This is a genomic window from uncultured Dechloromonas sp. (assembly GCF_945957265.1).
GTDB lineage: Bacteria > Pseudomonadota > Gammaproteobacteria > Burkholderiales > Rhodocyclaceae > Azonexus.
The window spans coordinates 1-55,265 of record NZ_CAMFKO010000018.1 but is presented as its reverse complement, the minus strand read 5'-3'; the positions used below and the strand labels follow the sequence as shown (position 1 = coordinate 55,265).

Sequence of the window (55,265 nt, the reverse complement as noted above, 5' to 3'; positions counted from 1 at the left end):
TTCACCATCTGGCCATCGCCCTCGAGCACGCCTTGCTGCGGCGGGATGGGTCGGCGCAGCCGGCCAGCATCGAAGGCCTGGAGACTGTACGCCAGAGCATCATCACCCTCGAGGAGATGTTTGTCGGGCTGGCTCGCCAGGAGTCGCCGGTCGATCAGCCGCAACTGATCGCCGCGCTGGGCGATATTTTCCAGCCGGCCCCGGCCGTCGAGGAAGTCGCCGAGCCGGTCAGCGCGGAAATCATTCAACTGCCCGGGACGGTCAGCGTGCTGCCCGCCGCCGAAGCGGAATCCGTGTCCGAACCGGAGGCCGCCGCGGCCCCCGCGCCTGCGCTGCCGCAACTCACGGACGAACTCGACGAGCAGTTGCTGCCGATCTTCCTCGAGGAAGCGGTCGATCTGACGCGCGACCTGACCACGCAGCTGCGCGCCTGGCGCAACGAGCCATCCAGCGGCGCCGCGGCGCATGCCATTTCCCGCCTGCTGCATACCTTCAAGGGCAGCGCCCGCATGGCCGGCGCGATGAACCTGGGCGAGGCGACGCACATGCTGGAGACGCGCGTCGAGGAGGCCATGCGTGCCGGCCCGGCGTCGCCGGCCTTCATCGAGGATATCGAATCCGGCTGCGACATGCTGGCGCAGGCCGTCGAGCGCTTGCGCGAAGGGCCGCCGGAACCGGCGCCCGTGATCGAAACGCCGGCGATCGTCGAGCCCGGGCAGGACGAGGCGCTGGCGCCGGTGGCGCAGCAGGCCGTTCCGCTCGACCACGAGGCCGAGACCGACGCTGCCGGCCAGCGGGCCAGCCTGCGCGTACGCGCCGAACTGATCGACCGCCTGGTTAACGAAGCCGGCGAGTTGTCCATTGCCCGTGCGCGGATCGAAGGCGAGATGCGCGGCCTGAAAGGCTCGCTGCTCGAACTGACGGAAAACGTGATTCGCCTGCGTCGCCAGCTGCGCGAGATCGAAATCCAGGCCGAAACGCAGATCCAGGCCAAGGTGGCGCATACGCCGGGCGGCGAGGTCGAGTTCGATCCGCTGGAACTGGACCGCTTCACCCGCTTCCAGGAACTGACCCGCTTCATGGCCGAGTCGGTCAACGACGTGGCGACCGTCCAGCAGAGCTTGCTCAAGAACCTCGACGACGCCAACGCCGCCATTCTCGCCCAGTCGCGCCTGAACCGCAGCCTGCAGCAGGAACTGATGGGCGTGCGCATGTTGCCGTTCGCCAGCCAGACCGAACGCCTCTATCGCATCGTGCGCCAGACCGCGAAGGAAGTGGGTAAGCGCGCCAACCTCGACATCGTGGGCGGGCAGGTCGATATCGACCGTTCGGTGCTCGACAAGATGCTGGCGCCGATCGAACACATGCTGCGCAACGCGGTGGCGCACGGCATCGAGGACAGGGAGCAGCGGATCGCCGCCGGCAAGCCGGAGGTGGGTGAAATCACCGTCAAGCTGGCGCAGGAAGGCAATGAAATCATTCTCGCCATGTCCGACGACGGCAAGGGGCTGGATGCGGAGCGCATCCGCGCCCGGGCCGAGGCCATGGGCCTGCTCCAGCCGGGGCAGGCGGCCGACGAGGCCGCCTTGTACGACTTCATTTTCCAGCCCGGTTTCTCGACGGCGGCCGAACTGACCCAGCTCGCCGGTCGCGGCGTCGGCATGGACGTCGTCAAGACCGAGGTGTCCGAGCTCGGCGGCCGCATCGAAATCGTCTCCGAGGCCGGCAAGGGAACGACTTTCCGCCTCTATCTGCCGCTCACCCTGGCGGTCACGCAGACGCTGTTGATCCGCGCCGGCAGCCACCTCTACGCTGTGCCGTCGACCATGATCGAACAGGTCATGGAAATGAAGGAAAAGGGGCTGACCGCCATTCGCGAACAGGGTGAGGTCAATTGGCAGGGTTCCCGTTATCCCTTCCATTACCTGCCGCACCTCTTGGGCGATGCCGAGGCGATGCCCGAAGCGCATCGCCAATACTGGGTCTTGCTGCTGCGCTCCGGCACGCAGCGCGTCTCGGTCCTGGTCGATGAGCTCAAGGGCAACCAGGAAGTGGTGGTCAAGAACATCGGCGCCCAGCTCGCCCGCGTGGTCGGCATTGCCGGCGCCACCGTGCTCGGCGACGGGCGGGTCGTGCTGATCCTCAATCCGGTGGCGCTGTCGAGCCGGACGCCGGTGGTCAGCGTGCAGGCGGCGATTCCCGTCGCGCCGGAGCCGGCCGCGGCGGAGATGGAAAACCTGCCGACGGTGATGGTGGTCGACGATTCGCTCACCGTGCGCAAGATCACCAGCCGCCTGCTGATGCGCGAAGGCTATCAGGTCATCCTGGCCAAGGACGGCGTCGATGCGCTGGAGCAGCTGATCGACGTCATGCCCGACGTCATCCTCTCCGACATCGAAATGCCGCGCATGGACGGCTTCGACCTGGTGCGGAACGTGCGCGCCGACGAACGCCTGCGCAAGCTGCCGATCATCATGATCACGTCGCGGACGGCCGACAAGCACCGCAACTATGCGCTGGAAATCGGCGCCAACCATTACCTGGGCAAGCCCTACGACGAAGACGAGCTGCTCAAGCTGGTCGCCGGCTACACCCAGGCGCGCCGCCCGCGCTAAACGGGTTTTTTGACTACCGCGTAACGGGCCAGGGTTTCTTCCCTGGCCTGGGCGTGATCGACGATCGGTGCCGGGTAGTCCCGGCCGATCACCACGCCGATCGCTTCCTGCTCGATGCGCCCCATCCGCCACGGCGCGTGGATGTACTTGTCGGGAACGGCGGCCAGTTCCGGCACATAGCGGCGGATGAATTTTCCTTCCGGATCGAACTTCTCCGACTGGGTGACCGGGTTGAAGATGCGGAAATACGGCTGGGCGTCGCAGCCTGTCGAGGCCGCCCACTGCCATCCTCCATTGTTCGCCGAGAGGTCGAAGTCGTTGAGCTGCCCGGCGAAATGGCGCTCGCCGAGGCGCCAGTCGAGGCCGAGGTCCTTGCTCAGGAAGGAGGCGGCGACCATGCGCAGCCGGTTGTGCATCCAGCCGCTGTGCTTGAGCTGGCGCATGGCGGCATCGACCAGCGGGTAGCCGGTGCGCCCTTCCTGCCATGCGCCGAGCCCGGCGGGCCAGTCGCGCCAGCGGATGGCGTCGTATTCGGGCTTGAAGGCGTGGTCGACGACCTGCGGGAAACGGTCGAGGATCATGAAATAGAAGTCGCGCCAGATCAGTTCGTTGAGCCAGGCGCCGGCTTCTTCCGCGACGGCCGTGCGGACCAGCTGGCGGATCGACAGGGTGCCGAAGCGCAGATGGACGGAGAGGTAGGAAACGCCCCTGATCGCCGGAAAGTCGCGCAGTTCGCCATAGCGTGCGAGGCGCCCGGCGCGGAAATCGTCCCACAGGGCGCGGGCGCCGGACATGCCGGGCCGGATGCCGATGCGCTCGAGATCGGATATGCCGAAACCGATCTGTTCCAGCGTCGGCACCCCGGTTTTTCCGCTCGCCGCCAGTTGCCCGACGCAGCGCCACTCGGCGTGGTCGGCCGGGGTCAGCCGCTTCAGCCAGGCGTTCTTGTAGGGCGTGAACACCGAAAAGGGCCTGCCGGCCTGGGTCAGCACCTCGTCCCCGTCGAACATCGCCTGGTCCTTGCCGGCGTGGAAGGCGATGCCATGCCGGCGCAGCGCGGCAGCGACCGCCGCGTCGCGGGCCTTGGCCGCCGGTTCGTAATCGCGGTTGGCAAAAACAGCCGTGGCCTCCAGCGCCTCGGCGAGGGCGGGAATTTCCTCGGCCGCCCGGCCATGGCGAACGATCAGTCCGCCGCCGCGGGCACGCAGCGCGGCATCGAGCTCGAGCAGCGAGGCGTGGATGAAATCGACCCGCCGGTCCTGGCGGGACGGCAACGCATCGAGGATGTCGGTGTCGAAGACGAAGGCGCAGTAGACGTGGCGGGCATTGCTCAAGGCCGCGCTGAGGGCGGCATGGTCATGGTCGCGCAGATCGCGGCGGAACCAGACCAGGGCTTTTTCGTGGTTCATGGTTGGTTTGTACCTTCCCGGCGATTAAAATTCCACTTATGGACAACGTCAACCTGACCGACCACTTCCTGATCGCCATGCCGGCGCTGGAAGACCCCTATTTTTCCAATGCCCTCGTCTATGTTTGCGAACATAACGAGAACGGGGCCTTGGGCATCATCGTCAATCGGCCGATCGACATGAATGTGGCCGGGTTGTTCGAAAAAATCGACATCAAGCTCGAGGCCGAAAGCCTGGCCAACCTGCCGGTCTACTTTGGCGGGCCGGTGCAGCTGGACCGCGGCTTCGTGCTGCACCGCCCGGTCGGGCACTGGCAGTCGACGCTGGCGGTCAACGGCGACGTCGGCCTGACCAGCTCGCGCGACGTGCTCAGTTCCGTCGGCAAGGACGGGCTGCCGTCCGAAATCCTCATTTCGCTCGGCTACGCCGGCTGGGATGCCGGCCAGCTCGAAGACGAACTGGCGCAGAACTCCTGGCTGACCGTGCCGGCGAAGGCCAGCATCCTGTTCGACCTGCCGCCGGAGGAGCGCCTGCCGGCCGCGATGCAGAAGCTGGGCATCAGCTTTACCCAACTCTCGGACGTGGCAGGGCACGCATGACGGGGTGCGCTCGCTGATGGGCACCGTGCTCGCGTTCGACTTTGGCGAAAAGCGCATCGGCGTCGCCACCGGCGAGACCTTGCTGGGCAGCGCCCATCCGTTGACCGTGATCCATGCCGAATCGAACGACGAGCGTTTTGCCGCCATCGGCAAGCTGATCGCCGAATGGCAGCCGGAGCAACTGGTGGTCGGCCTGCCCACCCACGCCGACGGCACGCCGCACGAAATGACGCGTCTCGCCGGCAAGTTCGGCGAACGTCTGGTCCGCCGCTTCAATTTGCCGGTTTCCTATGCCGACGAACGCCTGACCTCGCTCGATGCCGAAGCGCGCTTGCGCGAAACCGGCCGCAACAGCAAGACCGCCAAGCCGCTGCTCGATGCCGTGGCGGCGCAACTCATCCTCCAAACCTGGTTCGAAAGCCCGCAGCATGTCATCCCTACCCAACCCTCTGCCTGATGCCGAGGCCCAGTGTCGCCAGCTGGCCGACCTGATCCGTCCGCAACTGTCCAAGAACCCGGCGCTGGTCGGCATCTACAGCGGCGGCGCGTGGATTGCCGAACGCCTGAAGGAATTGCTCGGCCTGGCGGACGATATCGGCCTGATCGATGTTTCCTTCTACCGCGACGATTTCTCGGAGAAGGGCCTGCATCCGCAGTGCCGCCCGACCGTGATCCCGTTCGACGTCGAAGGCCGCCACATCATCCTGGTCGATGACGTGCTGTACACCGGCCGCACGACGCGCGCCGCGATCAACGAACTGTTCGACTACGGCCGTCCGGCCGCCGTCGAACTGGCCGTGCTGGCCGACCGCGGCGGCCGCGAGCTGCCGGTGGCGGCGACCTACGGAATCTGGGATGTCCCGCTCGGCGCCGGCCAGAACCTGGTCCTCGAGCGCAAGGATGGCGCACAACTCGCCTGGAGGCTGGAACATGTATAACCCGCAGTTGAACAAGGATGGCGAACTGGCCCACCTGCTCTCGATCGAGGGCCTGCCGCAACGCATCCTGACGCAGATTCTCGACACCGCCGCTTCCTTCATGGAAGTTTCGGCACGCGACGTGAAGAAGGTGCCGCTGCTGCGCGGCAAGAGCGTCTTCAACCTGTTCTTCGAGAACTCGACGCGTACCCGCACCACCTTCGAGATCGCCGCCAAGCGCCTGTCGGCCGACGTCATCAATCTCGACATCAACAAGTCGTCGACGGCCAAGGGCGAAACCCTGCTCGACACCATCGACAACCTGGTGGCCATGCACGCCAACCTGTTCGTCGTGCGCCACGCCTCGAGCGGCGCGCCCTTCCTGATCACCGAGCACCTGCGGCGCATCGGCCGCGACGACGTGCATGTGGTCAATGCCGGCGACGGGCGCCATGCCCACCCGACGCAGGGCCTGCTCGACATGTACACCATCCGCCACTACAAGAAGGACTTCACGCAGCTGCGCGTGGCCATCGTCGGCGACATCCTGCATTCGCGCGTCGCCCGTTCCGACATCCATGCGCTGACCACGCTGGGCGTTCCGGAAGTCCGCGCCATCGGCCCGGAAACCCTGCTGCCCAAGCATCTCGACAAGCTCGGCGTGCATGTCTTCCACGACATGAACGAAGGTCTCAAGGACTGCGACGTGATCATCATGCTGCGCCTGCAGAACGAACGGATGAACGGCGCGCTGCTGCCCTCGGCCGGCGAATACTTCCGCCACTACGGCCTGACGCCGCAGAAGCTGGCGCTGGCCAAGCCGGACGCCATCGTGATGCACCCGGGGCCGATGAACCGGGGCGTCGAGATCCATTCCGCCGTGGCCGACGGCGCGCAGGCCGTGATCCTGCCCCAGGTCACCTTCGGCATCGCGGTCCGCATGGCCGTCATGAGCATCGTCGCAGGGAACTGAAATGAACATCGAAATCAAGAACGGCCGCGTCATCGACCCGAAAAACGGCGTCGACCGCGGCGCCACCTCCCTGTTCGTCGCCGGGGGAAGCGTCGTCGGGCTGGGTGAAGCGCCGGCCGGCTTCGTCGCCGACCAGAGCATCGACGCCGCCGGCTGCGTGGTCTGTCCCGGCCTGATCGACCTCGGCGCCCGGCTGAACTCGATCGAGGCCGAACTGGCCGCCGCCGTGGCCGGCGGGGTGACCAGCGTCGTCGTGCCGCCCGACGCCGATCCGCCGCTCGACGAGCCGGAGCTGGCGGATCGCCTCGTCCATCGCGGCGAGGAAATCGGCAAGGCCCGCGTGCTGCCGCTCGGCGCGTTGACCCTGGGTCTCAACGGCGAGCGCCTGGCCGAACTGGCCGGCCTCAAGAAAGCCGGCTGCATCGCCTTCTCGCAGGCCAACCGGACGGTGGTCGACACCGAGGCCCTGCTCCGCGCCATGGAGTACGCGGCGACCTTCGGTTTTGCCGTCTGGCTGCAGCCGCAGGACTACTGGCTGTCGCGCAACGGCATCGCGCACGAAGGCGAGGTCGCCAGCCGTCTTGGCCTGGCCGGCATCCCGGTCGCCGCCGAGACCATCGCCATCGGCACCATCATCCAGCTGGTGCGGATCACCGGTTGCCGCGTGCACCTCACCCGTATCTCGTCGGCGGCCGGCATGCAGCTGGTGCATCGCGCCCAGCACGACAATCTGCCGATCACCTGCGATGTCGGCGTGCATCACCTGCTGCTCACCGAGAACGACATCGGCTACTTCAACACGCATGCCCGCTTTTCCCCGCCGCTGCGCACCCAGAACGACCGGCAGGCGCTCTCCGATGCCGTCGTGGCCGGCTGGGCGGCCGTCTGTTCCGACCACACGCCGGTCGGCGCCGACGACAAGCTGCTGCCTTTCGGCGAAGCCAAGCCCGGCGCCACCGGTCTCGAGGTCCTGCTACCGCTGACCCTGCGCTGGGCGGAAGCCGCCAAGGTCGATCTCTCCGCCGCATTGGCGCGCATCACCTCGGCGCCGGCCGAGGTTCTGGGTTTGAGCGCCGGCCACCTGGCCATCGGAGCCAGCGCCGACGTGTGCGTTTTCGATCCGGAGGCGACGTGGCAGCTGACCCCCGAATCCCTGAAGAGCCGCGGCAAGAACTCGCCCTGGCTGGGTTACATGATGACCGGCAAGGTCAAGGCCACGCTGGTTGGCGGACGGGTGGTTTATCGCGCCTGATCGCAGCGGGCGTTCCGGATGCAAAACGGCGGGATTCCCCGCCGTTTTGCATCTGAAGGGCCGTTCGTTTGCGGCAATCGGGCGGCCAAAAAAGAAAAACCCCACAAGGAATTAACTTTGTGGGGCAAAAAAGTTCTGGAAGAGACAAACTCAATTTCAAGCTTGCATCGCCCGATTATCCATATGAACCTGCCATGAAGCTGACGAGCAGGGCGGGCCGGATGCGGGGGAATCGTTCCGGGCTTAGGCTCGAGCCGCCAGTGCCTCGATGGCGGTGCGCTCGGCGCCCTTCACTTCCAGCACCTTGCGCCGCGAGCTGTGGCCGCTTTTCAGGCTGACGGCCGCTTTGGCCAGGCCCAGCGTCTCGGCAACGAATTTTTGCAGGGCCTCGTTGGCCTTGCCGTCGACCGGGGGGGCGGCGAGGCGGATTTTGAGCGCATCGCCGTGCAGCCCGGCGAATTCCGTCTTCTTCGCGCCGGGCTGGATGTGCAGGGTCAGGGTGATGCAGCCGTCGGCGGCGACCCGGAACCAGGCGCTCACAGGAACATCAGTGCCACCTGGAGCAGCAGGATGGCGATCAGCGGCGACAGGTCGATCCCCGAAATGGTGGGTACGATGCGGCGGATCGGATCGAGCATGGGGCGGGTGAGCTGATGGGCCGGCGCCGCCAGGGGCGAGTAGGGATTGATCCACGACAGCACGGCTTGCAGGATCAGCGCACCGATCAGGATGTAGACGGCAAGGCGGAGCAGGGCCTTGGCGGCGAACCAGAGGATCGTCAGGCCGAGGCTGCCGATGTCGTTGCCGATGGCCGGCCCGGCGAGGCCGACGAGGAGGCCGGAGAGCAGCAGCTGCACGGCGAGCGCGGCGACCAGGCTGGCCCAGTCGAAGCCGGCGAAGCCCGGGATGATGCCGCGTAGCGGCTTGACCGCCCAGTTGGTCAGCTTGACGACGAAATCGCCGATCTGCCCGGCGAAGGAGACGCGCATCGCCTGCATCATGAAGCGCAGCAGGAAGAGGGTGCAGAAGAAGCTGGCGACCGCATCGAGCAGAAAGGCGATGGCCTGCATCAGCCGGCTCCCAGGATCTTGCCGAGTTCCTGGCCGCGGGCCTCGGCGGCCTTGCAGCCGGCGACGATGCCTTCCTTGACGCCCTTCTCGGCCATGACCTTGAGCGCCGCCTCGGTGGTGCCGCCCTTGGAGGTAACGCGCTCGCGCAGGGTGGATGCCGGTTCGGTGGATTGGGCGGCCAGCGCGGCGGCGCCCTGCACTGTTTCGATGGCCAGCTGGCGACCCTGTTCCGGCGTGAAGCCGAGGTCGGCGGCGGCCTGCTGCAGGGCTTCGATGAACAGGAAGACGTAGGCCGGGCCGCTGCCGGAAATGGCGGTGACGCCATCGATCTGCGCTTCGTCGGCGATCCACACCGTGGTGCCGACGGCCTTGAGGACGCGGTCGGCGGCGGCGCGCTGGTCAGCGCTCACTTCCGGCAGGGCGCACAGCCCGGTGATGCCGGCGCCGATCAGGGCCGGCGTATTGGGCATGCAGCGGACGATCTGGCGATGGCCGCCGAGCCAGCGCGACAGCGCGGCCATGTCGAGGCCGGCGGCGATGCTGATGACCAGCGTGTTGCCGAGCTTGGCGACGAGCGGCGCGACGGCTTCCTTCATCTGCTGCGGCTTGACGGCCAGCACCAGGATGTCGGGGGCGGCCGGCACGCTGTCGGCGCTGGCGTGGCAGGTCACGCCGTAGCTGTCGGTCAGCCTGGCACGGGCTTCGGCGCCGAGGTCGATGACGTCGATGTCGGTGGCGGCGAAGCCCTGTTTCACCATGCCGCCGATCAGGGCGTTGGCCATGTTGCCGCCGCCGAGGAAAACGATTTTCATACGTAGTTTCTTTCACCAAAAATGGCCGTGCCGATGCGAACGATGGTCGCTCCTTCGGCAATGGCTGCTTCAAGATCGTGGGACATGCCCATGGAGAGTGTGTCGAGCGGCAGCCCGGCGGCCCGGATCCGCTCGCTGAGCTGGCGCAGTTGGCGGAATGGGGCGCGCTGGGCCAGCGGGTCGGCGACCGGCTCGGGGATGGCCATCAGGCCGCGCAGCTGCAAGCCGGGCAGCGCGGCGACGGCGCGGCAGAGCGCCAAGGCGTCGTCGGGCGAGCAGCCGCTCTTGCTGGCTTCGCCGGAGACATTGACCTGCACGCAGACCTGCAACGGAGGCAGATAGGTGGGACGTTGCGCCGACAGGCGTTCGGCGGTCTTCAGGCGTTCGATGGAATGCACCCAGTCGAAGTGCTCGGCGACCGGTTTGGTCTTGTTGCTCTGCAGCGGGCCGATGAAGTGCCATTCCAGGTGGCGCCCGGAGATCGAGGCGATCTTGTCGATGCCTTCCTGAACGTAGTTTTCACCGAAGGCACGCTGGCCCGCCTCGGCGGCATCGACGACGCAGGAAAGCGGCCAGGTCTTGCTCACCGCGAGCAGGCGAACGGCTTCCGGCGAACGGCCGACAGCCGCTGCTGCTTTGGAAATACGGGCCTGGACGGCTTGCAGGTTGTCGGCGATTGCGCTCATAATCCATTAGGAATTAACAACAATTCAAAGTATACACGCGCGCCGAGGACGATCCGCATGGACATCACCGAACTGCTGGCCTTCAGTGTCAAGAACAAGGCCTCCGACCTTCACCTGTCTTCCGGCCTACCGCCGATGATCCGCGTCCATGGCGACGTCCGTCGCATCAACCTGCCGGCCATGGAGCACAAGGATGTGCACGGCATGGTGTACGACATCATGAACGACGGCCAGCGCAAGGTGTATGAAGAGACGCTGGAGTGCGACTTCTCCTTCGAAATCCCCAACCTGGCGCGTTTCCGGGTCAATGCCTTCAACCAGCACCGGGGGGCCGGCGCGGTGTTCCGGACCATTCCGTCCAAGGTGCTGACGCTGGAAGAGCTCAATGCGCCGAAGATCTTCAAGGAGATCTGCGAGTATCCGCGCGGTATCGTGCTGGTCACCGGGCCGACCGGTTCGGGCAAGTCGACGACGCTGGCCGGCATGGTCAACCACATCAACGAAAACGACTACGGCCATATCCTGACCGTCGAGGACCCGATCGAGTTCGTGCACGAGGCCAAGAAGTGCCTGATCAACCAGCGCGAAGTCGGCCCGCACACGCTGTCCTTCGCCAACGCCCTGCGCTCGGCGCTGCGCGAAGATCCGGACGTCATCCTGGTCGGCGAAATGCGCGACCTGGAAACCATCCGCCTGGCGCTGACCGCCGCCGAGACCGGTCACCTGGTGTTCGGCACGCTGCACACCTCGTCCGCCGCCAAGACGGTGGACCGCGTGGTCGACGTCTTTCCGGCGGCCGAAAAGGAAATGGTCCGCGCCATGCTGTCCGAATCGCTGCGCGCGGTCATTTCTCAAACCCTGCTCAAGACCAAGGACGGCACCGGCCGCGTCGCGGCGCACGAGATCATGATCGGCACCCCGGCCATCCGCAACCTGATCCGCGAAAACAAGATCGCGCAGATGTACTCGGCCATCCAGACCGGCCAGAACTTCGGCATGCAGACGCTGGACCAGAACCTGATCGACCTGGTGCGGCGCAATATCGTGTCGAGCGCCGAGGCGCGCTTCCGCGCCGCCAACAAGGATTCCTTCCCGGCTTGATCCGGGGGCTTCAAAGAACAAACGAGGGGAAGGTATGGAACGCGACCAGGCAATGAAATTCATGCACGATCTTCTGCGCCTGATGGCACAGAAGAAAGGCTCCGATCTCTTCATCACCGCCGGTTTTCCGCCGGCGATCAAGATCGACGGCAAGATCACGCCGGTTTCCAACCAGGTGCTCACTTCGCAGCACACGGCCGAACTCGCCCGCTCGATCATGAACGACCGCCAGGCGGCGGAGTTCGAGGCGAGCAAGGAGTGCAACTTCGCCATCTCGCCGCAGGGGATCGGCCGTTTCCGGGTCAATGCGCTGGTCCAGCAGGGGCGCGTCGGCGTCGTCTGCCGGACGATCAACATGAGCATCCCGACGCTCGACGAGCTGCAGCTGCCGCCGGTGCTCAAGGACCTGGCGATGACCAAGCGCGGCCTGATCATCTTCGTCGGCGGCACCGGCACCGGCAAGACGACCTCGCTGGCGGCGCTGGTCGATTACCGCAACGAGAATTCGTACGGCCACATCATCACCATCGAGGACCCGATCGAATACGTGCACGACCACAAGAACTGCATCGTCACGCAGCGCGAGGTCGGCGTCGATACCGACGACTGGGGCCCGGCGCTGAAGAACACGCTGCGCCAGGCGCCGGATGTCATCCTGATGGGTGAAATCCGCGATCGCAACACCATGGACTACGCCATCGCCTTCGCCGAAACCGGCCACCTGGCGCTGGCCACGCTGCACGCCAACAGTTCCAACCAGGCCATCGACCGCATCATCAACTTCTTCCCGGAAGAGCGGCGCCAGCAACTGCTGATGGACCTGTCGCTGAACCTGCGCGCCATGGTCTCGCAGCGCCTGATTCCGAAGAAGGACGGCAAGGGCCGCGTCGCCGCCATCGAGGTGATGCTCAATTCCCCGCTGATCTCCGACCTGATCTTCAAGGGCGAAGTGCACGAGATCAAGGAGATCATGAAGAAGTCCCGCGAACTGGGCATGCAGACCTTCGACCAGGCGCTGTTCGACCTTTACGAGGCCGGCAAGATCACCTACGAGGATGCGCTGCGCAATGCCGATTCGCTGAACGACCTGCGCCTGCAGATCAAGCTGCACGGCAAGGAGTCGAAGGACCGCGACCTGACCACCGGGATCGGTCATCTCGATATCGTCTGATGCCATTGGGGAGAGTGCCGTGCGTCGTCTGATCAAAGTTGTATTCGCCCTGTCCGTGAGCCTTTCCGCCGCCCTGGCGCAAGCCGGCGCGCTCGACGCCATTTCCACCGGCGATGCCTCGGCGGGCGTCAAGGAGGCGCTGGGCAAGGGGGCCGACTACGCGGTTGCCTCGCTCGGCAAGAGCGGCGGCTTTCTCGGCAACGACAAGGTGAAGATTCCCTTGCCGGGCTACCTGCAAAAGGCCGATTCGGCGCTGCGCATGTTCGGGCTGGGCAAGCAGGCCGACCAGCTGGTCGAAACCATGAACCACGCCGCCGAGAACGCGGTGGCGGTGGCCAAGCCGGTGTTGGCCGATTCGATCAGGAAGATGAGCGTGCAGGACGCCAAGGGCATCCTGACCGGTGGCGACGACAGCGTGACGCAATACTTCAAGCGGACCTCGAGCGAGCAGCTGACGGCGAAGTTCATGCCTATCGTCAAGAAGGAAACCGGCAAGCTGCAGCTGGCCGAGCAGTACAACCAGTTTGCCGGCAAGGCGGCCGGTGCCGGCCTGGTCGACAAGAAGGACGCCGACATCGACAGCTATGTCACGCAGAAGGCGATGGATGGCCTGTTCCTGATGATCGCCGAGGAGGAGAGGAAGCTGCGGGCCAACCCGGTCGGGGCCGGGAGCGATCTGCTGAAGAAGGTTTTCGGCGCGCTTTGAGCCTCCCGGTGAAGCGCCCGGGCTAAAGCTTTGCTTGACGGTGTCGTAAATGGGGGTAGGAGGCCCCATGAAACTGCACCGTCTGTCCTCTACCACGCAGCGCATCTCGCAAGACTCGGTCGACCGCGTTCGCCAGGCCGCGGGCGAGGGTGTGCGCCGCGTCGAGATGATGGAGGGCATCGAGGGGGATCGGCAGCGCAGCCTGCGCCAGGAACTGGCTGAAATCGACCCGAATGCCATCGGCGAATTCAATGGCGGCGAACAACTCCTGCAGGAAGCGCGCGAGGTCGCCTCGCAGCTGGCGGAGCTCGGGGAGTCGTTCGAGTATCTGGTCAAATCCGGCGCCGTGCCCCGGAAGCTGTGCGGCGTGGATGACAAGGCCTGAGCGGAGGCGCCGCGCCGCAGGCCGGCGCGGCGAAATCACCGCGCCTTCCCGGCTGGGTTAGAATCCGGCTATTGTCTTCTGTCTGCCCCGCTCCGGCGGGGCTCTGTTTTTCCAGGAACCATGTCCGGCCTCAATCCCCAGCAGCGCGAAGCGATCCACTACCTCGACGGCCCCCTGCTGGTGCTGGCCGGGGCAGGCTCGGGCAAGACGCGGGTGATCACGCAGAAGATCGCCTACCTGGTCCAGGATTGCGGCTTCCAGCCGCGCAACATCGCCGCCATCACCTTCACCAACAAGGCGGCGAAGGAAATGCAGGAGCGCATCGGCAAGATCCTGTCGCCACCGCTGGCCAACCAGTTGCAGATTTCCACCTTCCATTCGCTCGGCGTGCGCATCCTGCGCGAGGAAGCCAAGGCGCTCGGCTACAAGCCGCGCTTTTCCATCTTCGATTCGGCCGACTGCGCGGGCATCCTGGCCGAGGCGGCCGGGACGGTGGACAAGGCCACGGTGCGCATCCTGCAGTCGCTGATCTCCAACTGGAAGAACGCGCTGGTCGCCCCGGAGGCGGCCCGTCATCTGGCCACCGACGAGCACCAGAAACTGGCCGCCCATGCCTACCTGAGCTACGAGGCGACGCTGAAGGCCTACCAGGCGGTCGATTTCGACGACCTGATCGGCCTGCCGGTCAAGCTGTTCAGCGAACATCCCGAGATTGCCGACAAGTGGCAGAACCGCCTGCGCTACCTGCTGGTCGACGAATACCAGGACACCAACGCCTGCCAGTACCAGTTGCTCAAGCTGCTGACCGGCATCCGCGCCCAGTTCACGGCGGTCGGCGACGACGACCAGGCGATCTACGGCTGGCGCGGCGCGGACATCGACAACCTGCGCAAGCTGCCGGCCGAATTCCCCAGCCTCAAGGTCATCAAGCTCGAACAGAACTACCGGTCGACGGTACGCATTCTGAAGGCGGCCAACAACGTCATCGCCAACAACGAGAAGCTGTTCGACAAGAAGCTGTGGTCCGAGCACGGCCACGGCGAGCAGATCAGCGTCACCGTCTGCCGCGACAACGACGCCGAGGCAGAGAGCGTGGTCATGAAGCTGCAGGCGCACCGTTTCGAGCACCGCAGCCAGTTCAAGGATTACGCCATCCTCTACCGCTCCAACCACCAGGCGCGGATTTTCGAGGAATACCTGCGCGACCATCGCATCCCCTACCTGCTGTCCGGCGGCAAGTCCTTCTTCGACAAGGCCGAGATCAAGGACATCATCGCCTACCTGCGCCTGCTCGCCAACGAGGACGATGACCCGGCCTTCATCCGCGCCGCCACCACGCCCAAGCGCGGCATCGGCGCGGCGACGCTGCAGGTGCTCGGCACCTATGCCGGGGAACGGCATGTGTCCTTGTTCGCCGCCGCCTTCGAGGAAGGCTTCGCGCACCGCGTCGCACCGCGCCAGCTCGAGCCGCTGCTCGAGTTCTGCCAGTTCATCAACCGCATGCAGGAACGCGCCGGGCGCGAAGCGGCCCACCTCGTGCTGCCCGATCTGCTCAAGGCCATCGACTACGAAACCTTCCTCTACGACCATGAGGAAGAGCGCGCGGCGCAGACGCGCTGGGCCAACGTCTGCGAATTCGCCAACTGGATCAACAAGAAGGGCGAGCTCGACGGCAAGACGCTGATTGAGCTGACCCAGAGCATCGCCCTGATCAACATGCTCGACAAGCAGAACGACGAGGAGGTCGATGCCGTCCAGCTGTCGACCCTGCATGCCTCCAAGGGCCTCGAGTATCCGCACGTCTTCCTGGTCGGCGTCGAGGAAGGCATCCTGCCGCACCGCGAATCGACCGAGCCGAGCAAGATCGAGGAGGAGCGCCGCCTGATGTACGTCGGCATCACCCGCGCCCAGCGCACCCTGAATATTTCCTACTGCGAGCGGCGCAAGCAGGCGCGCGAATTCATTCCCTGCGAACCGTCGCGCTTCATCGACGAAATGGGCCGCGACGACGTGCGCTTTGCCGGCGGCAAGGATGCCAAGCCGGTGGACAAGGTGACCGGCAGCGCCCGGCTCGACGCCATGAAGGCCATGCTCGCCGGAAACAAGCGCTAACCGCCCGGTAACGCTGCGTTACAACGGGTTACTTTCCTCCTGACATCCGGGCTGCAACGGCCCGCGTTATTCGGCACAAGGCAGCGCAATCTTGCAAAGCCGGATCAACGACCGAACAAACAACATCAGGAGAATCAAAATGATCAAGCAACTCATCGCCCTCGCCATCGCCGCTTCCTTCGGTATCGCCCACGCCGCTGACGTCAAGCCGGCCGTCGCCGAGGTGAAGGCCGCCGCCGCCCCGACCGCCGCCGTCGTCAAGACGGAAGCGCCGAAAGTGGCCGAAGCCGTGAAGTCCGCGGAAGCCAAGCCGGCCGCCGCTGCCCCGGAAATGAAGAAGGAAGAAGCGAAGCCGGCGGCCGCACCGGTCAAGAAGGCGAAGAAGCATGCCAAGAAGGCCGCCGCCCAGCCGGCCCCGGCTGCCGCCGCTGCCGAACCGGCCAAGAAGTAAGGATTGCTGCACCAAGCCGGGCGCGGTCCTCCAAAAGCCGCGCCGGACAGGGCGCCCAAGCGGGCGCCCTTTTTAACGTCCACGAAAAAGGGAGGCCGCAGCCTCCCTGGTCGCGATGCGGACAGCGCTTACTTGGCCTTGCCCATCACGTATTCGACGACGTTCTTGATTTCGACGTCGGACAGCGTGGCGCCACCCTTCGGCGGCATGGCGTTCTTGCCGTTGGTCACGCTCTTGATCAGCGCATCCTTGCCCTGGGCAAGGCGCGGCGCCCAGGCGCCCTTGTCGTCGATCTTCGGCGCGCCGGCGGCACCGGAGTTGTGGCAGGCGCCGCAAACCGAGTTGTAGATGGTGGCGCCATCGCGCGGGCCGCTGGCAGCGGCAGCTTCGGCCTTGGCCAACTCGAACTTGGCGACCGGCTGGATGCGAACGTCGGATTCGTCGGTGCCCTTGGCTGCATCGGCGGCCGAGTTGAAGGTTCTGTTGGTGAGCGGGTAGATGATGGCGATCAGAACAACCGCGATGCCGATCGTTTTCCACATCATGCTCTTGGAAGAATATTGTTCAGCCATGCCGAAGACCCCAGTGCGTTAGATATAAAACCTCGATTATAACGGCCCGGCGTAGCTGAGCAAAAAAAACCCCGCCAGCGGCGGGGTATAAATTTCTCGAAAGGGGGAATTTCGAGAGGAGGGGTTCAATGCACAATTGCATTCTAGGGTGGCAGCTACGTTTCGTCTGTCGTGCTTTCGTAGCCTTCTGTAACAGAATGTTGCGGAAGGAATTATTTTGCTTTCGGCCTTTTATTGTATTCCCTTGGGTTATGTCATTGATATTTCTGGCCGGGGTTCGCGATGCGGCGGCGGATTTTTAGTTCGCGCCTGCCCGGCATGCCGGCAGCGGGTGGCCCAAACATCGCCGTGCTACGATGGACGTCATGCATGAACTTGAAAAACTGGCGGAATGCCTTGGCAACAGGCTCCTCGAGCGGGGAGCGTCGGTGGCTGTCGCGGAGTCCTGCACCGGCGGCTGGGTTGCCCAGACGCTGACGGCGATTGCCGGCAGCTCGGCGTGGTTCGACCGCGGTTTCGTGACTTATTCGAATGCCGCCAAATGCGACATGCTCGGGGTGCCGGAGACGACCCTGGCGCGGCACGGCGCGGTGTCGGAAGCGACGGCGCGGGCGATGGCGCAAGGCGCGCTCGGGCATAGCGTGGCCGACTGGACGCTGGCCATTACCGGCATTGCCGGGCCAAGCGGCGGCTCTCCTGACAAGCCGGTGGGCACGGTCTGCTTTGCATGGGCGTCGCGTGACGGCGGTTGCGAGGCGCAGACGCGGCTGTTTTCCGGAGATCGCGCGGCGGTTCGCGAACAGTCGGTACGCCACGCCCTAGACGGCCTGCTGGCGCGCATCGAGGCCGCGACGGAAACGGCCTGACACCCCGGTCGGCGCGGCATGCCGGTTATTGCAGGGCTTCGCCGGCGATCGCCTTGAGCAGCGGCTCGACCAGTTCGGCGGCGGCGCCGACGGGGCGGCGATAGGAAACCCAGGTGCCCGGTTCGCCGGGCAGGGTATAGATCGAAATGGCAAAGGGGCAGAGCACGACGTTGTGCGGGTCGAGCTCCATCATCTGGCGCGACAGGCGGGCCGAGCAGAATTCGACGATCTGCGCCTGGTCGAATAGCCGGTGCGAGGCGCCGATGTCGACGCCGGTCCGCTCCAGCATGCTGCCGATGTGGGAGACGTAGTTGATGACCAGCCCGCGGCTTTCGATGGCCATGACGACCGCCTCGCGGGTGTCCTCGAAGCCGGCGGCGGTCTTTTGCTTCACCATCCATGCCTCCGCATGAACGGTGGCGGCGAAAAGGATCAGGCTGGCCAGGAGCAGAAAGCGGCGCATCAACAACCTCATCTCAGGAAAGTCTGATTTTTGATTGTAACGGATGGCGGCGCGCCCGGCGCGATCAGTCGGGCAGCGGCTCGAACAGGGCGGCGAGATCGTCGGTGCCGAACTTGATGTCGACCTGGTGATCCTCGGAGAGAATGCCGGCGGCGAGTTCGGCCTTGCGCTCCTGCAGGGCGAGGATCTTTTCCTCGATACTGCCGCTGACGATCAGCTTGTAGACGAACACCGGCTTGTCCTGGCCGAGGCGGTGGGCGCGGTCGGTGGCCTGGTTCTCGACGGCCGGATTCCACCACGGGTCGTAGTGGATCACGGTGTCGGCGGTCGTCAGGTTGAGGCCGACGCCACCCGCTTTCAGGCTGATCAGGAAGACCGGGACCTGGCCTTCCTGGAAGCGGCGGATCGGCGTTTCGCGGTCGTTGGTGTCGCCGGTCAGCGTGACGTAGGCGATGTTGGCCTTGTCGAGCTCGTGCTCGATCAGCGAGAGCATGCTGGTGAATTGCGAGAAAACCAGCACGCGGCGGCCTTCGTCGACCAGTTCCGGCAACATGGCCATGAGCAGGTCGAGCTTGGCCCGCTCGGTCACCTTGCGCGCGGCGCTGGCCTTGACCAGGCGCGGGTCGCAGCAGACCTGGCGGAGCTTGAGCAGGGCGTCGAGGATGACGATCTGGCTGCGCGCGAAGCCCATGCGGGCGATTTCGTCGCGGACCTTGGCGTCCATCGCGGCGCGTACCGTTTCGTAGAGGTCGCGCTGGGAGCCTTCGAGTTCGACGCTGCGCACGATGATGGTCTTGGGCGGCAGTTCCCGGGCCACGTCTTCCTTCTTGCGGCGCAGGATGAAGGGACGGATGCGGCGGGCGAGCAGGCCGCGGCGGGCGATGTCGCCCTGCTTCTCGATCGGCGTGCGCCAATGGCGGGTGAACTGCTTGCTGGTGCCGAGGAAGCCCGGGAGCAGGAAGTCGAACTGGCTCCACAGTTCGCCGAGGTGGTTTTCCAGCGGCGTGCCGGTCAGGCACAGGCGGTGTCGCGCATCCACCTTGCGCACCGCTTCGGCGCTCTGGCTCTGGGCATTCTTGACCGTCTGCGCCTCGTCGAGGATGAGCAGGTGGTAGCTGTGCTGCATCAGTTCGTCGGCGTCGCGCCAGAGCAGCGGGTAGGTGGTCAGCACCACGTCATGCGTCGAAATGTCGGCGAAGCGGCTCTTGCGCTCCGGGCCGTGCAGCGACAGCACCTTGAGGTCCGGGGCGAAGCGGGCGGCTTCGTTTTTCCAGTTGAAGATCAGCGAGGTGGGCAGGATGACCAGCGCCGGCTTGTCGAGGCGGCCGCCTTCCTTTTCCAGCAGCAGGTGGGCCAGCGTCTGGGCGGTCTTGCCGAGGCCCATGTCGTCGGCGAGGATGCCCGACAGCGCGTTGGCACGCAGGAATTGCAGCCAGGCCAGGCCTTCGCGCTGGTAGGGGCGCAGGTCGAGGCGGAAGCCGGCGGGCGGCGCGACATCGGAAATGCCCTGGGCGGCGAGCAGGCGCTCGGCCAGGGCCATGATGTCGCTCTGGCCGCGGAACTGCCAGCGGCTGAGGTCGGACAGTTCGGCCAGGCGCGGCGCGTCGAAGCGCGACAGGCGCAGCACGTCGCCGCCGGAAAAACCGTCGAACAGGTCGATCAGCGTCGCGGCCAGCGGCTTGATGCGGCCGGCCGGGACGCGCAGGCGCTTGCCGCGGGCGGTGTAGAGATCGATGCCTTCGTCGTCGGGAACGCGCTCCAGCTCGGCCACTTCCAGCCAGCGCGGATCGCTGCGGAAGAGGTTGGCGAGCAGCGGGGCGAGCGGCAGGCGTTCGCCTTCGACGATGATGCCCATGTCGAGGTTGAACCAGCCGTTGTCGGATTCGTAGAGTTCGGCATCCCAGCCGTCCACCTCGATGACGTGGTGGCGGAAGTCCTCGGGGAACTCGATCTGCCAGCCGGCCTCCTTCAGGCGCAGCGAGCCTTCCTGCATGAAGGGCACCCACAGCGCCTCGTCGGCCAGGCCGTAGACGCCTTCCGGCGGGCTGCCGAAGGTGTGCAGGGTGTGGCTCGGAATCTTCTGCAGGCCGCTGCCGGTGAGTGCTTCCAGCGCCCTGGCCTCAGCCTCGGGACGGCGCTGCAGGCGGACCGTCTCGCCTTCCGGCAGGGTGATGAACTCGCTTTTCTCTTCGGGGCGGATTTCGGCGTCGCCGTAGCGGAATACCACCTTGGCGACATCGAATTCGCCGCCGGCGAAATTCTGCGGGTATCCTCGCCAGGCGCGGTGGCCGTGCGTGTGCAGGGTTTCCAGCTGGAGGATGGGAATCAGCGGCGCGTCGACGAGGCGCAGGCGGGCGCCGGCGTCGCCGCCCGGGAGCGGCAGGTCGGGCGCCAGCTCGGACAGCGCCTCGGCGACCAGGGCGGCTTCTTCGGCGGACAGGGGCGGCAGGGAGAACAGGCGGCTGACCACGTCCGGATTGCCGGAAACCTCGAGCGGACCGACTTCGCCTTCCGCCAGGTCGACGTACCAGGGCGGGTCGACGGCGATGATCATCTCGGCCGACGGCTGCGGTTTCAGGTAGGGGCGCTGAAAACCCATGCCGTCGATGTTCCAGCCGATGGTGGCGGGACGGGGCGCGCCGGCGTTGAGCGGCAGGCCGAGGTCGTCCTCGGGGTAGAGGCGATGGCTGGCGGCCATGCGCTGCAGGATTTCGCCGCCCCGCTCCGGGCCGAGCCCAAAGGCGCGCAGGCCGGTTTCATGGCCGCGGTCGGCCCAGATCAGGCGCAGGATGCCGAGGTCTTCCTCGCTGACGAATTGCGGCGGCGTGAGCAGGGCGCGGTCGACCTTCCACCATTCCTCGGCGCTCTCGGGATACTTCCCCTTGCGGATCTCGATGCCGAACTGGCGTTTGTCGGCCGTCCATTTCAGGATGTAGAAGAGTTGCTGGCGCGCGCTGCTCGGCCGGGCCTTCTTCTTGGCGACGGCGATCGAGGTGCGGCGCAGGTCTTCGATCCACGACAGGGCGCTGCCGCTCGGCTGGGCGGCCGGGGTGCGCGCCTCGACGGCCTTGAGCAGCACGGCGGCAACGTGCTTGCAGTGGCGGCCGACCGGGCAGGTGCAGCGGCTGACGACGCCCATCTCGCCGCTCTGGTCCTGGCTCAGGTAAGCCTGAACCTTGTAGGGTTCAGGCGCCGAGCCGGGGACCAGTGCGCTGAGCATGTTGCCGTCGATGCTCAGGTCGCGGACCAGGTCGACGTAGGGCTTGGCCTTGTTGATGTCGCGCGTGGCGAACCATTCGGCGACATGTTCGTCAGTGAACGTGGATAAGGTGATGACAGCCATCGACGATCAGACGAACAGGGCGCCGACGAGCAGGGCGAGCAGCAGGGCGATGATGGCCAGCCAGCGGTTCTGCTGCCGCTGCGCGGCAATCAGTCGCTCGATCTGGGGTTGCAGGTCCGCCTTCGCCGGCTGGGCCAGGGCCTGGTGGACCAGGCGCGGCAGTTGCGGGATGCTGCGCGCCAGGTAGGGGGCTTCCTGCTTGAAGGTCTTGAGCAGGCCGCGCCAGCCGATCTGCTCGCTCATCCAGCGCTCGAGGAAGGGCTTGGCGGTCTTCCACAGGTCGAGTTCGGGGTCGAGCTGGCGGCCGAGGCCCTCGATGTTGAGCAGGGTCTTCTGCAGCATGACCAGCTGCGGCTGGATTTCGACATTGAAGCGGCGCGAGGTCTGGAACAGGCGGAGCAGTATCTTGCCGAAGGAAATGTCCTTGAGCGGGCGGTCGAAGATCGGTTCGCAGACGGCGCGGATGGCGGCCTCGAACTCGTCGACGCGGGTGTCCTTGGGCGCCCAGCCGGATTCGATGTGGGCCTCGGCGACGCGCTTGTAGTCGCGGCGGAAGAAGGCGAGGAAATTCTGCGCCAGGTAGTTCTTGTCGGAATCGGTCAGCGTGCCGACGATGCCGAAGTCGAGCGCGATGTAGCGGCCGTCCGGGGCGACGAAGATGTTGCCGGGGTGCATGTCGGCATGGAAGAAACCGTCGCGGAAGACCTGGGTGAAGAAGATTTCGACCCCGGCCGCGGACAGCTTCTTGAGATCGATGCCCTCGGCGCGCAGGCGGTCGATCTGCGAGATCGGCACGCCCTTCATGCGCTCCATGACCATCACCGTCGAGGTGCAGAAGTCCCAGTGCACTTCCGGGACGATGAGCAAGGCGGAGTCGGTGAAGTTGCGGCGCAGCTGCGAGGCGTTGGCCGCTTCGCGCATCAGGTCGAGTTCGTCGCGCAGGTATTTTGCGAATTCGGCGACCACCTCGCGTGGCTTCAGGCGCTTGCCGTCCGACCACAGCTTTTCGAGCAGCATCGCCAGGTTGTCCATCAGCGCCAGGTCGTGCTCGATGACCGACAGCATGTTCGGGCGCAGGATCTTCACGGCGACGTCGTGGCCGCCGTCCTCGTCGCGCAGGCGGGCGAAGTGCACCTGGGCGATCGAGGCCGAGGCGATCGGGGTCGGGTCGAATTCGGCGAAGACTTCGTGGGCGGGCCGACCGTAGGCCTTTTCAATTTCGGCCAGGGCGAGGGCGGAGTCGAAGGGCGGAACGCGATCCTGCAGGCGGGCCAGTTCGTCGGCGATGTCCGGCGGCATCAGGTCGCGCCGGGTGGACAGCACCTGGCCGAACTTGACGAAAATGGGGCCGAGGGCCTCGAGGGCCAGGCGCAGGCGCACGGCGCGCGGCGTCGACAGGTCGCGCCAGAACTGCAGCGCGTTTGCCAGGCGCACCAGGCGGCCGCTCGGCTCGTGTTCGAGCACCATCTCGTCGAGGCCGAAACGGCTGGCGACGGAGGCGATCTTGAACAGGCGGAAAAGGCGCATGGGGCGGTGAACGGCCGGCAAAGTCAAACGAGCATGCTAACACGCCTACGCGGGTTGCTGTCCGGCAAATTCGGACTTGGCGGCCCGCTATTTGCGGCACATCGTTGCTTATCCGGAGGGTGGATGCGATAAACTGCCGTTGCATTGTTTCAATAGTGTCATCGCCCGCAGCCCTCATCCCACGACCAGCATCGCGTCCATGAACGAGTTGAAAAATCCGACCGATATCGCTCGGGAAGCCCTCAAGCGTCTGGCGGCAAAACATCTGCAGCCGACCCCGGCCAATTTCCAGGTCTGCTACAACGAGATCGCCGGCTTGCCGGACATTCCGCCTTTTCCCGAAAGGCCCCTGCGTCAGCTGGCCTCGACCCTGGTCCCGCACGACCCGCCGCAGGCGGCGCATCTCGACGCCCTCGGGCAGGCGATTGCGAAGCGGAGCTGGCAGGGGGTGATCGACGCTGTGGCTGCCTTCGCCCAGGCTGGGGGGGCGCGTCCCTCGGTCATCCCGGCGGGCATGGTGCCGGAGCTGCTGGCGACCGATCTGGCGCTCAGCCTGGCTCGCGTCGTCGAGGGCTTTTCGCCGTTTTTCGGAAGCGACAGTCCGCGTTCGGTGGCTGCCGCCGACGAACTGGTGCGTCTGCTCAGGCAGCCGAAAATCGAGATACACACGGTGCGGAACGCGCTGGATGTGATGGCCTGCCATGTGCGTTCCGGCGTCGAGGAGCAGCAGGAGATCAGGGATTCGCTGCTCAAGCTGCTCCATCTCATCATTCACAACATCGGCGAACTGGGGATCGACGACCGCTGGCTGAAGGGGCAGATCGACGGACTGCTGGCCAGCATCGCGCCGCCGCTGACCCTGCGCCATCTCGACGAGATGGAGCGGCGCATGCGCGACGTCCTGGAAAAGCAGGGACGGGCCCGCATTCGCTCCGTGGCGGCGCAGCAGGAAATGCGCGAAATGCTCTCCGAGTTCATCAAGAGCCTCGCCCAGATGAACCGCTCGAGCAGCGAGTTCGAGGTGCGCATCGAGGAAACGGCGCGCCAGGTGGAAAAGGTGACCACGCCGGACGAGCTGAAGCCCTTGCTGGCAGGGGTGATCTCGGCGACGCACGCGATGGCCGAGGAATCGGCGCATTCCCGCGAGCAGCTCAAGAACCTGCAGCAGAAGGTCGAGGTGACCGAGGCCGAGCTCATCCAGCTGCATCACGAACTCGACAGCGCCAGCGCGCTGGCCCGCCACGACCCGCTGACCGACGCCTTGAACCGCAAGGGGCTGGACGAGGCGCTGCTGCGCGAGATGGCCAGCATGCGGCGCAAGGAAGCGCCGCTGTCGGTCAGCTTGCTCGACATCGACAATTTCAAGCGGCTCAACGACAGCCTGGGGCACGATGCCGGCGACGGCGCCCTGATCCACCTGGCCAACGTGACGCGCGGCAACATCCGGCCCAGCGATACCCTGGCCCGCTACGGCGGCGAGGAGTTCGTCATCCTGATGCCGGATACCGCGCTGGACGAGGGCATAGAGGTGATTACCCGCCTCCAGCGCGAGTTGACCAAGGCCATCTACATGTCGGGCAGCGAGCGGGTGTTGATCACCTTCAGCGCCGGCGTGGCGGAGGTCGGTCAGGAGGAGGCCGGCAGCGATGCGATCCGGCGGGCGGACCAGGCCATGTACCTGGCCAAGCGGGCGGGCAAAAACCGGGTGTTTGGCGGCTGACGGGCGATGGCGGCGGTCAGCGGCTTCGCCCCGGTGGCCTCGGCGGACGCCACCGTGCTCGTCCTCGGCAGCATGCCGGGCGAGGCTTCGCTGCGCGCCGGGCAATACTATGCCCATGAACGCAATGCCTTCTGGCGCATCATGGGCGATCTGCTGGGGGCCGGGCCCTCCCTGCCCTACCGGGAGCGCCTCGAGCGCATCTCCGCTGCCGGCATCGCCTTGTGGGACGTGATCGCCGATTGCGAGCGCGACGGCAGCCTGGATGCCGATATCGTCGGCGCTTCGGTGCGCGTCAACGATTTCGCCGGGTTTTTCGCGGCGCACCCGGCCATTCGACGGGTGTATTTCAACGGGGCGGCGGCGGAAGCCAACTTCCGCCGACACGTTCTGCCCCGGCTGGCCGGGCGGGATATCCGGCTCGCCCGCCTGCCGTCAACCAGCCCGGCCCATGCGGCGCAGGGCTATGCCGAGAAGCTCGCCGCGTGGTCGGCGATCGTCGCCGACTGAGCACAGTCCGGCGTCCGCCGGGGCCTGCCTGTCGCGCACCGCATCGTTGCGCCAATTGCCAAGCAGAGCACTAGCGACAGCGTATAATCGACCTTTTGCTTTTTAGCCGCGAATCAATGGCCCACGATGTCAAATCCCAGCTGACCACCCTGTTGCAACAGGCGCTGGCCAGCGTTGCCCCTACCGCAACCGATAGCACGATCCAGCTCGAACGTCCGCGCGATCCGACGCATGGCGACTGGTCGACCAACCTGGCCATGCAACTGGCCAAGGCGCTGAAGAAGAACCCGCGCGAAATCGCCAACCAGCTGCTCAACGAGCTGCCGCCGTCTATCCTGGTCGCCAAGGCCGAGGTGGCCGGTGCCGGCTTCATCAACTTCACGCTCGACGCCCGCGCCAAGATCAACGTGGTCCGCGCGGTGCTCACCGACGGCGCCGATTTCGGCCGCTCCATGGCGGGCGGGCGGCAAAAGGTGCAGGTCGAATTCGTCTCGGCCAACCCGACCGGTCCGCTGCACGTCGGCCACGGCCGCGGCGCGGCTTACGGCGCCTCGCTGTCCAGCCTGCTGTCCTTCGCCGGCTGGGACGTGACCCGCGAGTACTACGTCAATGACGCCGGCCGCCAGATGGACATCCTCGGCCTGTCGACCTGGTTGCGCTACCTCGACCAGCACGGCCAGGCGGTTCAGTTCCCGCCCAACGCCTACCAGGGCGACTACGTGCGCGAGATGGCGAAGCAGATGACCGTTGCCCACGGCGACAAGTTCGTGCGCGCCGCCGCCGATGTCGTGGCCGGCACGCCGGGCCTGCCGGAAGCCGCCCGGGCCGACGACGAAGCCAAGCAGCAGCGCGAACTGCATCTCGACGCCCTGATCGCCCGGGCCAAGGAATTGCTCGGCGGCGACTGGGACTACGTGCATCGCCATGCGCTGAACGAGCAGCTCGAGGACTGCCGCGACGACCTCAAGGAATTCGGCGTCGAATTCGAGGTCTGGTACTCCGAGAAGTCGCTCTACGACACCGGCCTGGTCGCCCGCTGCGTCGCCCTGCTCGAGGAGAAGGGCCACATCTACCTGCAGAACGGCGCCAAGTGGTTCAAGTCCACGGCCTTCGGCGATGAGAAGGATCGCGTCGTGCAGCGCGAGAACGGCCTGTACACGTATTTCGCCTCCGATATCGCCTACCACCTGAACAAGTTCGAGCGCGGCTTCGACAAGGTCATCAATATCTGGGGCGCCGACCACCACGGCTACATCCCGCGCGTCACCGGCGCGATCAAGGCGCTCGACCTCGACAGCGACAAGCTGCACGTCGCGCTGGTCCAGTTCGCGGTGCTCTACCGCAACGGCCAGAAGGCCTCGATGTCGACCCGCTCCGGCGAGTTCGTCACGCTGCGCGAGCTGCGCCGGGAAGTCGGCAACGACGCCTGCCGCTTTTTCTACGCCCTGCGCAAGTCGGACCAGCACCTCGATTTCGACCTCGACCTGGCGAAGAGCCAGACCAACGAGAACCCGGTCTATTACATCCAGTACGCCCATGCCCGCGTCTGCTCGGTGATCAACCAGTGGTCGGGCGATGCGGCCGACCTGGCCGAAGCCGACCTGGCGCTGCTCAGCAATCCGCGCGAACTGGCCATCGCCAACCAGCTCGCCCAGTTCCGCGAAGTGATCGAGACCGCGGCGCGCGACCTGGCGCCGCACATGATCGCCTTCTACCTCAAGGACCTGGCCGGCGAGTTCCACGGCTGGTACAACGCCGAGCGCATGCTGGTCGATGACGAGAAGCTGCGCGATGCCCGCGTTGCGCTGGCCGCCGCCGTGCGCCAGACCATCCGCAACGGCATGGCCATTCTCGGCGTCAGCTGTCCGGAATCGATGTAAGGAATCCTCATGAGTCGCGATATGAAGCCCCGCAAGAGCCAGCCGGCGAAAAAGAAGTCCGGTGGCGGCACGCTGGTCGGCATGTTCATCGGCCTGGTCCTCGGTGTCGGCATTGCCGCCGGGGTCGTCTGGTACCTGAACAAGTCGCCGCTGCCCTTCGTCGATCGCGTCCAGCCGCCGGCGCGCACCGAGCCCGCCGCCAAAAACGGCCAGCCGTCGCAGCCGCTCGCCTTGCCGGGCAAGCCGGGCGATCCGGTGCCCGAGAAGCGCTTCCAGTTCTACGACATACTGCCGGGCAAGGCCGATGCCGTCCCGGACAAGGCGCCGAAGCCGGATGCCAAGCCGGCCGAGGCGAAGAAGGACGAGAAGAAGGAAGAAAAGAAAGAGGACAGGAAGGAAGAGGTCAAGGAATCGAAGACGCCGCTCTTCCTGCAGGCCGGTTCGTTCAGCACCGCGCAGGACGCTGACAACCAAAAGGCCAAGCTTGCGTTTATGGGGATGGAGGCCGTCGTCCAGCAGGTCATGATTCAGGACAAGACCTTCTACCGCGTTCGTGTGGGCCCCTACACGAAGATCGATGAATTGAACAAAGTTCGTGCCGAGCTTGCCAAATCCGGCATCGAAGCCCAGCTTGCCAAATAGGAGTCGCGAATGAAGTTTTCCCGCCGTGGTTTTGTCGCTGCCGTCTTTGCCTTCGGGGCAGCGGTTTCCCTGCCGTCCTTCGCCCAGAACGCGCCGTACACCCCGGTCGTTCCGGTCCAGGCGACCGAGGATGCCGCCAAGATCGAGGTGCTCGAGTTCTTCAGCTACGGGTGCCCGCATTGCGCCGATTTCAATCCGCTGCTCACCTCGTGGGTCGCCAAGCAGCAGGGCGACGTCGTGATCAAGAAGGTGCCGATCACCTTCGGTCGCGCCGCCTGGGCCAACATCGCCAAGCTGTACTACACGCTGGAAATCACCGGCGACCTGCATCGCCTGGAAAGCGACGTCTTCAAGGCCATTCACGTCGAACGCCAGAACCTGTTCGAGGAAAAGGCATTGACCGAGTGGGCGGTCAAGAAGGGCGTCGATGCCAAGAAGTTTGCCGAAACCTTCAATTCCTTCGGCGTCATGAGCAAGGTCAAGCGCGGCGACCAGATGGCCCAGGCCTACAAGATCCAGGGCGTGCCGGCCCTGGCGGTCGACGGCAAATACCTGGTCGGCGGCAAGGACTTCAACGATACGCTGGCCATCACCGACAGCCTGATCGCCAAGGTGCGCGGCGAGAAGTCGGGCAAGGGAACGGCCAAGAAGTAATTGTCCTTGAAGGTCTTCATTACGGGCGCCTCGTCGGGTATCGGCGAGGCGCTTGCCGTTTACTACGCCGCGCAGGGGGTGACGCTGGGCCTCGTCGCCCGGCGGGCGGAGTTCCTGCAGGGGCTGAACGAGCGCCTCGGCGGCGGCCATGCCTGCTATCCGCTCGACGTGACCGATGCGCCGGCCCTGCACGATGCGGCCGGCGATTTCATGCGCCGTTTCGGCGCCCCGGACATCGTCATCGCCAATGCAGGCGTGTCGGCCGGGACGCTGACCGAATACGAGGCAGACCTCGCCATTTTCCGGCGGGTGATGGATACCAACGTTTTCGGCATGGCGGCGACGTTTGCGCCCTTCGTCCCCGCCATGAAGGCGGCGGGCGGCCAGCGGCGCCTGGTCGGCATCGCCTCGGTGGCCGGCATTCGCGGTCTGCCGGGGGCGGAAGCCTATTCGGCCTCCAAGGCCGCGGCCATCGCCTACCTGGAAAGCCTGCGCCTCGAGATGCGGCCATACGGGATCAAGGTGGTGACCATCGCCCCGGGCTACATCGAGACACCGATGACGGCGGTCAATCCGTACCGGATGCCCTTCCTGCTTCCGGTCGACCGGGCTGCGTCCCGCTTTGCCGCGGCAATCGGGCGGGGCGTCAGCTATACCGTGATCCCCTGGCCGATGGGGATCGTCGCCAAGGGACTGCGCCTGCTGCCCAACTGGCTGTACGACCGGCTCTTCGCCAATGCCCCGCGCAAGCCGCGCGGGCTGCTGGAATAGCCTCCCCGGTTGCTCCGGGGGTAGAATCCGCCTATAACTAAAGCCAGAAGAGCGGTACGGTGAGGGGCGTGGCATCGCCGATCCGGCTTCGGCGGAGACAGCATGAATGTGACTAACAGTACCGCCGCTGCGGTCCTGCCCGAGGACCCGGAGCGCCTGGACCGGATTCTGGCGAGTACCCCGGTTCCTGTTTTCGTGATCGATCGCGATCACCGGGTAAGCCATTGGAACCGCGCCTGCGAGGTGGTCATGGGTTATCCGGCGGCGCAGATGGTCGGCACCCGGAACCAGTGGAAGCCCTTCTATCCGAGCGCCCGGCCGGTGATGGCCGATCTGGTCGTCTCGGGCGACCTCGAAGCCGGCATCGAAACCTACTACGCCAACAAGTTCCGGCGCTCGGAGTTGTTGCCCGGTTCCTTCGAGGCCGAGGATTTCTTTCCGCAGATGGGGGCGCAGGGCACCTGGCTCCATTTCACGGCGGCACCCTTGTTCAACCGGGAAGGGGAACTGATCGGCGCCATCGAAACCCTGCAGGACATTTCCGGGCAGCGGCGCGCCGACGAGGCGCTGCGCCGCGAGCACCAGATCATGAACACCATGATCGAGCATTTTCCGAGCGGCATCACGGTGATGGATGCGAGCCTGGAGGTGATCAAGTTCAACCGGCGCTTCAAGACCATGCTGGGCTTCCCGGATTCGCTGGTGGTGCCGCCGAATCCATTGCAGAAATTCATCCGTTTCAACGCCGAGCGCGGCGAATACGGTTCGGTGGATGTCGAGGCGACCGTCCGCGACGCCATGGCCAGGGCGCGCCGGGGCGAGGCGCATTGCTTCGAACGCACCCGGCCCGACGGCAGCGTGCTGGAGGTCAAGGGCTCGCCGCTGCCCGACGGCGGCTTCGTGACCTCCTATACCGATATCACCGAGCGCAAACGGGCCGAAGCCGAAATCCTGCGCCTGCTCGCCGAGCAGCAGCTGATCTTCGACAATGCGCACGTCGGCATCGCCTGGGTCCGGCAGCGCACGATCATTCGCTGCAACCAGCGGCTGGCCGAGATCTTCCTGTTCAAGGACCCGGCCGATCTGGTCGGCCAGCCGACCCGGATTTTCTACCAGTCCGATGCCCAGTGGGACGACATCGGAACCCGCATGTATGCCGAACTGGAGCAGCAGGGATCGTCCCAGTCGGAATACAGCATGCAGCGTCTCGACGGTTCGAGTATCCGCGTCATGCTGACCGGCCGGCCGCTCGCTCAGCACAGCGTCGATCAAGGCTCCATCTGGGTCTATACCGATGTCACCACGCGCTATCGCCAGGAGGCGGAGCTGCGCCTGGCCGAGCGCGTCTTCGCCCATACCTCGGAAGCCCTGATGGTGACCGGCAGCGATGGCGTCATCGTCAATGTCAACCAGGCCTTTACCGACATCACCGGCTACCTGCGGGACGAGGTGGTGGGGCAGACGCCGCGCATCCTGAAGTCCGGTCGCCACGATGCCGCCTTCTATGCGGAGATGTGGCGCAAGGTCATCGAACAGGGGCGCTGGGAAGGCGAGGTCTGGGATCGTCGCAAGGACGGCTCGGTCTATCCGAAATGGCTGTCGATCACCACCGTGCGCGATGCCGACGGCGGGATCGTCAATTACATCGGTTCCTTCGACGACATCACCGAGCGCAAGGCGGCGCAGGAGAAAATCCAGTATCTGGCCCACCACGATCCGCTGACCAGCCTGCCCAACCGGCTGCTGCTGCGCGACCGTTTCAGCCACGTCATGGAACAGAGCCGGCGCAACCGGCGCAGCGCCGCGCTGATGTTCCTCGATCTCGATCATTTCAAGCGCATCAACGATTCGCTGGGCCATCGCGTCGGCGACCGCCTGCTGATTGCCGTGGTGCGCCGCCTGCGGGCCTGCCTGCGCGAATCGGATACGCTCAGCCGCCAGGGCGGCGACGAATTCATCCTGTTGCTGGACGATATCGGCGGACGCGACGTGGCGGCGCATATCGCCGACAAGATCATCGCCGCGCTGGTCGAGCCGTTCCAGGTCGGCGCACACCAGCTGACGACCTCCGTCTCGATCGGGATCGTCGTCACGCCGGAGGATGGCACCGATTTCGACGGGCTGATGCAGAAGGCCGATACCGCCATGTATGCCTCGAAGGAAAGGGCGCGCGGCACCTGGAGTTTTTTCCATCCGAGCATGGACGAGCAGGCGCGGCGCCGTCTCGATCTCGCCAACAGCCTGCGCCAGGCCTTGCCGCGCAACGAATTCCATCTCGTGTACCAGCCCCAGGTCTATGCCGACAGCGGCCGGGTATTCGGTGCCGAGGCGCTCCTGCGCTGGCAGCCGTCGGGCGCGCCGTCGATTTCGCCGGCCGAGTTCATCCCGGTGGCCGAGGAAATCGGCCTCATCCTGCCGCTCGGCGACTGGGTCATGCAGCAAGCCTGCGAGCAGGCGCGCCGCTGGCAGGATGCCGGCCTCGACTGCCGGGTGGCGGTCAACGTCTCCGGCGTGCAGATTTACCGTTCGGACGTGGTCGCTGCCTTGCAGCATGCCGCCCGCCAGGCCGGCATCGCGCCGGGCCTGATCCAGGTCGAGCTGACCGAGTCCACGCTGATCGACGACAGCATCCTGATCCAGGACGTGATCGGCGGCCTGAAGGCGATCGGCGCCAGCGTGGCCATCGACGACTTCGGGACGGGCTATTCGAGCCTGGCCTACCTGAAGCGTTTCCGGGTCGACAAGCTGAAGATCGACCGCAGCTTCATCGCCGATGCGGCCAGCAACGAGGAAGGCGCGGCCCTGTCGCGGGCGGTGATCAGCATTGCCAGTTCGCTCAACATGCGGGCCATCGCCGAAGGCGTCGAAACGGCGGATCAGCTGTCTTTCCTGCTGGGAGCGGGCTGCAACGAGATCCAGGGCTACTATTTCAGCAAGCCCTTGTTGCCGGCCGACTTTGCCGAGTACGCCCTGCGCCATCGATGAGGGTCGGCAGGCGTCGGCTTCGGCTAAAATAGCGCGATGCTTACCCTCAAGATCAATGGCGAAAATCGCCAGTTCCCTGACGCCTTGACCGTCGCCGGCCTGATCGAACAGCTCGGCTACACGGGCAAGCGCATCGCCGTCGAGAAAAACGGCGAGATCGTCCCCAAAAGCCAGCATGCCAGCACGCCGCTGGCCGCGGGCGACCAGCTTGAAATCGTCGTCGCCGTGGGCGGCGGCTGAAGGCAGCGGTTAGTCGCTGGTTGTTAGTCGTTAGCACAAGACAACCCGCGCCTGATCGCTAACGACTAACGACTAATCACTAGCGACTAAAGCCATGCACCAACTGACCCTCGCCGGCAAGGCCTACCGTTCCCGTTTGCTGGTCGGCACCGGCAAGTACAAGGACTTCGCCGAAACGCGCGCCGCCCTCGACGCCTCGGGCGCCGAGATCGTCACCGTCGCCGTGCGCCGCGTGAATATCGGCCAGGACGCCAGCCAGCCCAACCTGCTCGACGCCGTGCCGCCGTCGCGCTTCACCATCCTGCCCAACACCGCCGGCTGCTACACCGCCGACGACGCGGTGCGCACCCTGCGCCTGGCGCGCGAGCTGCTCGACGGCCATCCGCTGTGCAAGCTGGAAGTGCTCGGCGACCCGAGCAACCTCTTCCCGAACATGCCGGAAACCCTGAAGGCGGCAGCGACGCTGGTCAAGGAAGGCTTCCAGGTCATGGTCTACTGCGCCGACGACCCCATCCAGTGCAAGATGCTCGAAGAGATCGGCTGTGTCGCGGTCATGCCGCTGGCCTCGCTGATCGGCTCCGGCATGGGCATCGTGAATCCGTGGAACCTGCGCCTGATCATCGACAACGCCAAGGTGCCGATCATCGTCGACGCCGGCGTCGGCACCGCGTCGGACGCCACCATCGCCATGGAACTGGGCTGCGACGGCGTGCTGATGAACACCGCCATCGCCCACGCCAAGGACCCGGTGCTCATGGCCAGCGCCATGAAGAAAGGCATCGAGGCCGGGCGCGAAGCCTTCCTGGCCGGGCGCATGGCCCGCAAATACTACTCGGCCGATCCGTCGTCGCCGACTACCGGACTGATCGGCTCATGAGCAAGGACATCCTGATCGAATCCGGCGCCGCCCACGACGACGGCGTCTACACCGAAGGCCGCGAAGGTTACGACGGCCACGGCCACATCAAGAGCTTCGTGCGTCGCGCCGGCCGCATGTCGGACGCGCAGCACCGCTATTTCGACGAGATGATGCCGAAGATCGGTATCGCCTACCAATCGGCGAACATCGACCTGAATGCCGTGTTCGGCCGCGACAACCCGAAGATCCTGGAAATCGGCTGCGGCATGGGCGAAACCACGGCGAGGATCGCCGCGGCCAACCCGGAGAACGACTACTTCGGCCTGGAGGTGCATGTCCCCGGCGTCGGCGCCCTGTGCAAGCTGATTGCCGAGAAGAACCTCGCCAACCTGCGCATCGGCAACCACGATGCCGTGGAAGTGGTGCGCGACATGCTGCCGGAAGGTTCGCTGTCCGGCATTCACGTCTTCTTCCCCGATCCGTGGCACAAGACGCGGCACAAGAAGCGCCGCCTGATCCAGCCGCCTTTCGTCGAGCTGCTGGCCTCGCGCCTCAAGCCGGGCGGCTACTTTCACTGCGCCACCGACTGGGAAAACTACGCCCTGCAGATGCTCGACGTGCTGGGCCGCGAAGCCAGCCTGCAGAACAGCGTCGCCAATCCTGCCGCGACGGCCCTCGCCGCCGCGCTGGAAGCCGACAGCGCAGCCGGCCTGGCCGGCTTTGCGCCGCGCCCCGAATACCGGCCGCTGACCAAGTTCGAAAACCGGGGTCTGCGCCTCGGCCACGGCGTCTGGGACGTCATTTTTACGAAGCGCTGAACGGCGCCACCAAGGAAACTCAAGCAACATGTGGTTCAAGAACCTGCAGATCTATCGCCTGCCCGCGCCCTGGAACATCGACCTCGCCAAGCTCGACGAGCAACTCGGCCGCGGCACCTTCGCCCGCTGCGCCAGTCACGAGCCGATGTCGCGCGGCTGGGTGCCGCCGCGCAAGGATGGCGGCCTGATTTATTCGAACAATCGCCAGTGGCTGATCGCCCTGGCCATCGAGCAACGCCTGCTGCCGTCGTCGGTGGTCAACGACGAGGTGCGCGAGCGCGCCGAGAAGTTCACCGAGGAACAGGGCTACGCCCCGGGGCGCAAGGCGCTGCGTGAGCTGAAGGAGCGCGTGACCGAGGAGTTGATGCCGCGCGCCTTCACCAGGCGGCGCTCGACCTTTGTCTGGATCGATCCGCTCAACGGCTGGTTCGTCGTTGACGCCGGCAGCCCCGGCAAGGCCGAGGAGGTGATCGAGCACCTGCGCCATTGCCTCGACGAATTCCCGCTGACCCCGGTGCATACCCAGGTCTCGCCGCAGTCGGCGATGGCCGACTGGTTGGCCGGCGGCGATGCGCCGCACGCTTTCACCATCGACCGCGATTGCGAACTGAAGGCGGTCGGCGAGGAAAAGTCGGCGGTCCGCTATGTGCGCCATCCGCTGGGCGACGAGGTGAGCGGGGAAATCAAGGCCCACCTGGCGGCCGGCAAGCTGCCGACCAAGCTGGCGCTGACCTGGGACGAGCGCATTTCCTTCGTGCTGGGCGAAAAAATGGAGGTCAAGCGTCTCGCCTTCCTCGATCTGCTCAAGGAAGAAGCCGACAAGAGTGCCGAGCATGCCGACGAGCAGTTCGATGCCGATTTCGCGCTGATGACCGGCGAGCTGACCCGCTTCCTGCCGCAACTGATCATGGCTCTCGGCGGCGAGAAGGTCGAGGCGGCCGAGGCGCCCGCCAGCCCGGCGCCAACGGGCGGCGCGGCGGTGCCGCCCTGGGAGGCATGAAGCAGCCGGACGCCTGTCCGTGCGGCAGCGGCCGGCGCTACGCCGCCTGCTGCCGTCCCCTGCATGCCGGTGAAAAGCCCGCCGCCAGCGCCGAGGCGCTGATGCGCTCGCGCTACAGCGCCTATGTGCTGAAGCTGGGCGACTACCTGCTGGCCACCTGGCATGCCACGACCCGGCCGAGCGAGCTCGATCTCGAGGCCGATTCGAGCAAGTGGCTCGGCCTCGACGTGCGGCGCCACCAGGTGCTCGACGACAGCCATGCCACGGTCGAATTCGTCGCCCGCTATCGCATTGCCGGCTGTGGGCACCGGCTCCATGAGCTGAGCCGCTTTGTCCGCGAAGATGGCCGCTGGCTCTACGTCGACGGCGACATGAAGGGCTGATCCCCGGGCGCCGCGGAGCTCGCAAATCTTCACATAGGCGCGCTGTCGATGGAGTAGGATGAACATCCCAACTTTATCGGAGCAGTCATCATGGGTCTTCTCGATTCCGTCGTCGGCGCCCTGGCCGGCGGACAGTCCGGCGGCGACAATCCGCTGTTCGGCATCGTCATGCAGCTGCTCAACAACCAGCCGGGCGGGCTGGGCGGGCTCGTCCAGTCCTTCCAGCAAGGCGGACTCGCCGACATCGTCAATTCCTGGGTATCGACCGGCCAGAACCTGCCGATTTCCGCCGAGCAACTGCGTTCCGTCCTCGGCTCCGGCCAGCTGCAGCAGATTGCCGCCCAGCTCGGCGTGTCGCCCGAGCAGGCTTCCGGCAGCCTGGCCGACCTGTTGCCCAGGGTGGTCGATCAGCTGACCCCGAACGGCCAGCTGCCGCAGGGCGGCGACATGCTCTCGCAAGGGCTGGACATGCTCAGGAAAGGCGGGTTGTTCGGCTGATGCCGGCCCCGGCTTTTCCCGTTTGATCGAGGAGTGCAACCATGAAGAACAGTGTGAACGGGCTTGTGGCCCTGGCCGTCTTGTCCGGCAGCCTGGGCGCTTGCGCCAACCTGGATGAAACCCAGCGCACGACCGCCACCGGAGCGACCATCGGGGCCGTCGCGGGAGCCCTGCTCGGCGGCGTGACGGCCGGCGGCAACAAGACCAAGGGCGCGGCGACCGGCGCCGCCATCGGTGCCGCGCTGGGCGCCGGCGGCGGCTACCTGTGGTCGCGCCACATGCAGGAGCAGAAGGCGGCGATGGAGCAGGCGACGCAGGGCACCGGCATCGGGGTCAGCCAGACGGCCGACAACCAGCTCAAGCTCGACATCCCGAGCGACCTCTCCTTCGATTCGGGGCAGTACCACATCAAGCCGGGCCTGCATGCCGTGCTCGACCGCTTCGCGACGACGCTGAACCAGAACCCGGTGACCGCCGTACGCATCATCGGGCATACCGACAACGTCGGCAGCGATGCGACCAACAATCCGCTGTCGGTCAACCGGGCGGCGGCGACGCGGGATTACCTGGTGTCGCGCGGCGTGGCGAGCAAGCGGATCGGCATCGACGGCCGCGGCGAGCAGGAGCCGATCGCCGACAATACGACGGCGGCCGGCCGGGCAAAGAACCGGCGCGTCGAAATCTTCGTCGCCGAAGCGACGCACTGATCCTTACAGAAAGCGTTCGAGCAGGACGTTCAGGAAGCGCCGGCCCTTCAGGGTCGGCGCGATTCTTTCCGGACCGACTTCAAGCAGCCCCTCGGCCTCGGCGGCCTTCAGCTGCGGCAGGATGCTGTTCAGCGAGCGGGCCGTGCGCGCCTCGAACAGCGAGGGGTGAAAGCCGTCGGCCAGGCGCAGGGCGTTCATCATGAACTCGAAAGGCAGGCTGGCCGCCTCGACCTCGTGCTGTTCCTGAACCGCGTTGCCGCTGCGGATGTTGTCCAGGTAGGCCTTGGGGTGCTTCCAGCGCATCTGGCGCAGCACCCGGTCATGCAGGGTGAGCTTGGCGTGGGCGCCGGCGCCGATGCCCAGGTAGTCGCCGAAATACCAGTAATTCAGGTTGTGCTTGCATTGCCGGTTGGGCAGGGCGAAGGCCGAGGTCTCGTAGTTGGCGAAGCCGGCAGCGCCCAGCCTTGCCTCGATGGCTTCCTGCATGTCGGCGCACAGGTCGCCTTCCGGCAGCTCCGGCGGAAAGGCGGCGAAGCGCGTATTCGGTTCGAGCGTCAGCTGGTAGCAGGAGAGGTGCGTCGGCGCAAAGCTGAGCGCCGTTTCGGCATCGCTGAGGGCCTGTTGGTGGGTCTGGCCGGGCAGGCCGTACATCAGGTCGAGGTTGAAGGTATCGAAATGCTCGCCGGCCAGGCGGGCGGCGCGCCTGGCCTCGTCGGCGCCGTGGATGCGGCCGAGCACCTTCAGGTGATCGTCGTTGAAGCTCTGGATGCCGAGCGACAGGCGATTGACCCCGGCTTTCCTGAAGCCGGCGAACTTTTCGGCCTCCACCGTCCCGGGGTTGGCCTCCAGGGTGATCTCGGCGTCGGGCGCCAGCATGGCCAGCGCGCGGAAGGCGGCGAGCAGTTCGTCGATGGCCGCCGGCGACAGCAGGCTGGGCGTGCCGCCGCCGAAGAAGACGCTGACCACCGGCCGGCCCCAGATCAGCGGCAGGGCGGATTGCAGGTCGGCGATCAGGGCGTCGACGTATTCGCGCTCGGGAATCGTCTCGCCGGCCTCGTGCGAGTTGAAGTCGCAGTAGGGACATTTCTGCACGCACCACGGCACATGGACGTAGAGCGCCAGCGGCGGCGAGACGCGGAATTCGAGGGGCGCGGAGGGCGACGCGGCCTGTTGCGGAAAGATGGGAATGATGCGGGAGACGGACATAGGGACTCAGTTGGCGGCGATCGGGCTGGCGACGGCGGACTTCATGCCGTTTCACCCCGGGACAGCAAGTCTACAAGGGGAACGTTGATGAAATACAGATGCTTGCCCTGACTGTGTTCGCGGACCAGGCCGGCAGCGGCCAGTTGCCGCAGATAGCGGGCCGCCGTTTGCCGGGTGATGTTCAGATCATGCTGTACGAACTCGATGCGCGTGTAGGGGTGGCGAAAAAGGTTGTTCAGCAAATCCTGCGAATACAGTTTCGGCAATTCGCTGCGCATGCGGCGCTTGGTTTCCGCCATCAAGGTCCGCATGTCGCTGACCAAGCGAACCGCCCGTTGGGCCGTTTCTGCCACGCCGAGCAGCATGAATTTCACCCAGTCCTGCCATGCCTGGGGATTGGGCGCCTCGTCGCGCACCGCTTGCAACAGGCGGTAATAGTCGCCCTTGTTGCGATTGATGTAACGCGACAGATACAGTACGGGCGAATCGAGCAGGCCGGCCTGCACCAGGTACAGGACGCACAGGATACGGCCGATTCGCCCGTTGCCGTCGCTGAAGGGATGGATGCTCTCGAACTGGTGGTGGATCAGCGCCATCTTCACGATGGGGTCCATGTCGCAGCCGGCGCCGTCGTTGATGAAGCGCTCCAGCGCTTCCATGTGGCTCAGCACGCTGCCTCCGTCCTGGGGCGGGACGAATACCGTCGCCCCGGTGCGCTCGTTTTTCAGAACGGTGCCGCCGCCGGTGCGAAAAGCCTCGCTGCTGTTCTTGAGCAACTGGAACATCGAAATCAGCGTGCCATTGCCCAGAATGCCCTGCTGCTGGCGCATGCGCTCGTAACCGTGCATCAGTGCCTTGCGGTAACGCGAGACTTCCTTGGCCGACGGCGAAATCCATTCGGCAATGTGGAGGTCGGCCTGAAACAGTTCATCCTGCGTCGTCACATAGCTCTCGACCTCAGAGCTTGCCTTGGCCTCCTGCAGTGCCAGCGTGTTGATCAGGATGGCCTGGTTCGGGATGCTCGCCGCGCAGCCCTTGAGTTCAGCTAGGTGTCGATGTGCCGTCACCAGCGCCCGCAACAGTTCGGGCGTCTGGAAGTCGATGCCCGCCGGGGGCAGTTCCGGTATCCGGTAATTCGGCTGCAGGCTCATGGCGTGGCTCCGGGGTTCATATGGCGGGATAACATGAGGTGCATGTCATGTTAAAAAAGTTCGTTATTTTTAACATGAAACGCCCGTCATGTTAAAAATTCTGCCAGGAAAACCGGAGGTGGATTTTCACCGCTATCGCACGGACCCTAAAAATCCATGGACTTCCCCGATACGTTCTCCGTATCGGGGGGACGACTCAGAGTTCCGGCAGACGTTCGATCAATTTCTGCATGGCCTGGCCGCGGTGCGAAACCCGGTTTTTGGTTTCGGCATCGAGTTCGGCGGCAGTCCGGCCGAATTCCGGCACGAAGAACAGCGGGTCGTAGCCGAAGCCGCCCTCGCCTTGCAGTGCGGGCAGGATTTCGCCGTGCCATTCGCCCTCGGCGATGATCGGCTGCGGATCGTCGGCCGAGCGGCAGAGCACGAGCAGGCTGACGAAGTGGGCGCGGCGGTCGGCCTGGCCGGCCAGTTCGGCGAGCAGCTTCTCGTTGTTGCGGGCGTCCGACTTCGGTTCGCCGGCATAGCGGGCGGAGATGACGCCGGGGGCGCCGCCGAGGGCGCGCACGCACAGCCCGGAGTCGTCGGCCAGCGCCGGCAGGCCGCTGTGTCCGGCGGCATGGCGGGCCTTGGCCAGGGCGTTCTCGACGAAGGTGCAATGCGGCTCTTCGGCTTCCGGAATGCCCAGTTCGCCCTGCGGAATGACCTCGAAACCGAGCGGCGCCAGCAGCGCGTTCAACTCCTTCATCTTCTTGGCGTTGTTCGACGCGAGGACGAGCTTTTTCATGAGGCAAGCGCGCTTTCCTGGGCGGCGACCAGTTGGCGGATGCCCATCGTTGCCAGGTCCATCAGCACGTTCATCTGCTCGCGGGTGAAGGGCTCGCCTTCGGCCGTGCCCTGGACTTCGACGATGCCGCCCTGGCCGGTCATGATGACGTTCATGTCGGTGTCGCAGTTGGAGTCTTCCGGGTAGTCGAGGTCGAGCACCGGGCTGCCTTCGAAGATGCCGACCGAGATGGCGGCAACGTGGTCGCGCACCGGGTTGGCCGGCAGCTTGCCGGCCTGCACCAGCTTGTCGCAGGCTTCGTAGAGGGCGATCCAGGCGCCGGTGATCGAGGCGCAGCGGGTGCCGCCGTCGGCCTGCAGCACGTCGCAGTCGAGGGTGATCTGGCGTTCGCCGAGGGCCTTGAGGTCGGTTACGGCGCGCAGGCTGCGGCCGATCAGGCGCTGGATTTCCTGGGTGCGGCCGGTCTGCTTGCCCTTGGCCGCCTCGCGGGCGCTGCGCGTGTGCGTGGCGCGCGGCAGCATGCCGTATTCGGCGGTGACCCAGCCCTGGCCCTTGCCGCGCAGGAAGGGCGGCAGGCTTTCCTCGACCGAGGCGGTGCACAGCACGCGGGTGTCGCCCATCTCGATGAGCACCGAGCCTTCGGCGTGGCGGGTGAAGTTGCGGGTGATCTTGACGCTACGGAGCTGGTCCGGCTGGCGTTGGCTGGGGCGCATGGGTTTCCTTATTTCTTCGGGTTGTATTTTTCGATGGCGGCGCGGATTTCCTCGATCGCATCCTCGATCTCGTTGTCGCTCAGCTCGCTCTTGTAGGCCGGGTTGCGGCCGAATTCCTCGAGTCGGGTGGTGACTTCGTCCTGGGTCATGGTCTGCGTCGAGATGGCGCTGCTCGCCTCTTCGACGTAGGCGTCCTCCCAGCGCACGGCGACCACCGAGAGGTTGTCGCGATGCGGGCCGCCCTTGGCGTCGGCCTGGTTGAGCACCATCGGGATCGCCTGCAGGAGGTTGGTGCCCTTCAGGGCGACGGCCATCATGTCGCCGGAGATTTCGCCCCACAGGCCGTCCGTGCACAGCAGCAGGATGTCGCCGTGGTCGAGCGGCGTCTTGCGCGAGAACTCGATTTCCGGCGGGGTCGGGCTGCCCAGGCAGCTGTAGATCTTGTTGCGGTCCGGGTGAAAGGCGGCCTGGGCCTCGGTGATCATGCCTTCCTCGACGAGCAGGCGAATGCGCGAATGATCCTTGGTCTGCGCGATGACCCGGCCGTCGCGCATCAGGAACAGGCGGGAATCGCCGGCGTGCGCCCAGTAGGCGACGTTGTCCTGCACCACGCAGGCGACGCAGGTGGTGCGCGGCGTGTCGCTCAGGTTGTGGCGCGCGGTGTAGTCGAGAATGGCGTGATGGGCGTTGGTCATGCCCTTGAGCAGGAAGCGGAAGGGGTCGGCCAGCAGCGGGCGGGCTTCGCGCTGGAAGGCGTCGGCCAGCGTCTGGACGGCGATCTGCGCGGCGATCTCGCCATAATGGTGGCCGCCCATGCCGTCGGCGACGACCATCAGCAGGGCGTCGCGGGAATAGCAGTAGGTTGTCCGGTCTTCGTTGTTGGCACGGCCGCCGACGCGGCTTTCCTGGTAGATGGTGAATCTCATCGCAGCGGATTCCTGAATTTATCCACGAAGCGGCCAAGCCAGTTGGGATTGGTCTTCGGGCGGGGCGGGGTGATGGCTTCGACCAGCGCCTTCTGCAAGGCGAAAACGCTCTGCGGCCGGTACAGATGGTTGAGGTTCAGGCACCAGTCGATGATCTCGAGCAGGCGGTCGGAATACTGGCCGTCCCAGCGCACCATGGCCGGGGCCAGCGTGTCCTTTTTCATCCGGCTGTCGGCGGCCTGCGGGGCGACGCCGGCCAGGCAGGCGTACATCGAGGCGCCTACGCTGTAGATGTCGCTCCACGGGCCGAGATCCTTGCGCGTGCCGTAGTGTTCGGGCGAGGCGAAGCCGGGGGTGTACATCGGCTTGAGGACGGGCTGGTCGGTGATCAGCGTCTGGCGGGCGGCGCCGAAGTCGATCAGCACGGGCGTATTGTCGGCGCGCAGATAGATGTTCGACGGCTTGAGGTCGAGATGCAGCAGCTTGTTGGAGTGCACCTCGCGCAGGCCGTTCAGCATGCGGGTGAACACGCCGCGCATGAAGCGCTCCGAAATGTGTCCCTGGTGCTTCTGGATGAACTCCTGCAGCGTGCGGCCATGCTCGTATTCCATGACCATGTACACCGTGTCGTTGGCGCGGAAGAAGTTCAGCACGCGGATCACGTTCGGGTGCGACAGCCGGGCCAGCGCGCGGCCTTCCTCGAAAAAGCACTTCATGCCGTAGCGGAAGGCGCCCAGGTGTTCGGTCGTGATCACCGGGTTGATCTCGCCGCGGCTGCGCAGCGCCAGGCTGTTGGGCAAATACTCCTTGATGGCAACCTGCCGGCCCTCGGGGTCGGTCGCGAGGTATACGATGGAAAAACCGCCGAGCGAAAGCTGGCGGTCTATCGTGTATTCCTCAAGTTGGTGACCGTTGGGTAACGGTTGATTGGCTTGTTGCGCCATGGAGCTCGCGGTTATGATGCAATTTCAGGCATTTTCGGGCGTGTCGTCCGGCCTGTAAAGCTGGAGAGCCCCCGATAATGATTTGTAGTATGACTGGTTATGCAGTGAAAACCCGTGATGTAGATCGCGGTTCGCTGCAAATAGAGCTGAAAAGCGTCAATTCCCGCTATCTCGATTTTCACTTCCGGGTTACGGAAGATTTGCGGGCGCTGGAAATGCCGCTGCGCGAGCTGCTTTCCGCACGCCTGTCGCGCGGCAAGGTCGAGTGCCGCCTGTCCTTCAACGCGGCGGCGGCCCGCGCCGAGCAACTGCAGCTCAACGGCGACCTGCTCGCCACCCTGCAGGCGCTGAGCGCCCAGGTGCGCGCCCAGCTGCCCGATGCGGCGCCCCTGAGCGTGAACGAAACCCTGCGCTGGCCCGGCATGTTCGGCGACCAGAGCGTCGATTTCGCAGCGCTCGGGCCGGAGGTCATGGCCCTGGCCCGCGAGGCGCTCGACGACTTCACGGCCAGCCGCGGCCGCGAAGGCGCCAAGCTGGCGGCGACGATCGTCGAGCGGGTCAATGCCATGCGCGACATCGTGCGCCGCGTCGCGCCCCGCATTCCCGAAGCGCAGGCCCTGTTTACCGAAAAGCTGCGCCAGCGGCTGACCGAGGCCTTGGGCAACGCCAGCGACGACCGCATCCTGCAGGAAGTGGCGGTGTTTGCCACGCGCATCGACGTGGCCGAGGAACTCAGCCGCCTAACCACCCATCTCGACGAGGTCGAGCGCGTCCTGAAGCAGGGCGGAGCCTGCGGCAAGCGCCTCGATTTCCTGATGCAGGAATTGAATCGCGAAGCCAATACGCTGGGCTCCAAGTCGGCGATTACCGAGGTGTCCCAGGCCTCGATGGATCTCAAGCTGCTGATCGAGCAGATGCGCGAACAGATCCAGAACTTGGAGTAAAAAAGCAAGTCGTCTCACAAAGAATCAATATTGACTATAAACCCCCTATCAACGGGGGTTTTTTGTTTTTTGTGGTTGCGTACCATCTCATTAGAGCGCACCATTTGTGTGTACCGAAGCGTGTATTTTTCTAAAGTACACCAATCCGAAATTAGTACACGCGTGCCTCATGGAAAAGCTTACAAACGAACTCATTACCGAATGGATTGAAAGCAACCAGCGTTTTGAAATGCGCGGCGATGGTGGCGGCTTGTACCTAGGTTTCAGAGCCGATCAAAAGAATCCCGTTTGGCTATTCAGGTTTCGTCAATTTGGTGAGCAGCACAAACTCACCTTGGGCAACTACCCAACCATTTCGCTTGAAACTGCACGAGACTTGGCTCGTAGCTATCGGAAGCTCATCGACAACAATGAGAGCGTGATCGCAGTCGTCGGAAACAAGCGACGTAAAGATAGCGATCAAGAGTTAGCAAGAACGTTTTCTGCTCTGCTCAGAGAAGTTAGCTTGCATGGTGCAAAGCGCATGACAGTAACGATCGAATTCGACGGAGAGAAATCATGGGTAAGCTAACGGATATACAAATACGTGCCTGGATCAGAAACGGGGAGCGCTTTGAAGGTCGATCCGATGGTGATGGCCTCTATCTATGCTTTCCAGCCAGCGCCAGCTCCCCTGTATGGAAGTTTCGATATCGCTTTGCCGGCAAGCAACGCATCATGAGCATGGGGAGCTTCGCCTCTTTGTCGTTGGCTAAAGCTCGCGAAACAGCACGTGAACTTTCTGCAAAAGTTGCCCTTGGGCATGATGTCGCTGGCGAAAAGCAGGAGAGAAAACGCGAGGCCATTGAGAAGATTGAAGCAGAGAAAGCTGCCTGGACGGTCAATCAACTCTGCGATCAGTTTTATGAGCGGGTTATTTTGCCCAAGTGGAAGCATGCGGACATTGTTCGTCGCCGCATTGAAAATGATATCAAGCCCAAGCTTGGCAAGATGAAAGCCGAAGATGTTAAGCCCCGTGATATTGACGACATGTTGCAGGCTATCGTTAAACGTGGCGCACCAACGGTCGCAAACGATGTGTTACGTTGGACGAAGCGAATTTTCAACTTCGCCATTAAGCGGCACATCGTAGAAAACAATCCGGCAAGTGCATTTGACCCTTCAGACGCTGGCGGGAAAGAAGAAAGCCGTGAACGTTGGCTGACCAGCGAAGAAATCATCAAGCTTTTTGCTGCTATGCGTGACATGCTGGGAAGCTTCTCAATTGAGAATCTGTATGCGATTCGGTTGCTATTGTTACTTGCGGTCCGGAAGGAGGAACTTGTCGCAGCCCCTTGGGCAGAGTTCGACTTGGATAAGGCAATCTGGCACTTACCAGAGGAAAGAACCAAGACAAGCGCTGCGATCGATATACCGTTACCACCGATGGCTTTAGAAACGCTCAAAGAGTTGCATCGCTTGGCCAACGGCAGCAAATATGTATTTCCTGCTCGCAAGATGCAGCATCGGATGATCCCGCATATTGATTTGAACACGCTAAACGCAGCGCTAGCTAAACATATACGGCCGAAGCTGAAGGATGTCGAAAATTTCACAATTCACGATTTCCGGCGTACGGCACGAACACATTTGGCTGCGTTGGGTGTCGATCCATTCGTTGCTGAGCGCTGCCTCAATCACAAAATCAAAGGCGTGGAGGGAATCTACAACCGCCACGATTATTTTGATGAGAGAAAGGATGCTCTTTGCAAGTGGGCAAAGGTGCTATCGGCTCTGGAGGCGGGAAAAACTGATTACAACGTAGTTCCCATGAAGAAAAAGGCCGCACAGGTTTAACGTTGCGTGGAGACGCTTGGGGGCTCTATTTCTTGATCCACTTGAATATGCCATATGCTGCCACCCCTGCTACAACAGGAATTGCTGCAGTTATTGCAAGTCCAGCTGCCATGCCGCCTCCAACGACTGATCCAACTGCGGCCAATCCAGACGTTATCCCTGTAGCACTCAGGCCAGTAACGGTTCCTGCTGCGGCCACTGTACCCACTGCGCCAGCAGAACCGGCGGTTGCACCTATAACTCCTGCTTTTGTGGCGTTTGCTTCGTTGCTCATTTCTGCTTGCTCCTATGTTGTTATTCAAAGCTTCTTGAATGAGAAGGAAAACTACTTTGACTGTGCTCGTAGTAGTGCTGGTTAAATTGCAGGTCTTGATTATTTGATATTGGGCACTTGTGTTGATGATTTGGCAAGAGCGAACGTCAACTTCGGCCAATTGAGATTTTTACGCTCACTCGTTATGAGAGTAGGTAGAGATTTCAGAATTTTTCAGTCACATATCACCTCCTTGAGAAGGTGATCGTCTGCCGCAAAACATGGCAGATTAGCCAGAATCAAGCATCTGGCTCTGTACCTAACTCCTCATTACGTTTAAATCAGCGAGTGCCAGAAATGGTATTCGTTGATTTCGTTCGTCCTTTCCATCTACAGGAGTCAGACAATGAACAATCAATGCCCAAACTGTCACTCTGCACGTATCACCACCCGCAATCGCGCCCGTAAGACTGCCGGCCTGATCGGCACGGTTGGCGGCTGTGTCGGTGGCGCTACCGGTAGCCTGTCTGGTATCGAAATTGGCATGACCGTCGGCCTCGTCGCCGGTCCGCCAGGCATGCTCTTCGGCGGTGTCCTCGGTGCGCTCTTCGGCGCCGTGGTCGGCGGCACGGCCGGTGGCCTGTCCGGTGCCCGATTGGGCGAACTCGTCGACCGTCGCATCCTCGATAACTACCGCTGCCTTGCTTGCGGCCACTGTTTTAGCCTCACCGCACCCGAGTCGACCACGTACTGATCGGCTTGGTTGACCTCTGCCGTCTGCAATGGACGGCATCGCAGTTCTCGTCTTTCCTCCCATTCATTCAACGCCTCCCGTCTCTGCCGTGCATCCGGTTGAGCGGCTGCGCGCATTCATTCCCGAAAGGAAATCTCATGGCACACCTCGTCCAACAAATGGCCTATGTCGGCGCCGAACCGTGGCATGGCCTCGGCAATCGTCTTCCGGCCAAACAACCCATCGAAGTCTGGGCTAAATCTGCCGGCATGGACTGGACCATCCAGGAATCCCCGGTCCGTTTCATGGCTGACAGCATTGGCAGTCTCGGCATCATCCATTCCTTCGAAGATCAGAAGGTGCTCTATCGCTCGGATACCAAGGAAGCCCTGTCGGTCGTTTCGCAGCGCTATCAGGTCGTTCAACCCAAGGAGGTGTTGGAGTTCTATCGTGATCTCACCGACGTTTCCGGCTACCGGCTGGAGACGGCCGGTGTATTGAAAGGTGGCAAGAAATTCTGGGCGCTGGCCAAGACCGGTCAATCCACTGCCTTGAAGGGTAACGACCAAGTAGAGGGCTACCTATTGTTAGCCACGTCGTGTGACGGCACCCTCGCCACCACGGCAACCCCCACGACCGTCCGTGTCGTCTGCAATAACACACTGACCATCGCCGTAAATGGTGCCAGCCAGGCCATCAAGGTACCGCACAGCACCCGTTTCGATCCGCAAGCGGTCAAACAGCAACTCGGTATCGCTGTCTCCCAATATGACAGCTTTATGTATCGCATGCGTACCTTGGCCGAACGCAAAGTGAAGTCGCACGAGGCTATGAACTACTTCCTGCGCGTGATGTGCGATGTCCAGCCAGGAGCTATCGATCCGGCTGGGCTCGCCAACGAACGTGCCCTGAAGCGGGTACAAGCCCTCTACGACGGCCAAGGTAAGGGAGCTGAGTTGGAAGCAGCCAAGGGCACTGCTTGGGGGCTGCTCAATGCCGTCACCGAGTACGTCGATCATGAACGCCGTGCTCGCAGCACCGAGTACCGCATGGACTCCGCCTGGTTCGGCCAGGGGGCTGTCCTCAAACAACGCGCTCTCGATACGGCCCTGCAACTTGTCGCCTGATCATTGCCTGAATCCGCGTTTCATCATTCATACCTCGTACATGCCCAGTTCCGCTTATTGGCGGACTGGGCATTTTGCTTTCTGGAAGGAGTAACAGCATGCAATCACTCGCTTTACCTAGTGCCAGTCCGCTCAAGCATCGTCCGGCACTCAAACTGGTCAAGACCAAGGAACTGCCACGCGAGGATTGGCTGGCCGTTCGCAAGCAAGGCATCGGTAGTTCGGATGCAGCAACAGCCGTCGGCTTGAACCCCTACAAGAGCCAACTCGAACTGTGGATGGAGAAGACCGGTCGTGATGGCAATCTTCCCAAGGCCGATCCGCACGATGAAGAGTCCCCAATGTACTGGGGGAACATACTCGAACCAATCGTCGCAGCGCACTACACCAAACGCACCGGCAATCGGGTGCGGCGCATCAATGCCGTCCTGCAGCATCCCGATCCCAGCCTGCCCTGGATGCTGGCCAACATTGACCGCGAAGTCACCGGTTCCAGCGAGGTACAAATCCTCGAATGCAAGACCGCCGGTATCAACGGTGTAAAGCTCTGGAAGGACGGCGTACCTGAATACGTTCAACTCCAGGTCATGCACCAGCTGGCCGTCACCGGCAAGCAAGCCGCCGATGTGGCCGTATTGCTTGGTGGACAACACCTCGAAATCCATCGGGTCGAACGCGATGAGCGTTTGATTACCCGATTGATCGAACTCGAACGGCACTTCTGGCACTACGTCGAGAGCGATACGCCGCCACCGGCCGATGGCAGTGAATCGGCTGACTTGGCGCTACGTTGCCTCTATCCGGCAGACGATGGCCAGACCCTCGATTTCACAGAGGAGCGCAACCTGTCGGCCACCTTCGCCGATTGGCTGTCGGTTCGGCAAAGCATCGCCGAGGCCGAGAAGCTGGAGGCGCAACTCAAGCAAAGCCTGCAGCAAGCCATGGGCAGTGCCACGAGAGCGAACTTCGAAACCGGCAGCGTCACCTGGAAGAAAGCCAAGGATAGCGTGGTGCTCGATGTCACGGGCCTCCTCAAGGATCACCCCGAATTCCAGCAGCAGTACGCCATGAGCAAACCGGGTAGTCGGCGCTTCCTAGTCGCCTGAACCACACAAGCCACTTAATCAACGCAATCAGCCTTCCCGACCTGCCACCCCAGCGGTGCAGGCGGAAGGCATTTTTTACAGGAGTCACCGATATGTTGAAAGGTCTCGCCATTACACCGCCCGTACTGGGACGAATCTCCATCGGCAAGGTGGTGGAGAAGAACGGCAAACGTCTGCCAGAGAAGGACGATCAATTCACCATCACCAGCCAGGTTCAGAACAAGGATGGCTGGTTGCCGCACCCGCTGGATGAAAACCTGCGCAAGGAACAGGGCGGCAAGATTCGCAATATTCCGATCCGCTTGTTGTTCAACGATCCCTATCTCAACTTCCGGGCCGAGTACAGCTTGTTTGATCGGACGACGGGGCGGCCACTCTGTGTCGGCGATGGACAGAACTGCAAGCGCCAGACGGAAGAGGGCATCAGGTCGTTTCCATGCTCGTCACCGGATGCTTGTCCGCTGGCAAAGGGCGGTTGTAAACCCTACGGACGCTTGAATGTCGCGTTGGGTGATGATGATCCGCTTGGGAGCTTCGTATTCCGAACCACAGGGTTCAACAGTATTCGGACGCTGAGTGCACGGCTGCAATATTTCCAGGCAATCTCGGGAAACAAGCTTTCCTGCTTGGCGCTGGAACTGCGCTTGCGTGGGAAATCGACGCGGCAGAGCTTGGGGACACCGATCTACTACGTGGATATCACGCCGCAGACAGGGTTGTCGACGGAAGAAATGCTGGGGCAGGCCAAGCAACTAGATGAAGCACGCCGGCTGGCTGGGTTTGATCAGGAAGCCTTGGATCAAGTAGCCAAGCTGGGTCTGGGAAATGGGGCGTTTGAAGAGGGAGAGGAAGACGGAGGCGCAGTAGTGGAGGAGTTCTTCTCTTCTACTCCGGATGCCGATCCTTCGGCAGCTTCTACAATTCCAGATACGCCAATGAACAAGACGCTGGGGCAGAAACTAGAGGCTAAGGCTCTGGCGGTGTTGGGATAGGCAGGAGTTGTTTTGCAGCCTCAAGCAGTGACGTCCGCTGATTTGCTTCCAATTGCCCCCAAGCTGCAATCAATTCTGCAAGCTCGTCCTCTGGTGTGAAAAAGAACGGAATGGGAACACCTGTTGCGTTTGCCAGATGCTCGACCGTTAGCAAATCAGGTAGGTGCTTGCCCTTTTCATACTGATTCATGCGCGGACTAGCACTGAATTGATCAATGCCTGCTTTGATCCCCAGCGCCTTTTGCGAGAGGCCGCTTTTCTGACGGGCTTCTCGCAAACGTCGTGCGAAATACGTCGATTGATTCATGAATCCCAAGGCCCAGATTTGACCTAAGAGATTCTTAGTTTCTTAATTGACACGATACTAAGGAATACTTAGCATCGCTTTGCCTATGTCAGCAGAGTAAGTGCTGCATCACGTTTGCTCATCGCGCAAAAACTTAAAGGAACTCTGATGAACAACCCATCACCTCTCGAAACCCTCGCGAGTTATGCCATCACGTTCGTTGCCGGCGCTCTGACCACGGTTTGTGTGGCGGCTTACGGCAAATGGATGAAGCAGCAGGGCCGTGTCACTGGTCCGGTCGTTTCCCCGTAATCAGTAATCGGCGAGTTACTCGTCACATACCAAAAGGACCATGCATGTCGATTGATATTCAGAAATTTACCGCCGACGAACTCACCCTGGAAAAGCTCGACACGCTGGCCATGCGCCACGAGTCGTTCCAGGTCGTCGCCGTTTCCAACATCAGCGCTGTCGTTGAAAAAATCGAAGGGCGACTGGAAAAACAGGATCTCAAATGCCGTGTCTATTCCGAATACCGCTCTGCGGCGATGGCGGCGACTTTCAGTCCGGCTGCCGTGGTCGGGCTGGGGGCGGCGGTCGGTATCGGGTTGCACAACCTCGCTACCTTCAATCCTGACTACGAGATTGCCAAAAACAAGTTGGCCGGCACGGTCACCGTCAAATACGTGAAGTGAAACGATTCGGTATCGGCCGTGTATGGCCGATAGTGGATCACATAACCAAAATGCTTAAGGGAGAGAAATGAGAACACCGACTACCTGCGCCCTCCTGGCGCTCGCCTGCCTGCCGCTGTCCGGTCTGGCCCAAACCTATGTTGGCATCGGTGCAGGGAAGGCCGACTACAGCGATTTCACCCTGCGCGACATGGAATGGGATTCCCTCAATGTCACGCAACAGAAAGACAAACCTACGGCTGTCGGCCTCTATGTCGGTGAACGCCTCAATGACTACCTGGCCGTCGAGCTGGGCTACATGAACTTGGGTACCCGCAAGATCAGCGGCTATGTCACTGGCGGTGGCAGCACCGCCAGTGTCGACGGCAAGACCCGTCTCGAAGGCCTGGGTCTCTCCGTTCTCGGTAGCTATCGCATCGGCAGCTTTGCACCCTATGTTCGCCTCGGTCTGATGTATGGGCATCAGGACCGGAAGGCAAACAAGAACGATCCGGGCTTGTTGTTCCAGAATCCGAACAACGAATCCAGTACCACGGATGTGGTCCGGCCGATCTACGGCCTCGGTCTTGAGTACCAAGTCACCGAAGCTGTGGCTGTCCGTCTCGACCATACCGTGATCCACCACGCCAGCGTCGACACCATCAACAACATCGACAATGGCACCATTCGTCGGGATGCCTCGATTACTACCTTGGGATTGCTCTACAGCTTCGGCGCTAAACCGAACCAGACGGATTGGGGGAGTAGCAAATGGTCGATGGGCTTGGCCGGTGGTTGGTCGAAAACTTCGGCTCGCATGAGCGGCGGAGGTTACAACGGCAATGTCTGGAATCTACAGACCCATACTGTCAATGCCCAGGTGGCCGGCGGCATGTCGGACGACAAGACCGATACGGCCTATCGCCTGTCGCTCTTCCGGAACGAGGGAAGCATCGAGTACGAGGTGTATCTGGCCACGCTGGGTGAGTTCCAGTCACGCAGTGCCAACGATGGCATCACCGGTGGTGGGAATGCCCTGACTGGCGCAACGACAAGGACGGCGAATGCTCTGGGGGCTAACGTCGGCTATCGCTTCGAACCGATCAAATCCCTGACCATCCAGCCGAAGCTGGGTCTGGCGGCGGTGCACACGCGGGATGAAATCTACAACAGCCTGGATTTCGCAGGTGTCGGTGGTTCAGCACAGAGTTCAGTGGTGAAGAAGATGGTGCTCTCCCCAACGGCGGGGCTGGTTATTGGCTATCAGCTGACCAAGGCTATCGAGGCTCGGCTTGGCTATGAGCATTACTTCCTGTCCGGCAGCGATGCGGCGCTAGGAAAAGGCAATATCGGGATGGTCATGGCAGGGGTACGGGTCGGCTTGTAGGAGGATCAACGTACTGCATAGAGAGAAGGGGCTGCGGCCCCTTCGTCCTTTTGCAGTTATTTTTTTTGGGGTTTTTTGAGGCTTGCTGGGCAGAGACTCGGCCGAAGCCATCACTCGAGGAAGAGCAAAATGTAGTCCGAAATCCCACTCTATGTTGCCGTTAATACGCTGTCACTGGTAACCGAGTATCTAACAGCGATGAGGTGATTCATTCGTTCGGCAAGCGGTCGTCTATAGCTACACGCGCTAGATAGCCGCTCTCTACAGGCACTCTCCCAAGACTATCTCACCGAGCACTTGTTCGAGATGGATGGGGTCGACAAGGGTTACCTAGTGGAGTAAGGCCTCACTCGTAGTTCTAGCGCACATCGGTACCAGGAAACATGGTGTTTGCTCTCTTCCTTTCGTGTATATCCAGATCACACCTATTGGTTCAATTAGAGAAATTGAGGAGGAGACACCGGTCTTGCTTATTCATGCAGGTCCGTAGAGGGGGGTAACGCCATTCCGTGTACCCCTGGAATGTGATTTCCCATTGGCTCCGCGCTTATGCCCGATTGCGACAAGCCTTCAAGAATCCCGCAAGTCGAGGCTTGACGGTTATCAGGACAACGACTGCGCAGCTCAAGAAGCTGTTTTTCCAGCGCTTGGAGTTCACCGATGCGACGGACGACATGCCCGATGTGTTCATCCAGCAAGCGGTTGACCTCCCCGCAGTTTTCCTCCGGCGATTCCTTGAAGCGCAATAGCGTCCGAATCTCGTCGAGTGTCATGTCCAAGCTACGACAGTGCCGAATGAAGGTCAATCGCTCCTGGTGCATTACCCCGTAGATGCGGTAATTTCCCTCGCTCCGCCCTGGTTTCGGCAACAGTCCTTCCCGCTCGTAGTAGCGGATCGTTTCGACATTACTTCCCGCTAAACGCGCCAGTTCGCCGATTTTCATTTCTGTCTCCTTCTTTCGCTCATCACGTCCGGCCAGGCTGCAAAGCGATGATGGCCATGCCACCGAGGCATACGGCACTGCCCAGAAAATCCCAACGGGTCAGGGGAATTCCATCGACCTGCCATAGCCATAACAAGGCGACCGCAACATAGACACCGCCATACGCTGCGTAGATGCGACCGGCGGCGCCCGGATGCAATGTAAGCAGCCAGGCAAACAGAGCCAGTGACATGGCAGCCGGGATCAGAAGCCAACGCTGGCGACCCTGCGTCAGCACCAGCCAGGGCAAATAGCAACCGATGATTTCGGCCAGCGCGGTGACGATGAAGAGACCCAATATCTTCAGGAACTCCAACATGCTTTTCTCCTTGAATATTTTCATTGTAGCCGCTTGACCTTGTAGCGACTCAAGGGTTTTTAATGGCATCAACGAATAGGAGATTGCCATGCCCACCCATGCCGAGAAGCACCGATCCAATGAGCCTGAGCGTTGCGCGTGTTCAGGTCGCGGTGTGACGGATACGACCTCCATACAGGATGTGCCGCGTGTCGCTGTACCTAACTCCTCAGGGAATTCGAGCGTTTTTCGGATTCCCGCCATGGACTGCCCGAACGAAGAAAACGATATCCGCAAGGTGCTGACAGGCATTGAGGGGATTCGGTCACTACGCTTCGAACTGGCGTCCCGGACCCTGACCATCGATGGCGAGCAGTCTGCCCAGGAAAGTGCGTTACAGGCCATCCGCCACCTTGGTTTTGAAGTGCTGCCCATCGAGCATGAACAGATGGCTGAAACCCCATCAGGTCTCGGCGAGATCAGTAAGGCATTGATCGCCCTGGCATTGGCCATCGGGGCCGAGGTTTTGGATTTCTTCGCACCCGACACCTTGCCGTTCAAGGGGCTGGGTATGGCGTTGGCAGCAGCTGCCATCGCTTTCTCTGGATTCTCCACCTATCGCAAGGGACTGGCCGCATTGCGGCGCGGCCAGTTGAACATGAATGCCCTGATGGGCGTCGCCGTGACCGGTGCCTTCCTGATCGGCCAATGGCCGGAGGCCGCCATGGTCATGGCGCTTTACGCCATCGCCGAACTAATCGAGGCACGGTCCGTCGATCGGGCACGCAACGCTATCAAGGGGCTCCTTGCCTTGGCCCCGGAAACCGCAGAGATTCGACTAGGCGATGGTGGCTGGCTGGAGACGCCGGCTGACAAGGTTGCCATTGGCGCACTCGCCCGGGTGAAACCTGGCGCCCGAATTCCGCTGGATGGGCGAGTAACCGCCGGCAGCAGTGCGGTCAATCAGGCGCCAGTTACCGGCGAAAGTATTCCGGTAGACAAGACGACCGGTGATCCTGTTTTCGCCGGCACCATCAACGAGACCGGTATGCTGGAATTTGAGGTGACGGCTGCCGCCAACAACACGACCCTGGCCCGCATCATCCATGCCGTCGAGGCAGCCCAAGGTACACGAGCACCCACGCAACGTTTCGTGGATCGCTTTGCCACTATCTACACGCCGGCCATTTTTGTGATCGCCGTGGCCGTGGCCATCGGTGGCCCCGGGCTGTTCGACTGGACGTGGACACAGGCGCTCTACAAGGCGTTGGTTCTCCTGGTGATCGCCTGTCCCTGCGCGTTGGTCATCGCCACACCGGTTACCGTTGTCAGCGGACTGGCCGCAGCTGCTCAGCGCGGCATCCTGATCAAGGGCGGCGTCTATCTGGAAGAGGCCCGGAAACTGCGTGCCATTGCTCTCGACAAGACCGGCACCATCACCGAAGGCAAGCCTCGGTTGGTCGCCACAGAAGTGTTGTCCTCCACTGATCAGGAGGCGAAGGTTCTTTCCTGGGCCGCCAGTCTGGCCGGTCATTCGGATCATCCCGTATCAAAGGCTATCGCCACCGGCCTGAACCTGCCGGAAAACGGCCTCTCCGACTTCACTGCGCTTCCCGGTCGCGGCATCGAGGCTCGCCTGGATGGGCATACATTGATTCTGGGTAATCATCGGTTGATTGAGGATCGTGGGCTGTGCAGCCCCGAGATCGAGGCGCGTCTCGCCATTCATGAGAATCAGGGGCGAACCGTGACCTTGCTGGCCGCCGAGGACCGGGTACTGGCCATCTTCGCGGTGGCCGACACCATCAAGGAAAGCTCGCGGGAGGCGATTACCGATCTGCGTCGCCTTGGGGTCACGTCAGTCATGCTCACCGGCGACAACGTCGCAACCGCAACCAGTATTGCCCGCCAGGCAGGGATCGACGATGCACGAGGCAATTTGCTGCCGGAAGACAAGCTGGCTGCAATCGAGGAACTGCAGGAGCGTCATGGCCCGACAGCCATGACCGGTGATGGGATCAACGATGCGCCCGCCTTGGCTCGCGCCGATATTGGTGTCGCCATGGGCGGTGCCGGCACCGATACCGCCATGGAGGCCGCCGACGTGGTCATCATGAACGACGATTTGCGGCGTATCCCAGAAACCATCCGTTTGTCCCGCCAGACACACGCTGTGCTCTGGCAGAACATCGCACTGGCCTTGGGCATCAAGGTCGTATTTCTCGGGC

Annotated in this window: 56 protein-coding genes (1 of these 56 running past the window's edge); 37 read left to right on the top strand and 19 right to left on the bottom strand. The window is 63.4% G+C overall.

Annotation, left to right across the window (positions count from 1 at the left end):
• Positions 1-2,615: the final stretch of an Hpt domain-containing protein gene (locus Q0P59_RS11260; RefSeq protein ID WP_295006560.1), read on the top strand. It extends 2,956 nt beyond the left edge of the window; only the last 2,615 of its 5,571 coding nucleotides appear in the window; its start codon lies beyond the left edge, outside the window; its stop codon occupies positions 2,613-2,615.
• On the opposite strand, the gene Q0P59_RS11255 is transcribed toward Q0P59_RS11260, so the two are convergent.
• A complete protein-coding gene (locus Q0P59_RS11255) occupies positions 2,612-4,024 on the bottom strand; it encodes a deoxyribodipyrimidine photo-lyase (protein WP_295006559.1) in 1,413 nt (470 codons plus the stop codon). The genes Q0P59_RS11260 and Q0P59_RS11255 overlap by 4 nt on opposite strands.
• 38 nt (positions 4,025-4,062) lie before the next feature.
• On the opposite strand from Q0P59_RS11255, the gene Q0P59_RS11250 reads away from it, so the two are divergent.
• From Q0P59_RS11250 to Q0P59_RS11230, 5 genes are read left to right on the top strand one after another with little or no spacing between them, the layout of a single operon-like run.
• The gene (locus Q0P59_RS11250) at positions 4,063-4,623 is read left to right on the top strand and encodes a YqgE/AlgH family protein (RefSeq protein ID WP_295006558.1); all 561 of its coding nucleotides are present in this window, start codon (positions 4,063-4,065) and stop codon (positions 4,621-4,623) included.
• 16 nt (positions 4,624-4,639) lie between these two features.
• Positions 4,640-5,080: a Holliday junction resolvase RuvX gene (ruvX, locus tag Q0P59_RS11245; RefSeq protein WP_295006557.1), complete on the top strand. Its 441-nt coding sequence runs from the start codon at positions 4,640-4,642 to the stop codon at positions 5,078-5,080.
• Complete coding sequence (pyrR, locus tag Q0P59_RS11240; RefSeq protein ID WP_295006556.1) at positions 5,052-5,561, top strand: bifunctional pyr operon transcriptional regulator/uracil phosphoribosyltransferase PyrR; 510 nt, start codon at positions 5,052-5,054, stop codon at positions 5,559-5,561. Before ruvX ends, pyrR begins: the two co-directional genes overlap by 29 nt.
• A complete protein-coding gene (locus Q0P59_RS11235) occupies positions 5,554-6,513 on the top strand; it encodes an aspartate carbamoyltransferase catalytic subunit (protein ID WP_295006555.1) in 960 nt (319 codons plus the stop codon). The genes pyrR and Q0P59_RS11235 overlap by 8 nt, the downstream gene beginning before the upstream one ends.
• A 1-nt stretch (position 6,514) precedes the next feature.
• Positions 6,515-7,765 (top strand): dihydroorotase, encoded by a 1,251-nt coding sequence (locus Q0P59_RS11230; RefSeq protein ID WP_295006554.1) that lies wholly within the window; start codon positions 6,515-6,517, stop codon positions 7,763-7,765.
• A gap of 243 nt (positions 7,766-8,008) precedes the next feature.
• On the opposite strand, the gene Q0P59_RS11225 is transcribed toward Q0P59_RS11230, so the two are convergent.
• From Q0P59_RS11225 to Q0P59_RS11210, 4 genes are read right to left on the bottom strand one after another with little or no spacing between them, the layout of a single operon-like run.
• Positions 8,009-8,305 (bottom strand): DUF167 domain-containing protein, encoded by a 297-nt coding sequence (locus Q0P59_RS11225; protein ID WP_295006553.1) that lies wholly within the window; start codon positions 8,303-8,305, stop codon positions 8,009-8,011.
• Positions 8,302-8,835, bottom strand: coding sequence for a YggT family protein (locus Q0P59_RS11220; RefSeq protein WP_295006552.1), 534 nt, complete (start codon positions 8,833-8,835; stop codon positions 8,302-8,304). The genes Q0P59_RS11225 and Q0P59_RS11220 overlap by 4 nt, the downstream gene beginning before the upstream one ends.
• Complete coding sequence (proC, locus tag Q0P59_RS11215; RefSeq protein ID WP_295006551.1) at positions 8,835-9,647, bottom strand: pyrroline-5-carboxylate reductase; 813 nt, start codon at positions 9,645-9,647, stop codon at positions 8,835-8,837. Before proC ends, Q0P59_RS11220 begins: the two co-directional genes overlap by 1 nt.
• Positions 9,644-10,333, bottom strand: coding sequence for a YggS family pyridoxal phosphate-dependent enzyme (locus Q0P59_RS11210; RefSeq protein WP_295006550.1), 690 nt, complete (start codon positions 10,331-10,333; stop codon positions 9,644-9,646). Before Q0P59_RS11210 ends, proC begins: the two co-directional genes overlap by 4 nt.
• A 57-nt stretch (positions 10,334-10,390) precedes the next feature.
• On the opposite strand from Q0P59_RS11210, the gene Q0P59_RS11205 reads away from it, so the two are divergent.
• The 6 genes from Q0P59_RS11205 to Q0P59_RS11180 all read left to right on the top strand — a co-directional run bounded on the left by Q0P59_RS11205 (position 10,391) and on the right by Q0P59_RS11180 (position 16,259).
• A complete protein-coding gene (locus Q0P59_RS11205; protein ID WP_295006549.1) occupies positions 10,391-11,434 on the top strand; it encodes a type IV pilus twitching motility protein PilT in 1,044 nt (347 codons plus the stop codon).
• A 34-nt stretch (positions 11,435-11,468) separates the two neighbouring features.
• Entirely contained in the window at positions 11,469-12,605 is a 1,137-nt protein-coding gene (locus Q0P59_RS11200) for a PilT/PilU family type 4a pilus ATPase (RefSeq protein ID WP_295006548.1), read from the top strand.
• 19 nt (positions 12,606-12,624) lie between these two features.
• The gene (locus Q0P59_RS11195; RefSeq protein ID WP_295006547.1) at positions 12,625-13,311 is read left to right on the top strand and encodes a DUF4197 domain-containing protein; all 687 of its coding nucleotides are present in this window, start codon (positions 12,625-12,627) and stop codon (positions 13,309-13,311) included.
• 67 nt (positions 13,312-13,378) lie between these two features.
• Positions 13,379-13,696, top strand: coding sequence for a hypothetical protein (locus Q0P59_RS11190; RefSeq protein ID WP_295006546.1), 318 nt, complete (start codon positions 13,379-13,381; stop codon positions 13,694-13,696).
• Positions 13,697-13,816: 120 nt separating this feature from the next.
• Positions 13,817-15,808: a UvrD-helicase domain-containing protein gene (locus tag Q0P59_RS11185; protein WP_295006545.1), complete on the top strand. Its 1,992-nt coding sequence runs from the start codon at positions 13,817-13,819 to the stop codon at positions 15,806-15,808.
• A gap of 139 nt (positions 15,809-15,947) precedes the next feature.
• Positions 15,948-16,259 (top strand): hypothetical protein, encoded by a 312-nt coding sequence (locus tag Q0P59_RS11180; protein WP_295006544.1) that lies wholly within the window; start codon positions 15,948-15,950, stop codon positions 16,257-16,259.
• 128 nt (positions 16,260-16,387) lie between these two features.
• Here the strand turns inward: Q0P59_RS11180 and Q0P59_RS11175 are convergent, their stop codons facing one another.
• Positions 16,388-16,831 (bottom strand): c-type cytochrome, encoded by a 444-nt coding sequence (locus Q0P59_RS11175; RefSeq protein WP_295006543.1) that lies wholly within the window; start codon positions 16,829-16,831, stop codon positions 16,388-16,390.
• Between the two features lie 356 nt (positions 16,832-17,187).
• On the opposite strand from Q0P59_RS11175, the gene pncC reads away from it, so the two are divergent.
• Positions 17,188-17,697, top strand: coding sequence for a nicotinamide-nucleotide amidase (gene pncC / locus Q0P59_RS11170; RefSeq protein WP_295006542.1), 510 nt, complete (start codon positions 17,188-17,190; stop codon positions 17,695-17,697).
• A 25-nt stretch (positions 17,698-17,722) separates the two neighbouring features.
• On the opposite strand, the gene Q0P59_RS11165 is transcribed toward pncC, so the two are convergent.
• The 3 genes from Q0P59_RS11165 to ubiB all read right to left on the bottom strand — a co-directional run bounded on the left by Q0P59_RS11165 (position 17,723) and on the right by ubiB (position 23,030).
• Positions 17,723-18,160 (bottom strand): DUF302 domain-containing protein, encoded by a 438-nt coding sequence (locus tag Q0P59_RS11165; RefSeq protein WP_295006541.1) that lies wholly within the window; start codon positions 18,158-18,160, stop codon positions 17,723-17,725.
• Positions 18,161-18,224: 64 nt separating this feature from the next.
• Entirely contained in the window at positions 18,225-21,503 is a 3,279-nt protein-coding gene (locus Q0P59_RS11160; protein ID WP_295006540.1) for a DEAD/DEAH box helicase, read from the bottom strand.
• 6 nt (positions 21,504-21,509) lie between these two features.
• The gene (ubiB, locus tag Q0P59_RS11155) at positions 21,510-23,030 is read right to left on the bottom strand and encodes a ubiquinone biosynthesis regulatory protein kinase UbiB (RefSeq protein WP_295006539.1); all 1,521 of its coding nucleotides are present in this window, start codon (positions 23,028-23,030) and stop codon (positions 21,510-21,512) included.
• Between the two features lie 199 nt (positions 23,031-23,229).
• Between ubiB and Q0P59_RS11150 the strand changes: the two genes are divergently transcribed.
• The 14 genes from Q0P59_RS11150 (at position 23,230) to Q0P59_RS11085 (ending at position 36,694) form a co-directional block, all read left to right on the top strand.
• The gene (locus Q0P59_RS11150; RefSeq protein WP_295006538.1) at positions 23,230-24,750 is read left to right on the top strand and encodes a GGDEF domain-containing protein; all 1,521 of its coding nucleotides are present in this window, start codon (positions 23,230-23,232) and stop codon (positions 24,748-24,750) included.
• Positions 24,751-24,756: 6 nt separating this feature from the next.
• Positions 24,757-25,257: a DNA-deoxyinosine glycosylase gene (locus Q0P59_RS11145; protein WP_295006537.1), complete on the top strand. Its 501-nt coding sequence runs from the start codon at positions 24,757-24,759 to the stop codon at positions 25,255-25,257.
• A gap of 116 nt (positions 25,258-25,373) precedes the next feature.
• A complete protein-coding gene (gene argS, locus Q0P59_RS11140; RefSeq protein ID WP_295006536.1) occupies positions 25,374-27,137 on the top strand; it encodes an arginine--tRNA ligase in 1,764 nt (587 codons plus the stop codon).
• A 9-nt stretch (positions 27,138-27,146) separates the two neighbouring features.
• Complete coding sequence (locus tag Q0P59_RS11135) at positions 27,147-27,779, top strand: SPOR domain-containing protein (RefSeq protein ID WP_295006535.1); 633 nt, start codon at positions 27,147-27,149, stop codon at positions 27,777-27,779.
• A 9-nt stretch (positions 27,780-27,788) separates the two neighbouring features.
• Complete coding sequence (locus tag Q0P59_RS11130) at positions 27,789-28,433, top strand: thiol:disulfide interchange protein DsbA/DsbL (protein WP_295006534.1); 645 nt, start codon at positions 27,789-27,791, stop codon at positions 28,431-28,433.
• A 6-nt stretch (positions 28,434-28,439) separates the two neighbouring features.
• Entirely contained in the window at positions 28,440-29,204 is a 765-nt protein-coding gene (locus tag Q0P59_RS11125) for an SDR family oxidoreductase (RefSeq protein WP_366090656.1), read from the top strand.
• 102 nt (positions 29,205-29,306) lie between these two features.
• Positions 29,307-32,189, top strand: a complete 2,883-nt coding sequence (locus tag Q0P59_RS11120) for an EAL domain-containing protein (RefSeq protein ID WP_295006532.1) — start codon at positions 29,307-29,309, stop codon at positions 32,187-32,189.
• 36 nt (positions 32,190-32,225) lie between these two features.
• Entirely contained in the window at positions 32,226-32,429 is a 204-nt protein-coding gene (gene thiS / locus Q0P59_RS11115) for a sulfur carrier protein ThiS (protein ID WP_295006531.1), read from the top strand.
• Between the two features lie 94 nt (positions 32,430-32,523).
• The gene (locus Q0P59_RS11110) at positions 32,524-33,306 is read left to right on the top strand and encodes a thiazole synthase (protein WP_295006530.1); all 783 of its coding nucleotides are present in this window, start codon (positions 32,524-32,526) and stop codon (positions 33,304-33,306) included.
• A complete protein-coding gene (trmB, locus tag Q0P59_RS11105; protein WP_295006529.1) occupies positions 33,303-34,106 on the top strand; it encodes a tRNA (guanosine(46)-N7)-methyltransferase TrmB in 804 nt (267 codons plus the stop codon). The genes Q0P59_RS11110 and trmB overlap by 4 nt, the downstream gene beginning before the upstream one ends.
• A 28-nt stretch (positions 34,107-34,134) precedes the next feature.
• Positions 34,135-35,106 (top strand): recombination-associated protein RdgC, encoded by a 972-nt coding sequence (locus tag Q0P59_RS11100; protein ID WP_295006528.1) that lies wholly within the window; start codon positions 34,135-34,137, stop codon positions 35,104-35,106.
• Positions 35,103-35,489, top strand: coding sequence for a YchJ family metal-binding protein (locus Q0P59_RS11095; RefSeq protein ID WP_295006527.1), 387 nt, complete (start codon positions 35,103-35,105; stop codon positions 35,487-35,489). Before Q0P59_RS11100 ends, Q0P59_RS11095 begins: the two co-directional genes overlap by 4 nt.
• 90 nt (positions 35,490-35,579) lie before the next feature.
• Positions 35,580-35,987, top strand: coding sequence for a YidB family protein (locus tag Q0P59_RS11090; RefSeq protein WP_366090652.1), 408 nt, complete (start codon positions 35,580-35,582; stop codon positions 35,985-35,987).
• 41 nt (positions 35,988-36,028) lie between these two features.
• Complete coding sequence (locus Q0P59_RS11085; RefSeq protein WP_295006526.1) at positions 36,029-36,694, top strand: OmpA family protein; 666 nt, start codon at positions 36,029-36,031, stop codon at positions 36,692-36,694.
• Between the two features lie 3 nt (positions 36,695-36,697).
• Here Q0P59_RS11085 and hemW read toward each other — a convergent pair whose 3' ends face one another.
• The 6 genes from hemW to Q0P59_RS11055 all read right to left on the bottom strand — a co-directional run bounded on the left by hemW (position 36,698) and on the right by Q0P59_RS11055 (position 42,418).
• Complete coding sequence (gene hemW, locus Q0P59_RS11080) at positions 36,698-37,900, bottom strand: radical SAM family heme chaperone HemW (RefSeq protein WP_295006525.1); 1,203 nt, start codon at positions 37,898-37,900, stop codon at positions 36,698-36,700.
• A gap of 41 nt (positions 37,901-37,941) precedes the next feature.
• Positions 37,942-39,051, bottom strand: coding sequence for a Fic family protein (locus Q0P59_RS11075; protein WP_295006524.1), 1,110 nt, complete (start codon positions 39,049-39,051; stop codon positions 37,942-37,944).
• 196 nt (positions 39,052-39,247) lie between these two features.
• Complete coding sequence (rdgB, locus tag Q0P59_RS11070) at positions 39,248-39,835, bottom strand: RdgB/HAM1 family non-canonical purine NTP pyrophosphatase (RefSeq protein WP_295006523.1); 588 nt, start codon at positions 39,833-39,835, stop codon at positions 39,248-39,250.
• Positions 39,832-40,548, bottom strand: coding sequence for a ribonuclease PH (gene rph / locus Q0P59_RS11065; protein ID WP_295006522.1), 717 nt, complete (start codon positions 40,546-40,548; stop codon positions 39,832-39,834). The genes rdgB and rph overlap by 4 nt, the downstream gene beginning before the upstream one ends.
• Before the next feature lie 8 nt (positions 40,549-40,556).
• Positions 40,557-41,474 (bottom strand): protein phosphatase 2C domain-containing protein, encoded by a 918-nt coding sequence (locus tag Q0P59_RS11060; protein ID WP_295006521.1) that lies wholly within the window; start codon positions 41,472-41,474, stop codon positions 40,557-40,559.
• On the bottom strand, positions 41,471-42,418 hold the full coding sequence (locus Q0P59_RS11055) for a serine/threonine-protein kinase (RefSeq protein ID WP_295006520.1): 948 nt from the start codon (positions 42,416-42,418) through the stop codon (positions 41,471-41,473). The genes Q0P59_RS11060 and Q0P59_RS11055 overlap by 4 nt, the downstream gene beginning before the upstream one ends.
• 77 nt (positions 42,419-42,495) lie before the next feature.
• On the opposite strand from Q0P59_RS11055, the gene Q0P59_RS11050 reads away from it, so the two are divergent.
• The 3 genes from Q0P59_RS11050 (at position 42,496) to Q0P59_RS11040 (ending at position 45,198) form a co-directional block, all read left to right on the top strand.
• Positions 42,496-43,362: a YicC/YloC family endoribonuclease gene (locus Q0P59_RS11050; RefSeq protein ID WP_295006519.1), complete on the top strand. Its 867-nt coding sequence runs from the start codon at positions 42,496-42,498 to the stop codon at positions 43,360-43,362.
• A 169-nt stretch (positions 43,363-43,531) separates the two neighbouring features.
• Complete coding sequence (locus Q0P59_RS11045) at positions 43,532-43,933, top strand: Arm DNA-binding domain-containing protein (protein WP_295006518.1); 402 nt, start codon at positions 43,532-43,534, stop codon at positions 43,931-43,933.
• Positions 43,921-45,198, top strand: a complete 1,278-nt coding sequence (locus tag Q0P59_RS11040; protein WP_295006517.1) for a site-specific integrase — start codon at positions 43,921-43,923, stop codon at positions 45,196-45,198. The genes Q0P59_RS11045 and Q0P59_RS11040 overlap by 13 nt, the downstream gene beginning before the upstream one ends.
• Positions 45,199-45,223: 25 nt before the next feature.
• On the opposite strand, the gene Q0P59_RS11035 is transcribed toward Q0P59_RS11040, so the two are convergent.
• Positions 45,224-45,472 (bottom strand): hypothetical protein, encoded by a 249-nt coding sequence (locus tag Q0P59_RS11035; protein WP_295006516.1) that lies wholly within the window; start codon positions 45,470-45,472, stop codon positions 45,224-45,226.
• A 385-nt stretch (positions 45,473-45,857) separates the two neighbouring features.
• On the opposite strand from Q0P59_RS11035, the gene Q0P59_RS11030 reads away from it, so the two are divergent.
• The 4 genes from Q0P59_RS11030 to Q0P59_RS11015 all read left to right on the top strand — a co-directional run bounded on the left by Q0P59_RS11030 (position 45,858) and on the right by Q0P59_RS11015 (position 49,409).
• Complete coding sequence (locus Q0P59_RS11030) at positions 45,858-46,205, top strand: hypothetical protein (RefSeq protein WP_295006515.1); 348 nt, start codon at positions 45,858-45,860, stop codon at positions 46,203-46,205.
• 137 nt (positions 46,206-46,342) lie between these two features.
• On the top strand, positions 46,343-47,311 hold the full coding sequence (locus tag Q0P59_RS11025; RefSeq protein ID WP_295006514.1) for a DUF932 domain-containing protein: 969 nt from the start codon (positions 46,343-46,345) through the stop codon (positions 47,309-47,311).
• Positions 47,312-47,409: 98 nt separating this feature from the next.
• Positions 47,410-48,417 carry a lambda-exonuclease family protein gene (locus Q0P59_RS11020; RefSeq protein ID WP_295006513.1) on the top strand — a complete coding sequence of 336 codons (1,008 nt, stop codon included), beginning with the start codon at positions 47,410-47,412 and terminating at the stop codon, positions 48,415-48,417.
• Between the two features lie 92 nt (positions 48,418-48,509).
• Positions 48,510-49,409 (top strand): hydrolase or metal-binding protein, encoded by a 900-nt coding sequence (locus Q0P59_RS11015; RefSeq protein WP_295006512.1) that lies wholly within the window; start codon positions 48,510-48,512, stop codon positions 49,407-49,409.
• Here the strand turns inward: Q0P59_RS11015 and Q0P59_RS11010 are convergent.
• On the bottom strand, positions 49,384-49,716 hold the full coding sequence (locus Q0P59_RS11010) for a helix-turn-helix transcriptional regulator (protein WP_084019515.1): 333 nt from the start codon (positions 49,714-49,716) through the stop codon (positions 49,384-49,386). The genes Q0P59_RS11015 and Q0P59_RS11010 overlap by 26 nt on opposite strands.
• Positions 49,717-50,051: 335 nt before the next feature.
• On the opposite strand from Q0P59_RS11010, the gene Q0P59_RS11005 reads away from it, so the two are divergent.
• Complete coding sequence (locus tag Q0P59_RS11005; protein ID WP_051452893.1) at positions 50,052-50,390, top strand: hypothetical protein; 339 nt, start codon at positions 50,052-50,054, stop codon at positions 50,388-50,390.
• A gap of 67 nt (positions 50,391-50,457) precedes the next feature.
• Positions 50,458-51,756 (top strand): outer membrane beta-barrel protein, encoded by a 1,299-nt coding sequence (locus tag Q0P59_RS11000; protein ID WP_027456356.1) that lies wholly within the window; start codon positions 50,458-50,460, stop codon positions 51,754-51,756.
• 470 nt (positions 51,757-52,226) lie between these two features.
• On the opposite strand, the gene cadR is transcribed toward Q0P59_RS11000, so the two are convergent.
• Both cadR and Q0P59_RS10990 read right to left on the bottom strand, forming a co-directional pair.
• Positions 52,227-52,700 (bottom strand): Cd(II)/Pb(II)-responsive transcriptional regulator, encoded by a 474-nt coding sequence (gene cadR / locus Q0P59_RS10995; protein ID WP_084019514.1) that lies wholly within the window; start codon positions 52,698-52,700, stop codon positions 52,227-52,229.
• Positions 52,701-52,722: 22 nt separating this feature from the next.
• A complete protein-coding gene (locus Q0P59_RS10990; RefSeq protein WP_295006575.1) occupies positions 52,723-53,058 on the bottom strand; it encodes a YnfA family protein in 336 nt (111 codons plus the stop codon).
• A 241-nt stretch (positions 53,059-53,299) separates the two neighbouring features.
• On the opposite strand from Q0P59_RS10990, the gene Q0P59_RS10985 reads away from it, so the two are divergent.
• A partial coding sequence (locus tag Q0P59_RS10985; protein WP_295006511.1) for a heavy metal translocating P-type ATPase occupies positions 53,300-55,265 on the top strand: 1,966 nt, incomplete at its 3' end.

Excerpts from the sequence above, each read along its gene's own strand:
- Q0P59_RS11255 (WP_295006559.1), bottom strand. The coding sequence starts at position 4,024 with ATGAACCACGAAAAAGCCCTGGTCTGGTTCCGCCGCGATCTGCGCGAC.
- Q0P59_RS11250 (WP_295006558.1), top strand. The coding sequence starts at position 4,063 with ATGGACAACGTCAACCTGACCGACCACTTCCTGATCGCCATGCCGGCG.
- ruvX (WP_295006557.1), top strand. The coding sequence starts at position 4,640 with ATGGGCACCGTGCTCGCGTTCGACTTTGGCGAAAAGCGCATCGGCGTC.
- pyrR (WP_295006556.1), top strand. The coding sequence starts at position 5,052 with ATGTCATCCCTACCCAACCCTCTGCCTGATGCCGAGGCCCAGTGTCGC.
- Q0P59_RS11235 (WP_295006555.1), top strand. The coding sequence starts at position 5,554 with ATGTATAACCCGCAGTTGAACAAGGATGGCGAACTGGCCCACCTGCTC.
- Q0P59_RS11230 (WP_295006554.1), top strand. The coding sequence starts at position 6,515 with ATGAACATCGAAATCAAGAACGGCCGCGTCATCGACCCGAAAAACGGC.
- Q0P59_RS11220 (WP_295006552.1), bottom strand. The coding sequence starts at position 8,835 with ATGCAGGCCATCGCCTTTCTGCTCGATGCGGTCGCCAGCTTCTTCTGC.
- proC (WP_295006551.1), bottom strand. The coding sequence starts at position 9,647 with ATGAAAATCGTTTTCCTCGGCGGCGGCAACATGGCCAACGCCCTGATC.
- Q0P59_RS11210 (WP_295006550.1), bottom strand. The coding sequence starts at position 10,333 with ATGAGCGCAATCGCCGACAACCTGCAAGCCGTCCAGGCCCGTATTTCC.
- Q0P59_RS11205 (WP_295006549.1), top strand. The coding sequence starts at position 10,391 with ATGGACATCACCGAACTGCTGGCCTTCAGTGTCAAGAACAAGGCCTCC.
- Q0P59_RS11200 (WP_295006548.1), top strand. The coding sequence starts at position 11,469 with ATGGAACGCGACCAGGCAATGAAATTCATGCACGATCTTCTGCGCCTG.
- Q0P59_RS11190 (WP_295006546.1), top strand. The coding sequence starts at position 13,379 with ATGAAACTGCACCGTCTGTCCTCTACCACGCAGCGCATCTCGCAAGAC.
- Q0P59_RS11185 (WP_295006545.1), top strand. The coding sequence starts at position 13,817 with ATGTCCGGCCTCAATCCCCAGCAGCGCGAAGCGATCCACTACCTCGAC.
- Q0P59_RS11180 (WP_295006544.1), top strand. The coding sequence starts at position 15,948 with ATGATCAAGCAACTCATCGCCCTCGCCATCGCCGCTTCCTTCGGTATC.
- Q0P59_RS11175 (WP_295006543.1), bottom strand. The coding sequence starts at position 16,831 with ATGGCTGAACAATATTCTTCCAAGAGCATGATGTGGAAAACGATCGGC.
- pncC (WP_295006542.1), top strand. The coding sequence starts at position 17,188 with ATGGACGTCATGCATGAACTTGAAAAACTGGCGGAATGCCTTGGCAAC.
- Q0P59_RS11165 (WP_295006541.1), bottom strand. The coding sequence starts at position 18,160 with ATGCGCCGCTTTCTGCTCCTGGCCAGCCTGATCCTTTTCGCCGCCACC.
- Q0P59_RS11160 (WP_295006540.1), bottom strand. The coding sequence starts at position 21,503 with ATGGCTGTCATCACCTTATCCACGTTCACTGACGAACATGTCGCCGAA.
- ubiB (WP_295006539.1), bottom strand. The coding sequence starts at position 23,030 with ATGCGCCTTTTCCGCCTGTTCAAGATCGCCTCCGTCGCCAGCCGTTTC.
- Q0P59_RS11150 (WP_295006538.1), top strand. The coding sequence starts at position 23,230 with ATGAACGAGTTGAAAAATCCGACCGATATCGCTCGGGAAGCCCTCAAG.
- Q0P59_RS11145 (WP_295006537.1), top strand. The coding sequence starts at position 24,757 with ATGGCGGCGGTCAGCGGCTTCGCCCCGGTGGCCTCGGCGGACGCCACC.
- argS (WP_295006536.1), top strand. The coding sequence starts at position 25,374 with ATGGCCCACGATGTCAAATCCCAGCTGACCACCCTGTTGCAACAGGCG.
- Q0P59_RS11135 (WP_295006535.1), top strand. The coding sequence starts at position 27,147 with ATGAGTCGCGATATGAAGCCCCGCAAGAGCCAGCCGGCGAAAAAGAAG.
- Q0P59_RS11130 (WP_295006534.1), top strand. The coding sequence starts at position 27,789 with ATGAAGTTTTCCCGCCGTGGTTTTGTCGCTGCCGTCTTTGCCTTCGGG.
- Q0P59_RS11120 (WP_295006532.1), top strand. The coding sequence starts at position 29,307 with ATGAATGTGACTAACAGTACCGCCGCTGCGGTCCTGCCCGAGGACCCG.
- thiS (WP_295006531.1), top strand. The coding sequence starts at position 32,226 with ATGCTTACCCTCAAGATCAATGGCGAAAATCGCCAGTTCCCTGACGCC.
- Q0P59_RS11110 (WP_295006530.1), top strand. The coding sequence starts at position 32,524 with ATGCACCAACTGACCCTCGCCGGCAAGGCCTACCGTTCCCGTTTGCTG.
- trmB (WP_295006529.1), top strand. The coding sequence starts at position 33,303 with ATGAGCAAGGACATCCTGATCGAATCCGGCGCCGCCCACGACGACGGC.
- Q0P59_RS11100 (WP_295006528.1), top strand. The coding sequence starts at position 34,135 with ATGTGGTTCAAGAACCTGCAGATCTATCGCCTGCCCGCGCCCTGGAAC.
- Q0P59_RS11095 (WP_295006527.1), top strand. The coding sequence starts at position 35,103 with ATGAAGCAGCCGGACGCCTGTCCGTGCGGCAGCGGCCGGCGCTACGCC.
- Q0P59_RS11090 (WP_366090652.1), top strand. The coding sequence starts at position 35,580 with ATGGGTCTTCTCGATTCCGTCGTCGGCGCCCTGGCCGGCGGACAGTCC.
- Q0P59_RS11085 (WP_295006526.1), top strand. The coding sequence starts at position 36,029 with ATGAAGAACAGTGTGAACGGGCTTGTGGCCCTGGCCGTCTTGTCCGGC.
- hemW (WP_295006525.1), bottom strand. The coding sequence starts at position 37,900 with ATGTCCGTCTCCCGCATCATTCCCATCTTTCCGCAACAGGCCGCGTCG.
- Q0P59_RS11075 (WP_295006524.1), bottom strand. The coding sequence starts at position 39,051 with ATGAGCCTGCAGCCGAATTACCGGATACCGGAACTGCCCCCGGCGGGC.
- rdgB (WP_295006523.1), bottom strand. The coding sequence starts at position 39,835 with ATGAAAAAGCTCGTCCTCGCGTCGAACAACGCCAAGAAGATGAAGGAG.
- rph (WP_295006522.1), bottom strand. The coding sequence starts at position 40,548 with ATGCGCCCCAGCCAACGCCAGCCGGACCAGCTCCGTAGCGTCAAGATC.
- Q0P59_RS11060 (WP_295006521.1), bottom strand. The coding sequence starts at position 41,474 with ATGAGATTCACCATCTACCAGGAAAGCCGCGTCGGCGGCCGTGCCAAC.
- Q0P59_RS11055 (WP_295006520.1), bottom strand. The coding sequence starts at position 42,418 with ATGGCGCAACAAGCCAATCAACCGTTACCCAACGGTCACCAACTTGAG.
- Q0P59_RS11050 (WP_295006519.1), top strand. The coding sequence starts at position 42,496 with ATGATTTGTAGTATGACTGGTTATGCAGTGAAAACCCGTGATGTAGAT.
- Q0P59_RS11045 (WP_295006518.1), top strand. The coding sequence starts at position 43,532 with ATGGAAAAGCTTACAAACGAACTCATTACCGAATGGATTGAAAGCAAC.
- Q0P59_RS11040 (WP_295006517.1), top strand. The coding sequence starts at position 43,921 with ATGGGTAAGCTAACGGATATACAAATACGTGCCTGGATCAGAAACGGG.
- Q0P59_RS11035 (WP_295006516.1), bottom strand. The coding sequence starts at position 45,472 with ATGAGCAACGAAGCAAACGCCACAAAAGCAGGAGTTATAGGTGCAACC.
- Q0P59_RS11030 (WP_295006515.1), top strand. The coding sequence starts at position 45,858 with ATGAACAATCAATGCCCAAACTGTCACTCTGCACGTATCACCACCCGC.
- Q0P59_RS11025 (WP_295006514.1), top strand. The coding sequence starts at position 46,343 with ATGGCACACCTCGTCCAACAAATGGCCTATGTCGGCGCCGAACCGTGG.
- Q0P59_RS11020 (WP_295006513.1), top strand. The coding sequence starts at position 47,410 with ATGCAATCACTCGCTTTACCTAGTGCCAGTCCGCTCAAGCATCGTCCG.
- Q0P59_RS11015 (WP_295006512.1), top strand. The coding sequence starts at position 48,510 with ATGTTGAAAGGTCTCGCCATTACACCGCCCGTACTGGGACGAATCTCC.
- Q0P59_RS11010 (WP_084019515.1), bottom strand. The coding sequence starts at position 49,716 with ATGAATCAATCGACGTATTTCGCACGACGTTTGCGAGAAGCCCGTCAG.
- Q0P59_RS11005 (WP_051452893.1), top strand. The coding sequence starts at position 50,052 with ATGTCGATTGATATTCAGAAATTTACCGCCGACGAACTCACCCTGGAA.
- Q0P59_RS11000 (WP_027456356.1), top strand. The coding sequence starts at position 50,458 with ATGAGAACACCGACTACCTGCGCCCTCCTGGCGCTCGCCTGCCTGCCG.
- cadR (WP_084019514.1), bottom strand. The coding sequence starts at position 52,700 with ATGAAAATCGGCGAACTGGCGCGTTTAGCGGGAAGTAATGTCGAAACG.
- Q0P59_RS10990 (WP_295006575.1), bottom strand. The coding sequence starts at position 53,058 with ATGTTGGAGTTCCTGAAGATATTGGGTCTCTTCATCGTCACCGCGCTG.